58 protein-coding genes are annotated in these 55711 nt (G+C 65.1%); 49 read left to right on the forward strand and 9 right to left on the reverse strand.

The window, feature by feature from the left end:
- The first annotated feature begins 68 nt into the window (after positions 1-68).
- From ACVOMB_RS02025 to ACVOMB_RS02205, 37 genes are all read left to right on the forward strand, one after another.
- Complete coding sequence (locus tag ACVOMB_RS02025; RefSeq protein WP_003050359.1) at positions 69-893, forward strand: hypothetical protein; 825 nt, start codon at positions 69-71, stop codon at positions 891-893.
- A 124-nt stretch (positions 894-1017) separates the two neighbouring features.
- A complete protein-coding gene (locus ACVOMB_RS02030; protein WP_003050357.1) occupies positions 1018-1371 on the forward strand; it encodes a DUF3085 domain-containing protein in 354 nt (117 codons plus the stop codon).
- Positions 1372-1521: 150 nt separating this feature from the next.
- Entirely contained in the window at positions 1522-2058 is a 537-nt protein-coding gene (locus ACVOMB_RS02035; protein WP_026320720.1) for an XF1762 family protein, read from the forward strand.
- 228 nt (positions 2059-2286) lie between these two features.
- On the forward strand, positions 2287-3192 hold the full coding sequence (locus ACVOMB_RS02040) for a DUF3577 domain-containing protein (protein ID WP_003050351.1): 906 nt from the start codon (positions 2287-2289) through the stop codon (positions 3190-3192).
- A gap of 144 nt (positions 3193-3336) precedes the next feature.
- Complete coding sequence (locus tag ACVOMB_RS02045; RefSeq protein WP_003050347.1) at positions 3337-4164, forward strand: DUF932 domain-containing protein; 828 nt, start codon at positions 3337-3339, stop codon at positions 4162-4164.
- Positions 4165-4258: 94 nt separating this feature from the next.
- Positions 4259-4948, forward strand: coding sequence for a DUF3275 family protein (locus ACVOMB_RS02050; RefSeq protein WP_003050344.1), 690 nt, complete (start codon positions 4259-4261; stop codon positions 4946-4948).
- Between the two features lie 94 nt (positions 4949-5042).
- Positions 5043-5381, forward strand: coding sequence for a hypothetical protein (locus ACVOMB_RS02055; RefSeq protein ID WP_018715757.1), 339 nt, complete (start codon positions 5043-5045; stop codon positions 5379-5381).
- Positions 5382-5484: 103 nt separating this feature from the next.
- Complete coding sequence (locus ACVOMB_RS02060; RefSeq protein WP_018715756.1) at positions 5485-5892, forward strand: hypothetical protein; 408 nt, start codon at positions 5485-5487, stop codon at positions 5890-5892.
- A 16-nt stretch (positions 5893-5908) separates the two neighbouring features.
- On the forward strand, positions 5909-6169 hold the full coding sequence (locus tag ACVOMB_RS02065) for a hypothetical protein (RefSeq protein ID WP_018715755.1): 261 nt from the start codon (positions 5909-5911) through the stop codon (positions 6167-6169).
- Positions 6170-6246: 77 nt separating this feature from the next.
- Entirely contained in the window at positions 6247-6894 is a 648-nt protein-coding gene (locus tag ACVOMB_RS02070) for a hypothetical protein (RefSeq protein ID WP_054667822.1), read from the forward strand.
- Positions 6895-6919: 25 nt separating this feature from the next.
- Positions 6920-8068 (forward strand): DUF6094 domain-containing protein, encoded by a 1149-nt coding sequence (locus ACVOMB_RS02075; RefSeq protein ID WP_256959041.1) that lies wholly within the window; start codon positions 6920-6922, stop codon positions 8066-8068.
- Between the two features lie 49 nt (positions 8069-8117).
- Complete coding sequence (locus ACVOMB_RS02080; RefSeq protein WP_003050315.1) at positions 8118-8438, forward strand: hypothetical protein; 321 nt, start codon at positions 8118-8120, stop codon at positions 8436-8438.
- An 89-nt stretch (positions 8439-8527) separates the two neighbouring features.
- A complete protein-coding gene (locus tag ACVOMB_RS02085) occupies positions 8528-8833 on the forward strand; it encodes a hypothetical protein (RefSeq protein ID WP_013520771.1) in 306 nt (101 codons plus the stop codon).
- Positions 8834-8965: 132 nt separating this feature from the next.
- On the forward strand, positions 8966-11245 hold the full coding sequence (locus ACVOMB_RS02090; RefSeq protein WP_013520772.1) for a helicase-related protein: 2280 nt from the start codon (positions 8966-8968) through the stop codon (positions 11243-11245).
- Positions 11246-11382: 137 nt separating this feature from the next.
- Complete coding sequence (gene pilL2, locus ACVOMB_RS02095) at positions 11383-11982, forward strand: PFGI-1 class ICE element type IV pilus protein PilL2 (RefSeq protein ID WP_013520773.1); 600 nt, start codon at positions 11383-11385, stop codon at positions 11980-11982.
- Positions 11979-12623, forward strand: a complete 645-nt coding sequence (locus tag ACVOMB_RS02100) for a hypothetical protein (protein WP_013520774.1) — start codon at positions 11979-11981, stop codon at positions 12621-12623. Before pilL2 ends, ACVOMB_RS02100 begins: the two co-directional genes overlap by 4 nt.
- Before the next feature lie 14 nt (positions 12624-12637).
- Positions 12638-13363 (forward strand): TIGR03759 family integrating conjugative element protein, encoded by a 726-nt coding sequence (locus ACVOMB_RS02105; RefSeq protein WP_013520775.1) that lies wholly within the window; start codon positions 12638-12640, stop codon positions 13361-13363.
- Positions 13345-13947: a transglycosylase SLT domain-containing protein gene (locus ACVOMB_RS02110; protein ID WP_013520776.1), complete on the forward strand. Its 603-nt coding sequence runs from the start codon at positions 13345-13347 to the stop codon at positions 13945-13947. The genes ACVOMB_RS02105 and ACVOMB_RS02110 overlap by 19 nt, the downstream gene beginning before the upstream one ends.
- Positions 13944-14492: an integrating conjugative element protein gene (locus ACVOMB_RS02115; RefSeq protein ID WP_013520777.1), complete on the forward strand. Its 549-nt coding sequence runs from the start codon at positions 13944-13946 to the stop codon at positions 14490-14492. The genes ACVOMB_RS02110 and ACVOMB_RS02115 overlap by 4 nt, the downstream gene beginning before the upstream one ends.
- Before the next feature lie 4 nt (positions 14493-14496).
- Entirely contained in the window at positions 14497-16689 is a 2193-nt protein-coding gene (gene traD / locus ACVOMB_RS02120; RefSeq protein WP_013520778.1) for a type IV conjugative transfer system coupling protein TraD, read from the forward strand.
- A complete protein-coding gene (locus ACVOMB_RS02125) occupies positions 16686-17447 on the forward strand; it encodes a TIGR03747 family integrating conjugative element membrane protein (RefSeq protein WP_013520779.1) in 762 nt (253 codons plus the stop codon). Before traD ends, ACVOMB_RS02125 begins: the two co-directional genes overlap by 4 nt.
- A gap of 98 nt (positions 17448-17545) precedes the next feature.
- The gene (locus ACVOMB_RS02130) at positions 17546-17929 is read left to right on the forward strand and encodes an integrative conjugative element protein, RAQPRD family (RefSeq protein ID WP_013520780.1); all 384 of its coding nucleotides are present in this window, start codon (positions 17546-17548) and stop codon (positions 17927-17929) included.
- On the forward strand, positions 17926-18159 hold the full coding sequence (locus tag ACVOMB_RS02135) for a TIGR03758 family integrating conjugative element protein (protein WP_013520781.1): 234 nt from the start codon (positions 17926-17928) through the stop codon (positions 18157-18159). The genes ACVOMB_RS02130 and ACVOMB_RS02135 overlap by 4 nt, the downstream gene beginning before the upstream one ends.
- Positions 18160-18175: 16 nt before the next feature.
- Entirely contained in the window at positions 18176-18535 is a 360-nt protein-coding gene (locus ACVOMB_RS02140; RefSeq protein ID WP_013520782.1) for a TIGR03745 family integrating conjugative element membrane protein, read from the forward strand.
- Positions 18536-18546: 11 nt separating this feature from the next.
- On the forward strand, positions 18547-18957 hold the full coding sequence (locus ACVOMB_RS02145; protein WP_013520783.1) for a TIGR03750 family conjugal transfer protein: 411 nt from the start codon (positions 18547-18549) through the stop codon (positions 18955-18957).
- The gene (locus ACVOMB_RS02150) at positions 18954-19646 is read left to right on the forward strand and encodes a PFL_4703 family integrating conjugative element protein (RefSeq protein WP_013520784.1); all 693 of its coding nucleotides are present in this window, start codon (positions 18954-18956) and stop codon (positions 19644-19646) included. Before ACVOMB_RS02145 ends, ACVOMB_RS02150 begins: the two co-directional genes overlap by 4 nt.
- Positions 19643-20557 carry a TIGR03749 family integrating conjugative element protein gene (locus ACVOMB_RS02155; RefSeq protein WP_013520785.1) on the forward strand — a complete coding sequence of 305 codons (915 nt, stop codon included), beginning with the start codon at positions 19643-19645 and terminating at the stop codon, positions 20555-20557. Before ACVOMB_RS02150 ends, ACVOMB_RS02155 begins: the two co-directional genes overlap by 4 nt.
- Positions 20547-21965 (forward strand): TIGR03752 family integrating conjugative element protein, encoded by a 1419-nt coding sequence (locus ACVOMB_RS02160; RefSeq protein WP_013520786.1) that lies wholly within the window; start codon positions 20547-20549, stop codon positions 21963-21965. The genes ACVOMB_RS02155 and ACVOMB_RS02160 overlap by 11 nt, the downstream gene beginning before the upstream one ends.
- A complete protein-coding gene (locus ACVOMB_RS02165; RefSeq protein WP_003050109.1) occupies positions 21946-22395 on the forward strand; it encodes a TIGR03751 family conjugal transfer lipoprotein in 450 nt (149 codons plus the stop codon). The genes ACVOMB_RS02160 and ACVOMB_RS02165 overlap by 20 nt, the downstream gene beginning before the upstream one ends.
- Positions 22395-25277: a conjugative transfer ATPase gene (locus ACVOMB_RS02170; protein ID WP_003050106.1), complete on the forward strand. Its 2883-nt coding sequence runs from the start codon at positions 22395-22397 to the stop codon at positions 25275-25277. The genes ACVOMB_RS02165 and ACVOMB_RS02170 overlap by 1 nt, the downstream gene beginning before the upstream one ends.
- Before the next feature lie 24 nt (positions 25278-25301).
- Positions 25302-26066 (forward strand): DsbA family protein, encoded by a 765-nt coding sequence (locus tag ACVOMB_RS02175; protein WP_003050104.1) that lies wholly within the window; start codon positions 25302-25304, stop codon positions 26064-26066.
- A gap of 176 nt (positions 26067-26242) precedes the next feature.
- A complete protein-coding gene (locus ACVOMB_RS02180) occupies positions 26243-26737 on the forward strand; it encodes a JAB domain-containing protein (RefSeq protein ID WP_003050103.1) in 495 nt (164 codons plus the stop codon).
- 163 nt (positions 26738-26900) lie between these two features.
- Entirely contained in the window at positions 26901-27347 is a 447-nt protein-coding gene (locus ACVOMB_RS02185; RefSeq protein WP_013520787.1) for a TIGR03757 family integrating conjugative element protein, read from the forward strand.
- A 26-nt stretch (positions 27348-27373) separates the two neighbouring features.
- On the forward strand, positions 27374-28291 hold the full coding sequence (locus ACVOMB_RS02190; protein WP_199917180.1) for a TIGR03756 family integrating conjugative element protein: 918 nt from the start codon (positions 27374-27376) through the stop codon (positions 28289-28291).
- A 10-nt stretch (positions 28292-28301) separates the two neighbouring features.
- Positions 28302-29696, forward strand: a complete 1395-nt coding sequence (locus ACVOMB_RS02195; protein ID WP_003050095.1) for an integrating conjugative element protein — start codon at positions 28302-28304, stop codon at positions 29694-29696.
- Entirely contained in the window at positions 29693-30040 is a 348-nt protein-coding gene (locus tag ACVOMB_RS02200; RefSeq protein WP_003050094.1) for a hypothetical protein, read from the forward strand. The genes ACVOMB_RS02195 and ACVOMB_RS02200 overlap by 4 nt, the downstream gene beginning before the upstream one ends.
- A gap of 15 nt (positions 30041-30055) precedes the next feature.
- Complete coding sequence (locus ACVOMB_RS02205) at positions 30056-31579, forward strand: conjugal transfer protein TraG N-terminal domain-containing protein (protein ID WP_003050092.1); 1524 nt, start codon at positions 30056-30058, stop codon at positions 31577-31579.
- Positions 31580-31585: 6 nt separating this feature from the next.
- Here the strand turns inward: ACVOMB_RS02205 and ACVOMB_RS02210 are convergent, their stop codons facing one another.
- The 3 genes from ACVOMB_RS02210 to ACVOMB_RS02220 form a co-directional block, all read right to left on the reverse strand.
- Entirely contained in the window at positions 31586-31945 is a 360-nt protein-coding gene (locus ACVOMB_RS02210) for a DUF3742 family protein (RefSeq protein WP_003050090.1), read from the reverse strand.
- Between the two features lie 84 nt (positions 31946-32029).
- Positions 32030-32662, reverse strand: coding sequence for an RES family NAD+ phosphorylase (locus tag ACVOMB_RS02215; RefSeq protein ID WP_003050087.1), 633 nt, complete (start codon positions 32660-32662; stop codon positions 32030-32032).
- A 12-nt stretch (positions 32663-32674) separates the two neighbouring features.
- A complete protein-coding gene (locus tag ACVOMB_RS02220; RefSeq protein WP_003050085.1) occupies positions 32675-33301 on the reverse strand; it encodes a hypothetical protein in 627 nt (208 codons plus the stop codon).
- Positions 33302-33616: 315 nt separating this feature from the next.
- On the opposite strand from ACVOMB_RS02220, the gene mobH reads away from it, so the two are divergent.
- Entirely contained in the window at positions 33617-35479 is a 1863-nt protein-coding gene (gene mobH, locus ACVOMB_RS02225; protein WP_003050081.1) for a MobH family relaxase, read from the forward strand.
- A gap of 50 nt (positions 35480-35529) precedes the next feature.
- Here the strand turns inward: mobH and ACVOMB_RS02230 are convergent, their stop codons facing one another.
- The 6 genes from ACVOMB_RS02230 to ACVOMB_RS02255 are packed head-to-tail and all read right to left on the reverse strand — an operon-like array spanning position 35530 to position 40206.
- Complete coding sequence (locus ACVOMB_RS02230) at positions 35530-36012, reverse strand: AAA family ATPase (protein WP_013520789.1); 483 nt, start codon at positions 36010-36012, stop codon at positions 35530-35532.
- A 47-nt stretch (positions 36013-36059) separates the two neighbouring features.
- Positions 36060-36329 (reverse strand): hypothetical protein, encoded by a 270-nt coding sequence (locus ACVOMB_RS02235; protein ID WP_003050070.1) that lies wholly within the window; start codon positions 36327-36329, stop codon positions 36060-36062.
- Positions 36326-36532 (reverse strand): IS66 family transposase, encoded by a 207-nt coding sequence (locus ACVOMB_RS02240; RefSeq protein WP_199917100.1) that lies wholly within the window; start codon positions 36530-36532, stop codon positions 36326-36328. The genes ACVOMB_RS02235 and ACVOMB_RS02240 overlap by 4 nt, the downstream gene beginning before the upstream one ends.
- A 55-nt stretch (positions 36533-36587) precedes the next feature.
- Positions 36588-38528, reverse strand: a complete 1941-nt coding sequence (locus ACVOMB_RS02245; RefSeq protein ID WP_018715741.1) for an esterase/lipase family protein — start codon at positions 38526-38528, stop codon at positions 36588-36590.
- The gene (locus ACVOMB_RS02250; protein WP_018715740.1) at positions 38525-39559 is read right to left on the reverse strand and encodes an Lnb N-terminal periplasmic domain-containing protein; all 1035 of its coding nucleotides are present in this window, start codon (positions 39557-39559) and stop codon (positions 38525-38527) included. The genes ACVOMB_RS02245 and ACVOMB_RS02250 overlap by 4 nt, the downstream gene beginning before the upstream one ends.
- A gap of 8 nt (positions 39560-39567) precedes the next feature.
- Positions 39568-40206 carry a TetR/AcrR family transcriptional regulator gene (locus tag ACVOMB_RS02255; protein ID WP_044396488.1) on the reverse strand — a complete coding sequence of 213 codons (639 nt, stop codon included), beginning with the start codon at positions 40204-40206 and terminating at the stop codon, positions 39568-39570.
- A gap of 451 nt (positions 40207-40657) precedes the next feature.
- Here ACVOMB_RS02255 and ACVOMB_RS02260 point away from each other — a divergent pair, with 451 nt between their 5' ends.
- The 11 genes from ACVOMB_RS02260 to gltS all read left to right on the forward strand — a co-directional run bounded on the left by ACVOMB_RS02260 (position 40658) and on the right by gltS (position 55585).
- On the forward strand, positions 40658-42145 hold the full coding sequence (locus tag ACVOMB_RS02260; RefSeq protein ID WP_003050056.1) for an efflux transporter outer membrane subunit: 1488 nt from the start codon (positions 40658-40660) through the stop codon (positions 42143-42145).
- A gap of 14 nt (positions 42146-42159) precedes the next feature.
- Positions 42160-43239: an HlyD family secretion protein gene (locus ACVOMB_RS02265; protein ID WP_018715737.1), complete on the forward strand. Its 1080-nt coding sequence runs from the start codon at positions 42160-42162 to the stop codon at positions 43237-43239.
- Between the two features lie 3 nt (positions 43240-43242).
- Positions 43243-46005, forward strand: a complete 2763-nt coding sequence (rbbA, locus tag ACVOMB_RS02270; protein WP_104052787.1) for a ribosome-associated ATPase/putative transporter RbbA — start codon at positions 43243-43245, stop codon at positions 46003-46005.
- Position 46006: 1 nt separating this feature from the next.
- Positions 46007-47137: an ABC transporter permease gene (locus ACVOMB_RS02275; RefSeq protein ID WP_312563465.1), complete on the forward strand. Its 1131-nt coding sequence runs from the start codon at positions 46007-46009 to the stop codon at positions 47135-47137.
- Between the two features lie 49 nt (positions 47138-47186).
- The gene (locus ACVOMB_RS02280) at positions 47187-47648 is read left to right on the forward strand and encodes a phasin family protein (protein ID WP_044396478.1); all 462 of its coding nucleotides are present in this window, start codon (positions 47187-47189) and stop codon (positions 47646-47648) included.
- Positions 47638-48384 carry an acetoacetyl-CoA reductase gene (phbB, locus tag ACVOMB_RS02285; protein WP_104052785.1) on the forward strand — a complete coding sequence of 249 codons (747 nt, stop codon included), beginning with the start codon at positions 47638-47640 and terminating at the stop codon, positions 48382-48384. The genes ACVOMB_RS02280 and phbB overlap by 11 nt, the downstream gene beginning before the upstream one ends.
- A gap of 85 nt (positions 48385-48469) precedes the next feature.
- Positions 48470-50836 carry a DUF3141 domain-containing protein gene (locus ACVOMB_RS02290; protein WP_104052783.1) on the forward strand — a complete coding sequence of 789 codons (2367 nt, stop codon included), beginning with the start codon at positions 48470-48472 and terminating at the stop codon, positions 50834-50836.
- Positions 50833-52254, forward strand: a complete 1422-nt coding sequence (locus ACVOMB_RS02295) for a bifunctional enoyl-CoA hydratase/phosphate acetyltransferase (protein WP_104052781.1) — start codon at positions 50833-50835, stop codon at positions 52252-52254. Before ACVOMB_RS02290 ends, ACVOMB_RS02295 begins: the two co-directional genes overlap by 4 nt.
- Before the next feature lie 61 nt (positions 52255-52315).
- Positions 52316-53068, forward strand: a complete 753-nt coding sequence (locus tag ACVOMB_RS02300; RefSeq protein ID WP_054667835.1) for an SDR family NAD(P)-dependent oxidoreductase — start codon at positions 52316-52318, stop codon at positions 53066-53068.
- Positions 53069-53147: 79 nt separating this feature from the next.
- The gene (locus ACVOMB_RS02305; protein ID WP_054668798.1) at positions 53148-54386 is read left to right on the forward strand and encodes an acetate/propionate family kinase; all 1239 of its coding nucleotides are present in this window, start codon (positions 53148-53150) and stop codon (positions 54384-54386) included.
- Positions 54383-55585 carry a sodium/glutamate symporter gene (gltS, locus tag ACVOMB_RS02310; RefSeq protein ID WP_068679683.1) on the forward strand — a complete coding sequence of 401 codons (1203 nt, stop codon included), beginning with the start codon at positions 54383-54385 and terminating at the stop codon, positions 55583-55585. The genes ACVOMB_RS02305 and gltS overlap by 4 nt, the downstream gene beginning before the upstream one ends.
- The last annotated feature ends 126 nt before the right edge of the window (positions 55586-55711 follow it).

The following is a 55711-nucleotide window of genomic DNA, read 5'->3' on the forward strand; positions in this document are numbered from 1 at the left end:
ACGCCACCCACAAGGGACCTCTCCCTTGCGGGCGGGGAATCCCTTGTTATTTCTCAAGGAGTTTCCCCATGGACCGTTCCCTCATCAAATCCATGATGCCTTCGCTGGTCGCAGGCCATGTGCCCCGTAACGTGCGATCGTTCAAGTACCGCGTGTTCGATGATCAGCCGCTGTCCTCAACGCTGGGCTTTGCCATCGACCCCCAACCCTTCGACGGCAAGGTGGTCGCTGCGACCGACGATGCCATCGTCGTCAAGCTCAAGCCTTCCGAGTTCGCGGTGCTCGATCCCAGCCTGGTGACCACGGTTCCTGCCGAAGGCGCCAAGGTGCATGTCCAACCCTATGCCCGTCGTCGCTTCGACGGACTGCGCGCGGACACGCCGGAGGTCATCACCGAGAAGACTTCGGACGGCACGCCGTACACCATCACGAGGCACATCCTCGGCTCGGCGCCGGCCAAGCTGCCCATTCCCACGCCGCAGTGCATGGAGTTGGGCCAGCTCATCGAGCAGTTGGAAGAGATGCCGGCCCCCGATCGCTTCCGGCGCATCACCCACATGCTGGTGGATGCCGGTGCCCGCGACTTCACCTGGGTCGATCCCACGCCCTCCAAGATCATCGAGACCCCGCCGGCGATCAGCTTCACGGTCTCGACCGCGAAGTTCGAGGGCCGGGTGACGATCCTCTACGACCGCGGCGGAGACACCTACGTGGTGGAACTGCACCGTCAGAACGGTGAATCGGTCGAACTGGTCGATCGGCACGACGAGGTGTATTTCGACATGCTCGGCGAAGTGCTGGAGCGGCTCATCGACGACGGGCGCTGGCGCCAGATCGACGTGAGCATCCTCGACGCGAAGGCGGCCCGTAAGCGCCAAGCCGTCCCGGCATGACGCCCCTCGGCTGACCCGAGGCACCCGCCACGGCGTTCCAGCCATTCCGGCCGCGTGACCTACAGGCCCTTCATCCCATCGGGTGGAGGGCCTTTCTCTTTTTTTAACACAGGAGATTTCATCCATGTCACTGCGATTCAAAGGCGCCGACCTGCGCCCCGTGCTGACCGAAGCCATCGCCAATCAGTGCCGCATCGTCCTGGTCAAGGACCAGGGCGTGTACTTCCTCGCCGAGCGTGGGGAGCGTCGCCCGGATGGACGCCAGCAACTGCTCGCCTACGCCGTCGGCTGCAACCCGGACACCGACCCGTTCGATGACTGGTGGCACCTCGCCGGCCGCGAGCTGGGTGGCGACGATTTTGCGGAGTATTTCGACCCGAAGGACGGCCTGTTCACGCGCCTCCTGCACTCGGCGGACGATCTCGTGCTGTCCGCCACCGCCACGCACCTGTCCTTGGCCGTGGTGCCTCCCGCCTGAAGCGGCAACCGCCGCGCAGCCCTCGCAGCCCCCGCACCGGGGGCTTTCTTTTGTTCGCACCGCGGCCATCGCCGCGCATGCGCGTTCGTCTCCAGCCGCCAAGGCACGCCCCGCGGGCCACAGCGCCGGCATGCCACCGGAGACGACCGCATGAACACATCATCGACCTCGCCGAGGCTGCACCTGCTGCCGGTGTCGCTGCGCACGGCCAACGTCTTCGTGCTGGCACACCATCACCGTCCGGTCCAGGCTGCGAAGTTCGCCCTGGCCGTCACGCTGGTCGACAGCGACCTGATCCGCGGCGTGGCCATCGTCGGCCGGCCGGTCGCGCGGCACCTGGACGATGGCTGGACGCGGGAAGTCACACGGCTGTGCACCGACAGCACACCCAACGCCTGCAGCAAGCTATACGGCGCGGCCTGGCAGGCGGCAAAGTCGCTGGGCTACATCCGCCTGATCACCTACACCTTACCCGACGAAGGCGGCGCCAGCCCGCGCGCCGCCGGCTGGCGGCTGATTGGCGCGCGCGGCGGCGGCGCCTGGAGCCGTCCCAGCCTCCCCCTCGCCGATACCCCGAGCACCTGCGCCGCCCCAAATGCCTGTGGCAGGCGCCGGGCGGCGCGGACAAAGGGAAGCACCCGGATGCCGATTGATTGCTGCCGCGCGCGCGAGGCCCGGCCATGCTGACCCCATGCCTGCTGACGTTGTCAGCGACATGCCAGGCAACCATCGGTCTTCGAGGTTGCGGCGCAGTTCCCACTGCGTGACCGAGCCAGCTCGCACCGCATCCATCCGCGAGCGGCCACCAGCCTCTGGTGGCGGATGCTTTCGCCTTATCAACCCACCGCGGGGTTACGCACCTTCCCCGCATGCGTGGGCCGGTGTGTCTCCGCTTCATCCCAATGGAGATTCACCATGAACACCACGTCCAACGAGAAATCGTATTTCGACCTCCACACCTCGGGCATCGGCTACGTCCAGCGTGTCCGTGAAGTGCCCGTCCGGGGCGGCCGCCGTGCGCAGCCTTTCCTTGCTTGCACCATCGCCGCGCTGGTCGGCCCCGCCCGGGACCCCAGCTACCGCTACTTCGACGTCAAGGTCTCGGGTGCCGAGGCCAAGAAGCTCGTTCAGCGCTACATCGGCGTTGACGATCCCAAGCAGCGCCCGCTGGTGCGATTTCGCCTCGGTGACCTGTGGGGCGATGCGTACATCCGCGACAAGGGTGAGCAGAAGGGTCAGGCCGCCGCGTCCCTCAAGGCGCGACTGCTCAAGGCCGAACTGATCGACCGGGCCGAACTGGCTTCGATCGAGCAGCACGAGCTGATCACCCGCGGCATCGGCTATCTCAATCGTGTGAAGGACGTCACCCCAAAGGCTGGCGACTCGTTCCTCTCTTGCACCGTCGCAGCACTGGCCGGGCCTGTCGATGAACCGGAGTATCGGTACTTCGACACCATCGTCGCCACCCCGGAAGCCGAGCATCTGGTTCGCCGGTGCGTTCAGGCCATCGAGGGTGACCGCAAGGTGCTGATCGCCTTCCGTCTGAACGACATGAAGATCGATCCGTACATCCGCACCAAGGGCGAGCACGCCGGGGAACCGGCCGCAAGCCTGGAATCGACGCTGGTCCACATCGGTCTGATCAAGATCGACGGCACCCAGGTCTATCCGACGAGCCAGGCGCAACCCGAGGCGCCGCCGGCCGAAGACGCATCCGCGTCCGAAGCCGACGACGCCATCGACACGGCCACCGAGCCCGCCGAGCGCGAGCCCGAGGCGCAAGTCGAGGAGCAGGAGCCGGCATTGGCTGCTTCGTTCTGATACGGCATGGCCCCTCACGGGGCCTTGTCGCTTCTCTTCCCGCATCCGCCGCGTCCCCATGACGCGCGCTTGCGCATTTCATCCCCCGAGTTCCGCGTGGTCTCACCGCCGCGCGGTTACCGCATTTCTCAAAGGAGATCAGCCATGTCTCTGGCATCCCGTTTTGCTCCGCAATCCCCGATCCTGCGCTCCGATCGTCCACTCTCGGACGACCGCATTCGTGCCGTCGTTCCGTCGATCTTCGCCGACGCTCCGCATGGGAGCCGGTCCGATCGGTATGCCTACATACCGACCTCGACCGTGCTGACCAAGCTGCGCCAGGAGGGCTTCGAGCCCTTCATGGTGTGCCAGACACGCGTGCGCAACGAAGACCGGCGCGAGTATACGAAGCACCTCATCCGACTTCGCCATGCGAGCCAGATCAACGGCGACGAGGCGAACGAGATCATCCTGCTCAACAGCCACGACGGCACGAGCAGCTATCAGATGCTCGCCGGCATGTTCCGGTTCGTCTGCCACAACGGCCTGGTTTGCGGTGACACCACCGCCGACATCCGCGTTCCCCACAAGGGCGACGTGGCCAGCCAGGTGATCGAAGGTGCCTACGGAGTCCTCGAAGGCTTCGAGCGCGTGCAGAACGCGCGCGATGCGATGCGCACCATCACCCTCGATGAGGGCGAAGCGGAGGTCTTTGCAAACTCCGCGCTCGCACTCAAGTACGACGATCCAGCCAAGTCCACGCCTGTCACGGAGAGCCAACTGCTGGCACCCCGGCGATGGGACGACCGCAAGAACGACTTGTGGGCCGTCTTCAACCGCGTCCAGGAGAACCTCGTCAAAGGGGGCCTGAACGGACGCACGGCCAACGGCCGCAATCAGCGCACCCGTCCGGTGCAAGGCATCGACCAGAACCTGCGCCTGAACCGGGCGTTGTGGCTGCTGGCCGAAGGCATGCGCCAGCTCAAGGCGTGATGCCACGCGGACCTCGCCCACCTCGGGCGAGGCCATTTCCTCTCATCCACCGGGTGCCGTCGGCGGCCCGTCATTCATCATCAGGAGAACCATCATGGCAACCCCATCGGCTTCCGAGAAATCGGTTGCGCCCATCGTCGTCCCCGGCCAGCTCACGCTGCGTACCATCCGCGGCAAGAACGGCCCGTTCACGGTTGGCCGCCTCGCCACGCACCTCGGTACTTTCGAGGTCAAAGACCCGGAGCTGGAGCAGTACCCCGAAGGCAAGTACGACGGGGAATTCATCATCAGGTACATCTTCCCGAAGTCCTATCCGGTCGGCGGCGGCATGCGGTTCGAGATCCGTGCCAGCCTCGACGGCATGACGCTCAACGGCATCGACAAACTCAGCCGCGACGAAGCCCGCAGCTTCGCCACCCAGGACGTCGATCCGCTCGATGAAGAGCAAGGGGCGCAGCCTGCGACAACGCCGGCCAAGCCGACCAAAGCGTCCAGGCCCGCCAAGCCCGCACCCGTGCAGGCGTCCGCGGACCCGATGGTCGATACCACGCCCTTTGGCGTGGATGCGCCGCCACCTGCTGAGGCTGCTGCCCCCGGCAGCACCCAAGACGGTGACCCCGCGCTCTTCGGCCTGCTGTGGCCGCTGGGCGAGTCCGTGAAACTGGATTCGACCATCGACCGCCGCGCTTTGCGTGCACAGATCGCCCGCCTGGGCGAGCTGGGCTACGCGCTGGACTTCAAGACGCAGGAGTGGAGCCGCCAGGCCGAACTGCAACCTGCGTGATCGTAGACGCCGCATGCGCGGTGTTCTTCATCCACCCGCCGGGGTTCCTTCCCCATGCGGGGGAGGCCCTGGCCATCTTCTGGAGGTCTTCATCATGTCCACCATCGCTTGCGATATCCCCCGCTCCGCGCTGGATGAACCCGCGTGGCGGGCTCTCTGCGAGACGGCAGCCGCACAAGCCACCAAGGGTTGCGGACTGTCTCACGACTACTACGTCGAACGCTTCAGTTCGGCGATCGACGCGCAACTCGGTCGATTGCCGGAAGAACAGCGCGCACAGGCGCTGAAGATCGCACAGGAATGGGACTACGCAACACCGGCCGAACGGCAGGAAACCCAGGACTGGAATGCGGAGCATGGCTACTGCTCGCATGGGATCGAGTTCGGCTACTGCCCGGCCGGTTGTGATCGCGACGATGACGACTGGGACTGAGGGCAAAGCATAGGTTCCTTCGTCGCACACGCGGCATTCCATCACCCGCTGGGGGTTCTCCCCCACGGGGAGGCTTCCGGCTCCATTCTTCAGGAGGCCTCTCATGGGCTGGTATTTCTCCCCCCAATCGCGGTCTGAATTGATCGCGGAACTGATCGCACCGCAAGTGACCGAGCGCGCCAGCGTCAAGGTCATCGCCCACGCGCTGCGCGGCAACGTCCTCTGGTCCGTCGCGGAAGTGACGGCCAGGGCCGAAGGCGTGCATCGTGATCTCGCACCGGGCCAGTCCCTGCGCTACATCCGTTGCGATCTGCTGGAACGCAGCGGCAACCAGTGGGGCTACAAGCCGCTGGACGAGTCCATGCACCCGTACTACTACTCGTGCCCGTTGAGCTACCTCGACATGGCGCCGGAGCAGTCCGCCGACTGGCGTGCAGGCGTTCGCGCCTACCACGCGCGGCGGCGCACCCCCACGGCATCCACGGCACCCGCCGCGGCGCTGTTGGCCTGAGCCAGGAGGAACCGACATGGACCCGATCCTGGCTGCGCTCCCCGCCTCGCTGTTGAAACTCGTTGAAGGCAGTTTGTCCAACGACGAAGTTTCCTCCGACGAGGAAATGCTGGGGTACTTCATCGACAACGGCCTCACCGAGGAGCAGGCACGGCAGGCACTGACCTACCGCGACCAGTACCTCAACAACATCTACCTGGACGGCTTCACGCCGATCACCGCGGTGGACGAGGCGCTTCACTTCAATCCGCACACCCGGCAGTTCGAGCCGGACTGAGCGACTTTCTCCCACCCCCTGGGGCAGTACTTGCCCCAGGGGGGCGGTGCTGTTCCCGTTCATCCGAGGACACCACCATGCCCGCAAACACTTCTTCCACGCTGTACCGCATCGACGAATGCCCGGACGTGATGGCCGACGCCTGCGTCGGCGATGACCAGGGCAACCTGATCTTCCTGTCCATCTGGGCACGCGACACCGCCGTCCAGCAGTTCCTCGCTCGCCTGACCCTCGGGCGCGACGAGCAAGGACTGGACCAGTTCCACGTCATCACCAACCAGGGCGGCAGCGTCCCGGTGTTCATCGGCAACGTCGATCGACTGGAAAAGCGCATCACGCGCGCCTACCGGCGAACGCTGTTCGGATCGCTCTCCAACGTGTGGCTGTTCGACCGGCGCTGCGTCAAGCCCGACAAGGCCAACGCCAGCGCGCTGGCATTGCTGCCACGCGATAGCGCCCACCGGCTTGACCGCCTGTGGATGCTGGTGCGGGACACCTGCCCGTTGCCGCTGCTCGACCACTGGCGCGAGACCGTGCTGGAACTGCTGCAAACCCGCGAGATGCTGGCCCGCCTTCCGTTCGCCCTCGGGCCACTGGAAGGCCATCGGCTCGCCATCGACGTGCCGGCGCTGACCCTGGCGCTGGGTTCCCTGATCCGCAGTGACGTGCTCACCGCCTATCCCTATCCGGCCAAGATCTGGACGCCGGAAGCGGTAGCGGCTTGACCCACCCTCGGAGGCACGCCTTGGCGTGCTTCCGCCATTCCTTCCCGCCAACCAGGAGACTTCCATGGCCCTCATGTTCCCGCGGCTCGCCCGCAATTTCGCCAAGAACGGTTACTACCCGACCGACGAACCCACGCTCGAAAGAGCCCTCAACGCACTGATGCCCAGCGACGGGCCGATGTGCATCCTCGATCCCTGCGCCGGCGAAGGCGTGGCGATCGCCGAAGCCGCCCATGCCCTCGGGCGCGAGCAGGCCAAGGCGTTCGCCGTCGAGTTCGACGCGGAGCGGGCACGCCATGCCCGCGGCCTGGTCGATCACTGCCTGCACGCGGACCTGATGGACACGATGGTCTCCAAGCAGTCGTTCGGGCTGCTCTGGCTCAACCCGCCGTATGGCGACCTGTCCAAGGACGTCAACGGCAACATCGGCTACCAAGGTCAGGGACGTGCCCGCCTCGAAAAGCTGTTCTATCAGCGCAGTCTGTCGTTGCTGCAATACGGCGGCGTTCTGGTCTTCATCGTCCCCGGCTACGTGCTCGACGCGGAACTGGTCGGCTGGCTGACACGCCACTACACGGACCTGCGCATCTACCGAGCGGTGGAGACGCAGTTCAAGCAGGTGGTGATCTTCGGACGCCGGGTGCGCCAGCGCGAGCTGGCGTCGGATTCGGGCAAGGCCGTGCGCAATCTGCTGCTGCAGATTGGGCTTGGCGAAGTCGAACCCGAGGAACTGCCGAGCGATTGGCCGTTCCTGCCGTACATCGTCCCCGCCAGTCCGGCCGAGCCGGAGTATTTCTTCCGCGTGACGATGGAGCCCGAGCAGTTCGCCGATGAAGTCGGCAGGCTGCAAGGCCTCTGGCCGTCGCTGGACACGCACCTGGGGGCCGCGCAGCAGTCGCTGCGTCCACCGGCGCGGGCCTTGTCCCACTGGCATCTCGCCCTGGCTCTGGCCGCGGGCGCGATCTCGGGGGTTGTGCGCTCCAAGACCGGGCGCGTGCTCGTCGTCAAAGGTGACACCCACAAGGACAAGACGCTCCAGCGGGAATTCACCGAACGGGAAGACGGCTCCATCGCCGAGACCCGCATCCTCACCGACAAGTTCGTGCCCGTCATCCGCGCATGGGACATGACGCCTGGCTCCCCGACACGGGGCGAGGTGCTGACCATCCGCTGATCCACCGGACGCCCGACGTCCCGCTGCACTTCATCGAAGGAGAAACACCATGTTCCCCAATCCGTTCAAGCGGCCCGCGCCGCACAAGCAACCCTTGTTCGCACCGGCCTCGTTGCAGTTGAGCGAGAAGGTGCATTGGCTGGCCCGCCGAGGTCTCATCGACCCCTTGTCCTATGTGCAGCGCCACGTGCGCGGCGACTGGGGCGAGATCGACGAGGCCACCCGCCAGGCCAACGATGTCGCACTCGATCAGGACAACCTGATGATCTCCCAGTACCGGATCACGCCGGAACTGGTGTTGATCGTGAAGACCAGCGAAGACCACCAGACCACGGTGGTCCAGCTTCCCGAAGAGCGCGACCTGATCTGAAGGCACCGCCTCGTCATCCCATCCACCTGACGGAGCCACTTCACTCCGCCAGGGGTGTCGTGGCTCAATAACCTTTCAAGGAGGAGCCCATGGCATCACATCGCATCGAAACCTACTGCCAGAGGCTGGCGTTCCCCATCGGGGCGCTTATCTTCAGCAGAGCCGTTGACCACCTGGTCCGCGCAGGTCGGCTCGACCCGATCCCGTACTTCAGGCGCCACACCCGTGGCGACTGGGGAGACGTCAACGTCCAGCAATGGCAGGCCAACAGCACCGCGCTTCAATCAGGTGCTTCGCTGGAGTCGCACTACGTGATCCACCCAGGGCTGGCCATTCGCATCGTTACCGACGCGCAGCGCAGCGCCACCGTCATCGTGTTGCCGTCCGAGGACTGAGCACGGTTCACCCGCAGGCCACCCAGGCCCGCACCTTCAACCTTCGGCCACGCGCCGATTCTCTTCCCACTCCGGGGCATGCCATTGCCCCGTTGGGGGTGGTGCATGCCCCATTTTCTTTGGAGCATCACCATGTCCCTCGATCTCGAAACCACTACCGCTGAAGCCACGCCCGTGCAGGGCGAACTGCTCGACGCGGAATCCAACCCTCTGACCCTGAGCCTTCAGGATTTCGTCGGCGAGTTCGGCGACGAACTGCTCGACGCCCTCAACAGCGCCAATCCGCCGGTCTATACCGGCCAACCGCAGGCGCACCGGCAAGTCATCGTCGCCAGCCTCAAGCGCAAGCTGTTCCCGGCCCAGGCCGAAGTCGTCCACGCTGCTGCCGAACTGCTGATCGACCGTGGCGAACGCGCCGCGATCGTCAACGGCGAGATGGGCTGCGGCAAGACGACCGTCGGCATCGCCACGGCCGCCGTCCTCAACGCCGAAGGCTACCGCCGCACCCTGGTGCTTTCGCCACCGCACCTTGTTTACAAGTGGCGGCGCGAGATCCAGGAGACGGTAGCGGGCGCCAAAGTGTGGGTGCTCAACGGGCCGGATACGCTCGTCAAGCTCATCAAGCTGCGTGAGCAGTTGGGTGTGCAGCCCACGGGTCAGGAGTTCTTCGTCCTGGGCCGCGTGAGGATGCGGATGGGCTTCCACTGGAAGCCCGTCTTCACCACGCGGCGCACCCGCCACGGCGACGTGGCAGCGTGCCCGGACTGCGGCACGGTCATCACCGACCTCGACGGCGAGCCGGTCAACCCGGTCGCGCTCGAAGCCGAGGAGTACCGCAGGAAGTGTGGCCATTGCGCTGCGCCCCTGTGGACGCTGATCCGCCCGAGAAGCCTGTCCGGCAGCGACCAATCCTCGGCCGTCCTCAAAGCCTTGAAGCGCATCCCGACCATCGGGGAAATCACCGCGCAGAAGCTCATGAAGCGCTTCGGTGATGGTTTCCTTGCCTCGATGTTGGGGGACAACGTGCATGAGTTCATCAACCTCATGGACGGCAACGGCGAGCTGGTGTTTTCCGACCGTCAGGCCACGCGCATGGAACGTGCGATGGCCAGCATGGAGTTTGGCTTCGGTGAGGGCGGCTACCAACCGTCCGAGTTTATCAAGAGATACCTTCCGCAAGGCACGTTCGACCTGCTCGTCGCCGACGAGGCCCATGAGTACAAGAACGGTGGCAGTGCCCAAGGCCAGGCCATGGGCGTGCTGGCGGCGAAGGCTCGCAAGACCTTGCTGCTGACCGGCACGCTGATGGGCGGCTATGGTGATGATCTCTTTCACCTGCTGTTCCGAGCCCTTCCGGGGCGGATGATCGAAGACGGCTACCGCCCGACCACGAGCGGCAGCATGACCTCGGCCGCGATGGCGTTCATGCGCGATCACGGGGTCTTGAAGGACATCTATTCCGAGAGCACCGGCACGGCGCACAAGACGGCCAAGGGCACCAAGGTATCGGTGCGCACGGTCAAGGCCCCGGGCTTCGGCCCCAAGGGCGTACTTCGTTGCATCCTGCCGTTCACGATCTTCCTCAAGCTCAAGGACATCGGCGGCAACGTCCTGCCGCCGTATGACGAGGAGTTCCGCGAAGTCGCGATGGACACGGCGCAAGCCGCGGCCTACCGCGATCTGGCGGGTCGGCTGACCGCGGAGCTGAAACAGGCTCTGGCGCGACGCGATACGACCTTGCTGGGTGTGGTCCTCAACGTGCTGCTGGCCTGGCCGGATTGCTGCTTCCGGTCGGAGACCGTGGTGCATCCGCGCACGCGCAACACCCTGGCGTTCGTCCCGGCTCAGTTCAACGAGTTCGAGATCAGCCCCAAGGAGCGTGAGCTGATCGACATCTGCAAAGAGGAGAAGGCGCAGGGGCGCAAGGTCCTCGCCTACACGGTCTATACCGGCACGCGCGACACCACGTCGCGCCTGAAGGTGCTGCTGGAGCAGGAAGGTTTTCGGGTGGCAGTGCTGCGCGCAAGCGTGGATGCCAGTCGTCGCGAGGACTGGATCGCCGAGCAACTGGACCGTGGCATCGACGTGCTCATCACCAATCCCGAATTGGTCAAGACGGGATTGGACCTGTTGGACTTCCCGACGATTGTGTTCATGCAGTCTGGCTACAACGTCTATAGCCTTCAACAGGCGGCACGCCGCTCCTGGCGCATCGGGCAGAAACAGCACGTGCGCGTGATCTACCTCGGCTACGCTGCCACTTCGCAGATGACCTGCCTGGAGCTGATGGCCAAGAAGATCATGGTTTCGCAGTCCACCTCGGGCGACGTGCCCGAATCGGGGCTCGATGTCCTGAACCAGGACGGCGATTCCGTCGAGGTCGCACTGGCCCGGCAGCTTGTCGCCGCATGACACGTTCCACTTACGGCCCTTCGGGGCCGTTTTTTTTCCGCTCCCGGTAAATCGGGCGCTGCGTGGTTCGCATTGTTTGCTGCCGTTCGTGGCCAGAGCGGCGATGGTGAGGGCTCGATGTTTCAGGACGCCGAGCTATGTGCCCCTCTCCACCCTGGTTTCACCATCCCGAACGCCGCCTGCTGGCGGGATTTCTCGGCCTGCTGTGGTCGGTGCTGGCCGGTGGCTGCGCGACGACGACTGCGCCGGTCGCGCTCGACACCATCGAGGAAGTCTCGGCCGCGCCCGAACCCGAAGCGCCCGAGTACATCCCGGTCGTGCGCTACGCCCGCTACACACTGGTCGAACTGGCACCCATGGCAGCGCAGCGCGACCTGCTGTTGCAGACCATCGACGTGTCCATGCCCGAGGATGCACGCGCCACGGTCGGGGATGGGCTGCGGCACGTACTCAAACGCAGCGGCTACGGCCTGTGCCAGACCGCGCATGCCGTGATCGAACTGTACGCGCTGCCGCTGCCGGCGGCGCACCTGCATCTCGGTCCCATGACCTTGCGCGATGCACTGCTCACCCTGGCTGGGCCGGCCTGGGAACTGCACGCGGATGACCGCGCCCGACAGATTTGCTTCGACCGGCCCGGCGACCGCGTGGCCGTCGAACCCACGCCCGAGCCGAGCGCCGCCGATGCAGTGCAGACCTTCCCGCTGATGCCTTCCATTCCAGGAGGCCAGCCATGAATGCTCCGCAACCTTCGCGGCGCCCGACCGCCGCCGTGGTGGTGCAAAGCCTGCTCTGGCTCTGGCTGATCGGCCTCAGCGTCATCGTGGCGCTCGGCTACCTGGCGATGCGCGACCAAACCGACCAGGACCGGCTGGATTCACGCCTGCAACGCCTGGAAGCGCAGGCGACTGGCCTGGCCGAGACGATCGAGGCTATCCAGCAGCGTCCTGCCGTCGCAACGGCCGCTGACCTCAAAGATACCCGCCAAATCCTGGAAGCGCGCGCCGCCCAGGTGGAGAAGTCGCTGAACGGCTATGCCGCCGCCGACGATCTTCAGGCACTGCGCGCGGAGATCGAGCAGATCAAGACACGCCAGACCGCCGCGCGTGCCGCAGCGCCCGTCCAAGCACGCGCACCAAGCAAGCCCGCCGCCTCCAAGGCCGAACCGCCGCCACTGCCGTTCCGCGTCGTCGGCGCCGAACTGCGCGCCGGCCAGCGCAGCGTGTCGGTCGCGCCGACAGCCGGGGACCTCACACCCGACCAGCTTCAGGTGCTGCTGCCCGGTGATGCGGTCGGCCCATGGCGTTTGCAGGCGGTCGAGGGCAACACCGCGGTGTTCCAGGCCGGCGACCAGACGCGCCGCGTGGCGATCCCCTGACCGGAGCACACCCCATGAAGCCGTCGATCCTCCTTTCCGTACTCGTGCTGGCGTCGGTGCAGTGGCCCGCCTGGGCGCAGCAACCCGCCACGGCACCCGCGCGCAATGCACAGAGCCAGGAGCGCCCGCTGGCCGCCCGCGTGCTGGACGACCGGACGGCCAGCGAATGGGGTCTGCAACGGCAGGAATGGGAACGCTACCGCGAGCTGATGGACGGGCCGCTGGGTATCTACTCGCCCAACCTGGACCCGCTTTCCGCCCTGGGCATCGAGGCACGCACCGACGAAGAGCGGCGGCGCTACGCAGAACTGCAGGTGCAGGTCGAAGCGCGCCGCGTCGAGAAGCTGCTCGCCTACCAGCGCGCCTACGACGAAGCCTGGCAGCGTCTGAATCCGGGCATGCAGCGCGTGAACCTGCCTGATGACAAGCCGGGCGCTGTCGCCACGCGCGGCAGCGGCCGCATGGCGGTGTTCGTCAAGGACGGCTGCGCCGCCTGCGGGCAGCTCGTGCAGCGCCTGCAATCCTCGGGCGCGGAGTTCGACCTGTACATGGTGGGCAGCCGCCAGGACGACGCGCGCATTCGGGACTGGGCCAAGCGCGCGCAGATCGACCCGGCGCGCGTGCGGGCCGGCAGCATCACGCTCAACCACGACAGTGGCCGTTGGTTGGCGCTCGGCCTGTCCGGTGACTTGCCCGCCGCCGTGCGCGAGGTGAACGGCCAATGGCAGCGCCAGCCGTAGCCGCCCGCGTATCGCAGTTCTTGCGCGCACTGGTGCTCGCCGCTGGCCTGTACACCTGCACGGGCCATGCCCAGGAGGTTCCGCCACCGGCCTACCAGCTTGCCGCCCAGCGCGCAGGCATCCCCTCGACGGTGCTCTACGCCGTGGCCTTGCAGGAGAGCGGCCTCCGGCGCAACGGGCGCATCGTCCCATGGCCGTGGTCCCTCAACGTCGCCGGCCAGTCCCGCCGCTTCGCCACGCGGGCCGATGCCTGCGCCGGCCTGCAGCAGGCGATGCGCGCCACGCCGCACACGCGCATCGACGCGGGCCTGGGCCAGATCAACCTCGGCTACCACAAGCACCGCTTCACCAGCGCGTGCGACCTGCTGGACCCGTACCGCAACCTCGCCATCGCCGCCGAGATCCTGAAGGAGCAGCACACCTCCGGCGAGGACTGGCTGCTGGCGATCGGCCGCTACCACCGTCCTGCGGGTGGCGAGCCCGCCGCCCGCTATCGGCGCAGCGTGTCCCGCCACCTTGCCCGCGTGCAGGGCGCACGCCCAACCGCCGCGGTCCTCGCCGCGCGCCAGGAGACCTCCCCATGACGAAACCCCATCCGGCCCATCTCGCATTCACGGTCCTGCTCGTGCTGCTGGCAGGCCTGCCGCTGGCCTCGCGTGCCGGCGAGCCGCTGATCGTGGTCGAGGACCATGGCGGCACGTCGGCGCTGCCGTACTACGAGGCCCTGAACCTCCAGCCGCGCGCCAACGCGCCGGCCCGGCCACCCATCCCGACGCCCCGGGTTCCCGCCACGCCAGCGGACGAAGCCGCGATGCTGCCGGTGCGCAGCACCAAGCTCACGCCCGGCACCGTCGCGCGGCGCGTGATCGAAGCGCCCGGCCTGCGGCCGTTCGCGGTCATCGGCGACGACGAGGCTTCCCGGGCCTGGTTGCAGCGGCGCGGCGCGGCTTTGCGCGAACGCGGCGCGGTCGGCCTGGTGGTCAACGTCGAGACCGTGCAGGGCCTGGCACGGCTGCGTACCCTGGCGCCGGGCGTGCCCCTCGCGCCCGTGGCCGGAGACGACCTGGCCGATCGCCTGGGCCTGCGGCACTACCCGGCGCTGATCACGGCCACCGGCATCGAGCAATGAAGCCATGTCGGGGAAACAGCCGGTCGAGGTTCTGCTACGTCCAGCGGTGGAGCTATACACCGTCGCGGCGTGTGCAGGCGCCGCGTTTCTGTGCCTGGTGGCCCCATGGTCGCTCGCGCTGAGCCCAGCGATGGGCGTCGGCAGCGCGCTGGCGTTCGGCGCCTACGGCGCAATCCGCTATCGCGATGCCCGCGTCATCCTGCGCTACCGGCGCAACATCCGCCGCCTGCCGCGGTACGTGATGACGAGCAAGGACGTGCCGGTCAGCCAGCAGCGGCTGTTCGTGGGGCGCGGGTTCCTCTGGGAGCAGAAGCACACCCATAGGCTGATGCAGACGTACCGGCCGGAGTTTCGCCGGTACGTGGAGCCGACGCCGGCCTACCGGCTGGCGAGGCGCCTGGAGGAACGGCTGGAGTTCGCGCCGTTCCCGCTGTCCCGGCTGCCCGCGCTCACGGGCTGGGACGTGCCCATGAATCCGGTGCGCCCGCTGCCGCCGGTCGGCGGCCTGCCGCGGCTGCATGGCATCGAACCCGACGAGGTGGATGTCAGCCTGCCGCTGGGCGAGCGCGTCGGGCATTCGCTGGTGCTGGGCACCACGCGCGTGGGCAAGACGCGGCTCGCCGAGTTGTTCGTCACCCAGGACATCCGCCGCAAGAACGCCGCGGGCGAGCACGAGGTCGTGATCGTCATCGACCCCAAGGGGGATGCCGATCTCTTGAAGCGGATGTACGTCGAGGCCCAGCGCGCGGGCCGCGAAGGCGAGTTCTACATCTTCCACCTGGGCTGGCCGGAAATCAGCGCCCGCTACAACGCCGTGGGCCGCTTCGGCCGGATCTCGGAAGTGGCGACGCGCATCGCGGGGCAGCTCTCCGGCGAAGGCAACAGTGCCGCTTTCAGGGAGTTCGCGTGGCGGTTCGTCAACATCATCGCGCGCGCCTTGGTGGAACTGGGGCAGCGCCCGGACTACATGCTGATCCAGCGCCACGTCATCAACATCGACGCGCTGTTCATCGAGTACGCCCAGCACTATTTCGCCAAGACGGAGCCCAAGGCCTGGGAGGTGATCGTCCAGATCGAGGCCAAGCTCAACGAGAAGAACATCCCCAGGAACATGATCGGGCGCGAGAAGCGCGTCGTGGCGCTGGAGCAGTACCTCTCCCAGGCGCGCAACTACGACCCGGTGCTCGACGGCTTGCGCAGTGCCGTCCGCTACGACAAGACCTATTTCGACAAGATCGTCGCATCGCTGCTGCCGCTGCTGGAGAAGCTCACGAGCGGCAAGATCGCCCAGCTTCTGGCACCGAACTACTCCGACCTGGCCGACCCACGTCCGATCTTCGATTGGATGCAGGTCATCCGAAAGCGCGCCATCGTCTATGTGGGCCTGGATGCGCTCTCCGACGCCGAGGTCGCCGCCGCAGTCGGCAACTCGATGTTCAGCGATCTCGTGTCGGTCGCCGGCCACATCTACAAGCACGGGATCGACGACGGCCTGCCGGGTGCATCGGCCGGCGCGCGCGTGCCGATCAATGTCCATGCGGACGAATTCAATGAACTCATGGGTGACGAATTCGTGCCGCTGATCAACAAGGGCGGTGGTGCCGGGCTACAGGTTACCGCGTACACGCAGACCCTCTCGGACATCGAGGCCCGCATCGGCAACCGGGCCAAGGCCGGCCAGGTGATCGGAAATTTCAACAACCTGTTCATGCTCAGGGTCAGGGAGACCGCCACGGCCGAACTGCTGACCCGGCAGTTGCCGAAGGTCGAGGTCTATACGACCACCATCGTCTCGGGCGCCACCGACAGCTCGGACATCCGTGGGGCGACGGATTTCACGTCGAACACGCAGGACCGGATCAGCAGCACCAGCGTACCGATGATCGAGCCGTCGCATGTCGTCGGCCTGCCCAAAGGCCAATGCTTCGCGCTGCTGCAGGGCGGCCAGCTTTGGAAGGTGCGCATGCCGCTGCCGGCGCCGGACCCGGACGAAGTGATGCCGGCGGACTTGCAGCAACTCGCGGGGTACATGCGCCGGAGCTACAGCGAGGCCACGCAGTGGTGGGAGTTCACCAGTTCCCCGGCCTTGCAGGATGCGTCCTTGCCCGACGATCTGCTGGATGACGCCGCTCCGGCCGAGCCTGGCGCGGTGGTCACCGGCGCCGAGGACAGCGCAGGCAACGAGGCATCGCCATGAAGGATGCCGCCTCAACCGCGCAACGGGAGCAGAACCAGCGCCAGGGCCTGATCGTCGGCACCATCACCTTGCCGTTCCGGCTGCTCGGGGTGCTGATCGGCTCGCTGCTGTTCTCGATCGTGGTGGAGTGCGTCGGCATGCACTTGTTCTGGAAGGATCAAGGCTGGCGGCATTCCCAGCAGATGCTGCAGTACGAGCTGGGGCACCTGTCGAACCACTTCACGCGCAGCGTGGTCGTGCAGGAGCCAGGGCGTACAGCACACCAACTGGTGGATACCGGCTACGAATGGGTGTTCGTGCGCTCAGGCTTGCTGGAGCGCACGAGCCAGACCGCAGAGCGCGCCCGTGCGCCCAGCCAGGGCAAGAGCCAGGACGGCGTGCGCAACTTCCGCTACTACATCAGCCAGGTCTATGTCTGGGCCGAGAGCTACCTGATCGCCGCAGCCTTCACGACGCTCACGTTCCTGGTGCGCCTGCTGGTCCTGGTGCTCACGCTACCGCTGATCCTTACCGCGGCCTTCGTCGGCTTGATCGACGGGCTGGTGCGGCGCGACGTGCGCCGGTTCGGCGCGGGCCGCGAATCGGGCTTCATCTACCACCGTGCGAAAGCCTCGTTGATGCCGCTAGCCGTGCTGCCGTGGGTCACCTACCTCGCGCTGCCGATTTCGGTGCATCCGCTGGTGATTCTGCTGCCCAGCGCGGCCTTGCTGGGACTCGCGGTGAGCCTGACCGCGGGCAGCTTCAAAAAGTACCTCTAAGCCATCAATCCGGTCATCCGCAGGTTCCTATTGTTTGCGGCCTAAAACAGCCCTGATCTCCACGATCAACCCATTGCTGATCACACAGGAATGGCGCGATGGTGGCTTCGATCTGGCTGCGCGCCGCGCATCGCGGCGTGCCCAATTTTCTCGTGACGGCCCTCGTGCTGGGGCAGTCCCCGATGGCGTTGGCCGAGTCCCCGGCGCAGCGCCAGGAACTGATCGCCGCGCTGCGCCAGCTCGACGCGCTGGAGCGCACCGTCGCGGACAGCGCCGCGCATACCCCCATCACGCCGGGCGAGCGCTACCACTTCGACTACCCGAGGCTGTTGGCTGACCTGGCGCGCGTGCGCGCTGGCATCCGAGCCCATCTCACACCGTCGCGCGCCCAGCCGCGCGACCCCTCCGAACTGGCCGGCGACTACCGCACCGAGCGGGCGTCCGAGCCGCTGCCGGCGACGACTGCGGAGGGCAAGCCATGAACGGCGCACAGGTCTCGGCATTTCAAGCCAACAGCGGCATCGCGCCTTCCGCGATGGCGACCGTCCTGGTCGGCGTCGTGTTCGCGGTCCTGCTCGTGTGGGGCGTCTGGGCCATCCGAACGGCCTACGTGGGGTGGTCCGAGAGCCGCCTCAACCAGCGCCAGTTCCTCGGTGTCTGCATCCGCTTCGTCGCGATGTACCTCGTCCTGACCTTCTTCCTCCTCTCCTGACCTGAAAGGCCTGACCATGCCAAACCGCATCCTCACTTCCCGTCTCGCCCAGCGGGCCGCCGTGGCCCTGGGCGCCACCGCGCTGCCGGCGCTGTCGTTCGCGCAAGGTCTGCCGCAGTTGGAGAACCCGACGCGCGGCACCGGCAACGGCATCATGGAGACGATCCGCAACTACGGCTACGACATCATCATGCTTGTGGCCCTGCTGGTGGTGGCGTCGATGTTTATCGGCGTCTGCTACCACGCCTACGGCACCTACGCGGAGATCCACACCGGCCGCAAGACGTGGGGCCAGTTCGGCCTCACGGTCGCCATCGGCGCCGTGCTGCTCGTGATCGGCATCTGGCTGCTCACCGAAGCCACCGGCATCCTGTAAGTGAGGTCGGTATGTCCGAGCAGCAGCACGTCCGTGCGGACGGGACCGTGACGTTCCTTCCGCATCGGCTCAACCGCCACCCCGTTGTCGTGCGCGGCCTCACCGCCGACGAGCTGTGGATCTGCTGCGGCTTGTCCGGCGCCGCCGGCCTGCTGGTCGGCGCGCCGTTGTCCTGGATGTTCCGCACGATCGCGCTGGCGCCGACGTTCGTTGTGCTGGGCGTGGCGCTGGGCGTGTTCATCGGCGGCGGCATCCTGCGGCGCCTGAAGCGCGGGCGCCCCGACACCTGGCTGTACCGGCAACTGCAATGGCGCATCGCCACGCGCCATCCGCTGATGGCGGGCTGGGTGGGCGGCCATGTGCTGATCTCGCGCTCCGGCTTCTGGACCACCCGCAGGTCTGCTTCAAGGGGTGCGCGATGAGCCGCTTCAAGAACGAGATCGCTCACCTGCAGGCGCACATCAAGACGCTTCGCCTGGGTGCCGGCGCGCTGGTCATCGTCGCCCTCGTGATGGGCGGCGGCTGGTGGAGCGCGCCACGCGATCTGACCATCCATGTCCCGCCCGACCTGCGCTCCGGCAGCACCCGGAAATGGTGGGAGGTGCCGCCCGAATCGGTCTATGCGTTCACGTTCTACGTGTTCCAGACCCTCAACCGTTGGCCCACGAATGGCGAGGAGGACTATGCCCGCAACCTCCACACGCTCTCGCCGTACCTCACGCCGTCCTGCCAGGCCTTCCTGCGCGCGGACTACGACTACCGCCGCAGCACGGGCGAGCTGCGCCAGCGCGTGCGCGGCATCTACGAAATCCCCGGCCGCGGCTACGGCGACGACCCTACGGCGCGCGTGCGCACGGTCTCCGATCGCGACTGGGTGGTGACGCTGGACATCACGGCGGACGAGTACTACGGCGCGGAGCAGGTAAAGCGCGCCCTGGTGCGCTACCCGGTGAAAGTCACCAAGGTGGACATCGACCCCGCACGCAACCCCTTCGGCCTGGCGCTCGACTGCTACGACGGCACGCCCCAGCGCATCAGCACCCCGGAACCGACGCGCCCGGCATCCGGCGGTCTGTCTCCGCACGCGCCTCAAGGAGGAAATACCCCATGAAGCACCCTGTACTCATGCTGCTGGGGCTGCTGGCCGTGGCTGCGTTCCCCGCCGCTCAGGCGGTGGAGATCCTGCGCTGGGAACGCATGCCGTTGGCGGTGCCGCTGAAGGTCGGCCAGGAGCGGATCGTGTTCATCGACCGCAACGTCCGCGTCGGAGTGCCTGCGGGCGTGGGCGAACGCCTGCGCGTACAGAGCGCAGGCGGCGCGGTGTACCTGCGCGCCAGCGAGCCAATCGAGCCCACGCGGCTGCAATTGCAGGACGCCGACACCGGCGCGCTGATCCTGCTGGACATTGCGGCCGAGGCGCCCAAGGACGGCGAAGCCGAACTGGAGCCGGTGCGCATCGTCGAGGACAGCAGCACTCCGGCTCGCTATGGCGATCAGTCCAACGGTGCCGAGGCCCCGGCGCGCGCCCAGGACCAGTCGGGTGCGCGGCCGGCGCGGCGCGAAACCCCCATCCCCGTGGTGCTGACCCGCTTCGCCGCGCAGAGCCTTTACGCGCCGCTGCGCACCGTGGAGCCACTGCCGGGCGTCATGCGCATCAACCTGCGCCGCGACATGGACCTCGGCACGCTGATGCCGACATTGCCCGTGCGCGCACTCGCGCTCGCGTCGTGGCGTCTGGAAGACCAATGGGTGACGGCCGTGCGCCTGACCAATACCAGCGCCGGCTGGGTCACGCTTGATCCGCGTGTGCTGCAGGGCGATTTCCTGACGGCGACCTTCCAGCATGAGGCGCTCGGGCCGCACGGCGTGCCCGAGGACACGACCGTCCTGTACCTGGTGACGCGCGGGCACGGCTTGGCGCAGTCGCTGCTGCCGGCCATTCACCGCTTCGACCCAGCCGTGCATCTGCCGCAGCCAGAAGCCGAAGCCACCGAACGCAAGGAGGCCGATCATGCGCAGTAACGGACTCCTGAAGTGGCTGATGATCCCCGTCGCCATCCTGGTGCTGTTCGTCGGCATCCGCCTGTTCTCGGGTGGAAGCACGTCGGCGCCGCCCGCTAGCGATGCCGGCGCCCAGCTCACGCCAGAAGAAATGAAGGCGTTGGGCATCGAAGGCGATACCCCGCGCGACACCGTGGCCACGCTCGTCGCCCAAGTGAAGCAGTTGCGCACCGAGCTTCAGACGGCGCTCTCGGACAACAAGTCCCAGCGCGAAGAGAACCAGCGCCTGCGTCAGCGCGAGAACTCGATCGACCAGCGCATCAACTCTGCGCTGGAGTCCGAGCGCTCCAACCTGCGGCGCGACCAGGAGCAGGCGGCCAGCACGCGCCAGCAGACCGAAGGGCTACTCGCCGACCTACAGCGGCGCCTGGACAGCATTGGTGGGCGCGGTGGCAGCCATGCCGATCTGCCCGTGGGCCTGGGGCTGCAGGGGGGCGACGAGGCCGGGATGGAAGGCGGCATGCGCTGGGTTGAACCGGATGACGCGAAGCCTGCCGAGGGACGCAACAGGGGGCGCGGCACGGCTGGCGGCATGAGCTTCCCGACGAGCTTCGGCCCCGAGCAGAGCACGTTGCAAACCACGGCGGAAACCGTGGCGAACGCCGGGGCACGCGCCGCGGGCGTCAAGACCGCAAAGCCCGTCTATACCGTCCCCACGAACTCCACGCTCATGGGCTCGGTGGCGATGACAGCGCTGATCGGGCGTGTGCCGATCGACGGCACCGTCAACGACCCGTACCCCTTCAAGGTGCTGGTGGGGCCGGACAACCTCACGGCGAACGGCATCGACATTCCCGATGTGGCCGGCGCCGTGTTCAGCGGCACCGCCTCGGGCGACTGGACGCTTTCTTGCGTGCGCGGCCAGGTGCGCAGCATCACGTTCGTCTTCAACGACGGCACGATTCGCACGATCCCCGAAGACCGCGAAGGAAACCAGCAGAACAACCAGCAGCGCGATGGCTTGGGCTGGATCAGCGATCCCCACGGCATTCCTTGCGTCAGCGGCGAGCGGCGCAGCAACGCCCAGCAGTACCTCGGCTCGCAGGCCCTGATCACCGCGGCCGGTGCCGGCGTGGCCTCGCTCATCGAGAGCGACAGCGGCCGCATGTCCTATGTCGGCTCGGACGGCTCCATCGGCACCGTGGGCATCAGCGGCCAGGAGGCGGTCGGCCAGATTCTGGCGGGCGGCGTGCGGGACATGTCGGCCTGGGTCAACAAGCTCTACGGCCAAGCGTTCGCCGCCGTCTATGTCCAGCCCGGCGCGAAGGTCGCCGTCCACCTCGAAAAGCCGCTCGCCATCGACTTCGATCCCGAAGGCCGCAAGGTCGATCACCGCACAGGAGAAAGCCATGCTCTCGAACTTGAATAGCTTGGCCCGTGGCCTGGCGCTGGTCCTCGCCGTCGCGGCGCTCGCCGGCTGCGCCACCAGCAAGGAAAAGCTGCTGACCCACGGTGACCGCACGATGATGGACATCTGGCAGCAGGAGGCCGGGGACGGCGGTGGCGCAGCCGGACGGAACGCCGGCGGCCAACTGCTCGATGCGCGCCAGAGCCTGCGTCGGCCGCTGACCGACGCCGATATGCAGGCCGCACCTGCCGAGCAGATGCGCTACACGCGCACCGCGCGCAACGAGGTCCATCGCCAGTTCCAGCGCCTGCCCAATCCCGATCTCGTGATGTACGTGTACCCGCACCTGGCCGGCACCGATCCCGTGCCGGTGCCCGGCTACACGACCGTCTTCCCGCTGTACCAGCGCATTCAGTACGCGATGCCGGGTGAGCGCGTGGAGGACTACTGATGCGCTGGAAACTTCCCTGGCCTAAGCCGGCCGCGCTGAAGCTGGCCGCATCCGGCGCTGGTGATGACGAGCAGCCGGACGGCTGGCAGCGCCACATTGAGGCCTTGCGCCAAGCCGGCATCCCCGAACCCGGCTCGGCAGTCCGGGGCCGCAAACCGGCGACGGAGGCCGACGAGCAGGCGCTGTACGAGGTCGCACCGTCCTTCGTGGAACTGCTGCCCTGGGTCGAGTTCTTGCCCGAGTCAAGGTCCATGTTGCTGGAGGACGGCCAATCGGTGGCGGCCTTCTTCGAGCTGGTGCCGCTGGGGACCGAGGGCCGGGAACCGGGCTGGCTTGCCCACGCCCGCGACGCCTTGGAGAACGCGCTGCAGGACAGCTTCGATGAGCTGGACGAGAACCCCTGGGTGCTCCAGCTCTATGCCCAGGACGAGCCGAGTTTCGACCAGTACATGCAGACCCTGCGTGACTACGTGCAGCCACGTGCCCGCGGGACAGCGTTCACCGAGTTCTACCTGCGCTTCTTCGGCCACCATCTGCGTGCGGTGGCCAAGCCCGGCGGCCTGTTCGAGGACACGGTGGTCACGCGGCTGCGCTGGCGCGGGCAGACGCGGCGCGTGCGCATGGTGGTCTATCGACGTGCCACCGGGCAGGCAAGCCGCCGCGGCCAGACGCCCGAGCAGATGCTGAACATCGTCTGCGACCGCCTGTGTGGCGGGCTGGCGAACGCCGGCATCCAGGCACGGCGCATGGTCGCAGCCGACGTCCACGACTGGCTGCTGCGGTGGCTCAATCCGCGCCCCGCGATGCTCGGGCCCAGTACAGAGGACCGGGAGCGCTTCTACGCACTGGCGCGCTACCCGGACGAGACTGAGGCCGGCGAGATCGAACTGGCGAGCGGGCGGGATTTCAGCCAGCGGCTGTTCTTCGGCCAGCCACGCTCCGACGTGGAGCACGGCACCTGGTACTTCGACGGCATGCCGCACCGTGTGCTGATCACCGACCGGCTGCGCATGCCGCCCGGCACGGGACATCTAACCGGCGAGACCCGCAAGGGCGATGCGATCAACACGCTGTTCGACCAGATGCCGGAAGACACCTTGCTTTGTCTCACGATGGTTGCCACGCCCCAGGATGTCCTGGAATCGGATCTGAACCACCTGGCGAAGAAGGCCGTGGGCGAGACGCTGGCGTCGGAGCAGACGCTCAAGGACGTGCATGAAGCCCGCTCGCTGATCGGCAGCGCGCACAAGCTCTACCGGGGCACGCTGGCGTTCTACCTGCGCGGGCGCGACGAGGCGGAACTGGATCGGCGCGGCCTGGACCTGGCGAACGTGATGCTCAACGCTGGTTTGCAGCCGGTGCGAGAGGATGATGAGGTGGCGCCGCTCAACAGCTACCTGCGCTGGCTGCCGTGCTGCTACAACCCCGGCAAGGATCGGCGCCGGTGGTACACGCAACTGATGTTCGCCCAGCACGCGGCAAACCTGTCGCCGGTGTGGGGCCGTGCCCAGGGTACGGGGCATCCAGGCATCACGATGTTCAACCGCGGCGGCGGGCCGATCACCTTCGATCCGCTCAATCGCCTGGACCGGCAGATGAACGCCCACCTGTTCCTGTTCGGCCCGACGGGTTCCGGCAAATCGGCCACGCTCAACAATCTGCTGAACCAGGTCACGGCCATTTATCGGCCGCGCCTCTTCATCGTGGAAGCCGGCAATAGCTTCGGCTTGTTCAGCGACTTCGCCAGGCGCCTGGGCCTGACCGTGAATCGGGTCAAGCTGGCCCCCGGATCGGGCATCAGCCTAGCGCCGTTCGCCGACGCGCGCCGGCTGATCGAAACGCCCAGCGATGTGCAAACGCTCGATGCCGATGCGCTGGACGAAGACCTGCCACCCGATGCCTCAGCCATGGAGGCGGACGAACAGCGCGACGTGCTGGGCGAACTGGAGATCACGGCGCGGCTGATGATCACTGGCGGCGAGGACAAGGAGGAAGCCAGGATGACGCGCGCCGACCGCTCGCTGATCCGCCAGTGCATCCTCGACGCCGCCGAGCACTGCGTGGCCGAGAAGCGCACGGTGCTCACGCGCGACGTGCGCAATGCGCTGCGCACCCGCGGCCAGGACCCGACGTTGCCCGAGATGCGGCGCGTGCGGCTGCTGGAGATGGCGGACGCGATGGACATGTTCTGCCAAGGCACGGACGGCGAGATGTTCGACCGCGACGGCACGCCGTGGCCCGAGGCCGACATCACGCTGGTGGATCTCGCGACCTATGCCCGTGAGGGCTACAACGCGCAGCTCTCGATCGCGTACATCAGCCTCATCAGCACGGTGAACAACATCGCGGAGCGTGACCAGTATCTCGGCCGCCCGATCATCAACGTGACCGACGAAGGCCACATCATCACGAAGAACCCGCTGCTCGCGCCGTATGTCGTGAAAATTACAAAAATGTGGCGCAAGTTGGGCGCCTGGTTCTGGCTGGCGACGCAAAACATCGACGATCTGCCGCGCGCCGCAGAGCCCATGCTCAACATGATCGAGTGGTGGATCTGCCTGTCGATGCCGCCGGACGAGGTGGAGAAGATCGCACGATTCCGCGAACTCTCGCCGGCGCAGAAGGCGCTGATGCTTTCGGCACGCAAGGAAGCGGGCAAGTTCACCGAGGGCGTCATCCTCTCCAAGAGCATGGAGGTGCTCTTCCGCGCCGTGCCGCCGAGCCTGTATCTCGCGCTCGCGCAGACCGAACCCGAAGAGAAGGCCGAGCGCTACCAGCTCATGCAGCAGCACGGCGTCAGCGAGTTGGATGCCGCCTTCAAGGTGGCCGAGAAGATCGACCGGGCACGCGGCATCGAGTCGCCGGCCCTGGCCCTGCCCTGAATCTGCCGTGCACCGGAGAACGCCATGGAACAGAAACGCTCATCCATTCCGATGCAGGTCCAGGCGTTCCGCCGTCGGCGCTGGCGGGCCCGCTGGCCATGGGCGTTAGGCGCAGTGCTGGTTGCGCTGCTGCTGATCTGGCTCGTGTCCCGTTCGCCAGGCGAGTCCACGCCCCAAACCTCGGCGCCTGTCAGCGAGACGCAGGTGGCCGGGCCTCCTTGGCAGATGGGCAACCCGGCAGGTCGTTTCACGCTGACGCTCTACGCGGACCTCGAATGCCCGTTCTGCCGGTCCTATTTCCCTGTCCTCAAGCGTTGGGTAGCCGGCAATGCGGACGTGGCCTTGCAATGGCACCACCTGCCGTTGGCCGCGCATGAGCCGGCCGCGTCCGCCGAAGCGCGCTTGGTGGAATGCGCGGGCGAAGCCGGCGGCCATCCCGCCTTCTGGCAGGCTGTCGAGTGGGTCTATGTCCACACACACAGCGACGGCCAGGGCTTGCCCGAAGACCTGCGCCACCCCGCCCTGACGCCAGCCATCGAACAGTGCATTGCGAGCGAGCGGCCCGACGCGGCGATTCGTACCCAAACTGCGGAAGCCACGAACAGCGGCGTGACCGCCACGCCGTCGCTGCGGCTGCACGATCGCGAAACCGGCAAGGCGATCCTGCTGCAGGGCCCGATCGAGGGCGATGCCTTGCTGTCGGCCATGGACATGCTCGCGGCCGGCGATCCCGCCGCCACACCCACATCGGAAATGCCTGCCGACGTCGTCGGCGACATGCCCAGGTAGCCCCGGTCTTCAAGGCTACGGCGCAGTCCGCTGCGCTGACCACAACCCCGTTCGCCTCGCATCCTGGCCGCGAACGATCACCGCTGCCGCGGTGATGGATGCACCTTGTTCGTTCCCCAGGAGGGCTTGCCCTCCCAGGGCGAGTGCCCTCCGATCTCACCGTCTGGAGGTTCGCCATGTCTTTCGCCGTCAATGACTCCTGCCTGGAGTCGCTTTCCGCCATCGCTGCCCAACACGAGGACTGGATCATCCAGCAAGCCATCGTGCTGCTGGAGAGACGGGTCTTCAAAGCTGGACCGTGCCTCAGCCAACCGGCCGCTGTACGGGACTACCTGCGTCTGAAACTGGTCGCTGAGCCCAATGAGATATTCGCCGCTGTGTTCCTGGACAGCCTGCACCAGGTGCTGGCCTACGAGCCGCTGTTCAGGGGCACGATCAACGCGACTTCGGTCTATCCGCGTGTCGTCGTGCAGCGTGTGCTGGAGTTGAATGCCGCCGCGGTGGTCTTCGCCCACCAGCATCCTTCGGGCGTCTCCGAGCCGTCCAGCGCGGATCGCATGCTGACCCAGCAACTGCAAGCCGCGCTGGCGCTCATCGATGTGCGGGTACTGGACCACATCATCGTCGGCCAGGGTGCCCCGTTCTCCTTTGCGGAATCCGGCCTGCTGTAGCAATGGCACCGGCTCCTTGATCCACGCGGAGGCTTCGGCCTCCGCTTTTCATTGGCGCAAGACAAGCAGGTATGCGGGCAGTCCGCGATGCGCATTGTTTGTTGGGGCCGCATGGCGTTCGGCGTTTGACTATGGCCCTTGACAACTCTTGGGGGCGCTCGACATGCCAGCATCTTCATCCAGGTTCGCATCGGGCTGGCGAACCCTTGGCCTGGCCGTTGCGCTGCCGGCTTCCCTGGCCGTGTTCAGCCCGGCCAGCTTCGCCGCCGATGTGGTGATCATCACCGACAGCCGTCACCCGGTCAGGACCATGGGTGGCGAGCAGCTGATCGAGCTGGATGAAGCGCCCCGGATCGAAGCGGAGCTTTCTGCGGCGCTGCCCGCCGATCCCGGACAGGCAACAGCCATCGTGAAGCGCCGGCTGAGCCAGGGGGGCGCTGACCTCCAGCGTCGCATCGCCACCGCATACCAGGGCGTTGCCGACGCATGGAGCCTGGGCATCACCACCATTCCGGCTGTCGTGGTGGATCAGCGCTACGTGGTCTATGGCGAGCCTGACGTGGCCCGCGCCATCGCGCGCATCGAACAGCACCGGAGGGCCGAACCGTGATCCGCTCATTCGACCTTCTGCGCCGCATGCGGGCTGCCGTCACCTCCGTGCTGCTGCTCAGCGCCACGGGCAGCTACGCCCTGAACACGGCGACCATCGTGGGTTCAGTGGCTTCGCCCGATTGCCTGGAGTACCGGGTGGTGGGTATCTGCTACTGGCTCTACTGCACCTGGACCGGCTGCACGGTGCGCACGTCCGTCAAGGTCAGGCACTACATCCCCGATGCGGTGGTTTCGTCCTACTCGAACACCGGCGAGAACCCCTGGGTCGAAGTGCGCGCCATGAGCACGCCCAACCCTTCGGCCCAGGCCGGCGGGGACGGCACCACCAATGAAGATCACGAAAACAATCTCGCGAAGTTCAAGAACGCGGACGTCATCGGCCACCCCGGCGTCGAGGTGTTCAACCAGTTCGTCTCGTCCTCGGGCTATTTCTGCGAGGGCGCAGGCACGGCCTTCATGCCGTACCTGCTCAGTACGCTGGACACGCCGGCCTGGCGCTACAACGTACCGGAGATGGTGTACCCGGAGGCATTGATCCCGGGCATGCGCGAGGTCGGCGCGCGCTCGACCCTGAACCTCTGGGGCAACGTCTATCCGCGCGGCGGCTTCCTGCACCAGACGGACGACCACAAGGCCGGTGCCGTGGTGGCCCAACGGGCCGGCGATGTGGTCACGCGCCGCGGGCAGATCCACGTCTATCAGCCGCTGCTCGCCAACTCCCGCGATGGCTACTGGCCGGCCGGCGCGCTGATGGAGGGCGATGCCTCGACCGGCAAGTGGCAGGAACTCACGCCCGTCCTGTCCTCGTCCTGCACGGTCTTCCCGCGCAACGGCTTCCTGACACAGGCCCAACAAGGCGACTACGCCTGGGCGTTGTGGCGGCCCTATGCGTGCTGCGAACGCCGGGGCCAGGTGTTCCTCGGCAGCGTCGATTTCTATTGAGGGTACGGCGATGAAGCGTCCTGAACTGATGAACCCATCCGCCAAGGTTCGCCGCCCGCTGCGCCCCACGGCGCTAGCCGGCGCGCTCGCCCTGGTCTGTGGCCTCGCGTGGGCGCAGGCCGGCTTCCAGACCAGCGGCCCCGTCATCGGCGATGAGGTCATGTACTCGATCGGCGGTGGCAGTGCGGTGTCCATGGGCCGCGCCGCTGGCATGCGTTCGATCGGGGTCGGCCTGGGTTGGAACAGCAACCTCATCTGCGGCGACATGAGCATCCAGACCACGCTGCGCAATCAGCTCAATGGGATCACGAATGGGTTCCAGCAGATCATGAGCAACGTGATCCAGAGCGCGACCAGTGCCGTGGCATCGCTGCCGGCGCTGATCATCCAGCGTGCCGATCCGGGGCTGTACAACCTGCTGACCAATGGTGTGCTGCAGGCGAGGCTGGATTTCGACCGCTCCAAGCTGACGTGTCGCGCGATGGCCGAGAAGATGGCCGAGACGGCGGGCGGCCAGCTCGGATGGAGCCAGATGGCGGAAGGCATGGCGCTGCGCGATGCGGTGTCGAGCACGGATGCCGTATCGGCGATCGAGCAGGCCGAGACGCGCCGCGGCAACGACGGCGTGCCCTGGGTGGGCGGCAGCAATGCCGGCGGCGCGGGCCAGTCGGCCATCCGGGTGGTCGGTGACGTGACGCGGGCGGGCTACAACCTGGTCAACGGGCGCAGCGTGACTGACACGTCCTCCATCGCGCCCGCCAGTTGCGCGAGCCTGTCCTGCCAGACCTGGACGTCGCCGCAGCAGGCGACCGAATGGGCGACGCGGGTTCTCGGGGAACAGGTACAGCGCACGTGTGATTCCTGCACCAAGACCGAGACCGTGCCTGGCGTCGGGCTGACGCCGCTGATCCAGGAGGAGTACGAGACCAAGCTGGAGGCCTTGCAGGAACTGGTCTCTGGGACGCGCAACACGACGTTCGAGAACCTGCATGCAGCCGGCAGCACCTCGCTGCCCATTACACGCGGCGTCATCGAGGCGCTGCGCGACGAGCCAGACCAAGACCTGCTGGCGCGACGTCTCGCGTCCGAGGTCGCGTTGTCGTCCGTGCTGGAGAAGGCATTGCTGCTCCAGCGGACCCTGCTGACCGGCAAGAAGGAACCCAACGTGGCGGCCAACCAGTTGGCGGTCGAGGCCGTGAACCACGAGAGCGACACGCTCGATCAGGAGATCCGCAACCTCAAGACCGAACTTGAACTGCGGCGCGAACTGGCGAACAACTCGCCCATGGCCATCATCCAGCGCCACGGGACGCGCGCGGCCGGCTCGCGCGGCATCTACGAAGGCGACCCGGTGCCCGACCGCCTCGATCGGTTGCAGCGGGGCAACCCGGGAGGCACGCCATGAACGCGGCCTGGCTGCGCCCGCGCTGGCTTTTCAGCCGGCGCGCGGCAAAGGCGCTGCTCCTGGCGGTGGTCATCATCGCCGCGGCCGTGGGCGCCAATCTCGTCGGCATCTACCTCGTCGGCAGCGTTGCCGGCTGGGAGCGGTGGCTGGCTGCCAGCGCGGGCTACTTCCTGGTGTGGCGGCTGTGCCTGTACGGCGCGACGGTCTATGGCTGGGTCTGGATGCGCCGCCGGCTGCTGGCCCGCGAGGAAGACGCGCAAGCGCGGCGACGCCTGGTGCGCAGCGAGATCGCCGGCGTCGTCGCCATCGTGGCGCTGGAAGCCAGCCTGCTGATGCAGAGCTGAAGAGGGAGCCGCGCCATGACGCTTTTTACGACCGACTACCTGGAGTACTACCTGACGCTGGTGTCCTGGATCGTCAACAACGGCATCTGGGCGGTGCTGGTGTCGAGCGGAGTATTCGCGCTGCCGTTCGTCGCCATCATCGTGCAGGAGTGGTTGAAGGCCCGTGCGGAAGGTGCCGACGAAGGCAACAAGGGCGTGCTCTCGGCTGCGCGCATCGAGAACCGGGTCTTCGTCGCCATCGTGGTGGTGATGTTCGCTGGCATCCCGTTCATCGACGTGGACCTCAACACCATCCAGTACGACAGCTCGCGCTCGGCCCAGTGCCAGGTCAGCGTGCCGCAGCCCACGGATACCGGCTGGTCGCAGTCCTTCAGCACCATCAACAACCAGTCGGCGAAGGTGCCGGTCTGGTGGGCTTTCATGCACGCGCTCTCGCGCGCCGTCACGAGCGCCTCGGTGGCGGCGATCCCATGCGGCACGGACCTGCGGCAGATGCGCATGGAGATCGACGCGACCCGCATTGACGACCCGGTACTGGCTCAGGAAGTAGCGGATTTCTCGCGGGATTGCTATGGGCCTGCGCGGGCCAAATTGTTCATGCAGCGCCCTCAGCTTGATGAGCAGCAGATGCACGACGTGACCTGGATAGGGTCGAGGTTTTTCACGGACACGGGCGGCTACTACGACACCTACCGCTCAAGCACGCCGCGCGACGACTGGCCCTACGACAGCACCCGCGATGCGGGGCTTGCACAGGTGGGCAGCGGTGGCGGCTACCCGACCTGCAGGCAGTGGTGGGCCGATGGCGGCAATGGCCTGCGGGCACGCCTGCTGGGACAGGTGGACCCGAACCTGTTGAATCGCCTGGCAGGCTGGGCCGGGTTCCTGAGCAGGGCCGAGGTGGACGACTCGGTGATCCGCGCCATCGCGTCACCGCGGCAACAGAAATTGAACCAGGGTAGCGTCTATACGGACTATGGCGGCCAGATCGACAAGACCTTGCCGAACATCGTGACGCGGGCCACGGGAGACGTTGGGATGGCCGTCGGCGCGATTGCCGCGTTTCCCGCCATGGACGTCGTGAGACAGTCTCTGCCCATGGTCCTCGCCTTGCTCAAGATGGCGCTGGTCATCTGCATCCCGCTTGTGCTGGTCGTAGGCACCTACGATCTGAAGACGGTCGTTACCGTCAGCGTCGTGCAGTTCGCGCTCTTCTTCACGGACTTCTGGTTTCAGCTTGCGCGCTGGATCGATTCGACGATCCTGGATGCGCTCTATGGCTGGGGGTTCGGCTGGAATCGGCCGCACACCAACTTCGACCCGCTGGTGGGGCTGAACAACGCCTTCGGAGACATGCTCCTGATGTTTGTCACGGGCACGATGTTCATCGTACTGCCTACGTTCTGGATCATGGCCTTGGCTTGGGCGGGCGTTCGTGCCGGCAACGTGTTGCAAGGCCTCGCAGGAGCCACCGGAGATGCCAAGGCTGCTGGCGGAAGGGGAGGAAGCATTGCGATCAATGCAGTGTCGAAGAAGTGATCGCTGCTAGTCGTCCTCGACATGAGGATCAATGCGGAAACCGTCGTAGGTGTATAGGCCGAATCCTGCTGGTCCGTTTCGCCACTCTGGCTCGGGCAACTCCTCGCCCAAGTCGGTGTTGCGGGCCATCCAGGCAACCACCATGACGCACACCATCACCAGGGCCAGCCAGAAGGTGGTGTACAGCAGCACCCCGAGCGCAGCCAGCTTAACCATCCACACGAGCGCGGTGGCTCCAGCCGTCGGCATGCCCTTGGAAACCAACCAGTTCGACGCCCGCCGTTCACAGCGCGCGTAGGCACGCCATCCGCGGCCAAAGGCGCGGCCGAGGCGTTCTGCGGTGCTGGTGCGAGTCGTGGTGTTCATGGTCGTCTCCTACTGCTGAGGGATGCCTATTTCAGTTTGGTCCATTTCATTCTGTTTAGGGCTTCAATGTGTTCTCTTGCTGCTTCAGGACGCTTCGTCATCCGGTTCCAACGGGCCAGGGTCGGGCTCCACGCCGATGCGGTATGTAGCAACGAAACGCGGCCAGTCCACATGGTCAACGAGATCGATGTCCTCGATGACACTGACCTTCGCGCTGGCACGCTCGAACAGCGCGATGCTCTTGGCGGGATAGTTGTTGCGCGACGGATAGAGCACCCCGTCGAACAGCACCTGGCCGTCATCTCCAAGCATCGCATGCACCTGGGCCGACACCTGCTGCGTGTGCGTGTAGTCGCGGCTGGCCAACTGCTCCAGGTTCAGGCCGAAGTAGCCCGCCATGACGCCCGGCGCCGTGAGGTCGGCCAGAAGCACGTCGTCCATCACGCCCACTGCGCGCACCATCCGGCTCTGGACTTCTTTCAGCGCGATCGAGCGCTTCGTGTCCGCAAGCCACTGGTGCTTATGAAACACCGACTCCATCAGCGCCGTGGGCAGGTCGCGCCCCAGGTAGAGCACCCCGTAGGCCTGGGCCGGGTCATCGTAGCGATTGGTGCTGCTGCGGCCATAGTACAGCGGGCTGCCCCGATAGACGACGCGGCTCACATGCTGGAGCAGCTCACCGGCATCGATCAGGAACGAAGGCAGCTCGTGGCTCATGGCGATCTCGCTTCAATGCACCTGAACGCCCAGCACGTTGAACACGGCCTCGGCCACGTCGTCGATCGTGCCATGCGTCACCGCATCCACTGGCGAGCGGCCGCCCAAGCCTTCGAGCGGTTCGGACAGTGCGCGGTAGATCGTCCAAGGGTCGATGCCCTCGACCTCCTGAAGCACGGTTTGGGTCAACTGCTGCTTCACCGGGTCGAGCTGCCAGTCGGGCAGTTTCTGGCCTCGCGGCCCCACGTTCAGCGCCAGCAGCCGACGGGCGAGGATGTCCTTGTAGATCTGCTGGCGCGACTTGTCCGCCAGCTTGGCGTACTCCGCGGGCGGCAGGTTGTGCGGCTGGTTGAAGGTTTCCAGCAGCACGGCGCGGCCTCGCTGGACGTCGGTTTCAGTCGGCGCCCAGCGCGTCTCAGCGCGCAGCGCAGCCGTCTTACGCTTCAAGGCGTGCTCCACCGTTTCACCTTCGAGGTTGGCTGGCAGCTTTACCGCCTCCACGCGCTCGTGAATGAACGCCTGCAACTCGGCCGCGAAAGCCGGCGCATCCCGGATTTCGACGGTATCCGCGAAGCGGCGCACATCCTCCACGGTGACACGCGGCAGACGGTCGGCAATGAATTCAATGGCGGTGGGCATGGTCATCTCCCAGGTAGGTTTGAGACAGGACTTACTCTAGTCGCCTTTGTCGCATTTGTCAACTTTGACGCCTAGAGAGCAACCTACCTGGCGAAAACAGCGTCTCCGCAGCATAGGCCGAGGCCAGCGGCTGGTCGCCGCGCAATCCATTCGTGCGGGTTCCACATTGACGCTGGAACCGCAACCCAGGCCCCGCTATACCGAAACGGTTAAAGGCCAAAGGGCCGAAACGGCAAGGGAATGGGGTGCAAGGGGAAAGGCCCTACCTCGAAAAGGCAAAAAGGCCTCCCGGTCGGCCCGCCACAGGACACCCGCATGCTCTCCCTGTTCCAGCGAAAACGGCCCCCGGTCGCCGGCGCGCCACCGCCAGCACCCGCCACCGTCCTCCCGAAAGGGTTGATGCGGCCCGAGTCGGCCGCATCGCTGCTGGCCACCCCGCGCCGGCAGAAGCTGCTGGAGCACATTTGGCAGCGCACCTCGCTGTCGCGCAGGCAATTCGCCACGCTGTACCGAGCGCCCCTGGAACGCTACGCCGAGCTGGTCCAGGCCTTCCCGGCCTCCGAGGCGCATCACCATGCCTATCTGGGCGGCATGCTCGACCACGGCCTCGAAATCGTCGCCTACAGTCTGAAACTGCGGCAGTCCCATCTGCTGCCCATCGGCGCCAGCCCCGAAGACCAAGCGGCACAGTCCGAAGCCTGGACCGCCGCCGTCGCCTACGCCGCGCTGCTGCACGACATCGGCAAGATCGCCGTCGATCTGCACGTCGAGCTGGCCGACGGCAGCATCTGGCACCCTTGGCACGGCCCGCTGCGCCAGCCATACCGATTCCGCTACCGCGACGATCGCGAGTACCGCCTGCACAGCGCCGCGACAGGTTTGCTCTACCACCAACTGCTCGACCGTGAGGCCCTGGACTGGCTCAGCGGCTATCCGTCCCTGTGGGCACCACTGCTCTACGTCCTGGCCGGGCAGTACGAGCACGCCGGCGTACTGGGCGAACTTGTCGTGCAGGCAGACCGGGCCTCGGTGGCCCAGGAGCTGGGCGGCGATCCGGCCCGCGCCATGGCTGCGCCCAAGCACGCGCTGCAGCGCAAGCTGCTCGACGGGTTGCGCTACCTGCTCAAGGAACAGTTGAAACTGAACCAGCCGGAAGCCTCCGATGGCTGGCTCACCGACGATGCCCTGTGGCTGGTGAGCAAAACGGTCTCGGACAAACTGCGTGCGCACCTGCTGTCCCAAGGCGTCGATGGCATCCCTGCGAACAACACCGCGGTGTTCAACGTCCTCCAGGATCACGGCATGTTGCAGCCGGCGCCCGACGGCAAGGCTATTTGGCGCGCGACCATAACCAGTTCCACCGGCTGGTCCCACTCGTTCACCCTGTTGCGCCTCGCTCCTGCGCTGATCTGGGAATCTGGCGAGCGACCGACGCCTTTTGCAGGCACGGTAGCGATCGACGCGGCAGTCGCCGAAAACGACGCCGAGGCGCCGAAAATGCCGCCTGCGGCCATGGCGAAGGCAGCCCCGAACGGTCAGAAACTTCCATCTTGGGAAGGCAGTAGTACCGTCACCGCCTCACCGCCTAAGGCCCAGCCCGTGTCCGATGTCATGGAGGACATGCTGGCAATGGTGAGCACGAGCGGCTCGCCTGGTGCCGAGCAGGATGTGGAGCCGGTTGCACAGAGAAGCTACCCCGCAGACCCCAGCACTCCTATGCCAGCGACTGCCGCAGTGCTTCCTTCGCCACCACCATCTACTGCTAAACCACCCCTAACAGCAGCGCCCCCGTCAGGCGAACATTTCATGATGTGGCTGAAACAGGGAATTGCTTCGCGCCGGCTCATCATCAACGACGCAAAAGCGCTCGTGCATTCCGTGAATGACACGGCCTACTTGGTCAGCCCAGGTGTGTTCCAGCGCTACGTCCAGGAGCACCCTCATGTCGGCACGCTGGCACGGCAGGACAAGATGCCGGATTGGCAGTGGGTGCAGAAGCGCTTTGAGAAACTGGGGTTGCATCGAAAGCACGACAGCGGCTTGAACATCTGGATCTGTGAAGTCACCGGGCCGCGCAAGTCCCGGAAGCTGCATGGGTATTTGCTGATCGATGCGAATTGGTTGTTCGATGCAGTACCACCCAACAATCCTTATCTCAGAGTTACGCAAGAGATTTGAGCATGGAGTCCTACGTGGCGGTGAGATACGGTAGAGTTCGCCTTGGTAGGTTAGCGGCTAGCCAAGGTGTCCAGCACAAAGTCAGCGCGTTGCGCCACTCTGATCTTGGGCAACCGCGATACCGCATAGCCCAGCGCTGGATAGGTGCGCTGAAGCCGCTCGAATTCAGCCCGCGCTTCATCCATGCTGTGACGGCGTTCTTCGTCCTGCACATAGATTTCAGGCCACGGCGGGGCCAGAAAGATGCGCGAGTGGTAGCGATGCGACTGGGCAATCGTGTCCAGAATAGTAGTGCCGTCCAGTGCCTGGGGTGCTGCCGCCGCGTCGATCAGGCCACGGTCGAAGAACACCCATTGCGTATTGCTGCGTGGCGCATTGGCATGGTTGTCTAGCGCAAGGTCGATGGCCCCGCGCAGGAAGGCCGTCATGTCGAGCCACGGCAGGGCCTGGCCGCCCGTGCGTGTTTGTTCCTGAACGATACGCCGTCCAGGCTCCTCAATTACGGCATCCCTGGATTTCCATTCAACCCCCACAAACGAGAACGACGATCAACTATCTCCTGAAAGGCCATCAGCATCCATCAAGGCCAGCATGCCAACAATGAGTGCGTGCATGCCCTGTTGAGTTCGGCCTCCATCTCGGCTTCCTCCGTCGCACGGTCTGCATCCACGACGGGTTCCCGTTCGGCGACCGAGTACACCGTGTCGGCCACGGCAAGGCAGTGGAACGCCACGGTGGTCAACAGCCAGCGCGCATGCTCCATCGATATGCCGTAGGCCTGAGCGATGTGGCGTTGGTGGCCGACGATCTTGTCGAGCATGGGCTGGGTCGCCGCCAGACGGCGGATCACGTTGGGTACGCCTTGCCGTCGCCAAGATGCTTGGGCTTGAGCATCGGCGTCTCGTGGGCGTGCAGCACCACGTGGCGACGCAGTTCGTCATCCAGCGCCTTTACCATCGGCTGCAGTTGCGCGCCGCACGCACCGACCCACTGTGCCAGCGTCGAGCGGGCAACAGTAAGTCTGATGCTCTTTGCGCATTCAGATGAATGCATTACGCCCATACGAAATCCGAAATCAGCTCGGCCGCGCACAGCAGATGGCAGTTGTCTATGGCTGTAAATGCGCTTCCCGCAGAGCCATGTCCTCTCTCAGAATACGCTGGATCTCCAGTATCGCGGCCGCGCTCTGTTGCACGCTGTGCCCCGAAATAATGACTTTCTCGGACTGTGCGCCGGGAAGATGTGCGCTGCGATAAGGCACAAGACCGTCATCGGAATCATCGAGGGCCACTTCGGAATTGGCTTGGGCCACGATCGAGTGATAGCGCACCTGGGATGAGATGGGAAAGCCCGCCGCCGTACGCACGAACGGATCGTTTTCGTCGAGATTGTTCACGCTATTGGGAATGGTTGCCAGGCTTTCACGGCTGCTGGCGGCCGCATTGGGTGCCAGTGTATGGGCGAGTTCTTCGAGCACCGTAATGGGAAAGCGGATAAATCCCGCCATCCAGCGCCCCAGGCGTCCACCCGCGACCGATGTGCCCCGATGAGGCGCCGCGATGAAGATGGCACTGCTGACATTCGGGAAGGGCTCGAAGCGCAACATGGGATCAATGCGCCTGATCTGCTGCGGCGTCAACCGACTGTGATCCGCAGCCAATTGCACCAGCGATTGATCGGTTGACGACACCATCAACCGCGCGATGACCCCGCCCATGCTATGCCCCACCAGCACGAGGTCGGACGACGCCGGCGCTTGGCCGGATGGGTCGAAATGCGTCAGCGTATCCCCGAGCGCCCTGCGAATCATGGCGTGGTTCAACGCGACTGGCATGTTGGTCGGGTAGTAGACCTGCCAGATCTGGTAATGCTGGCGCAGGGCCTCATCGCCCAGGATTTCGTTGGCGAGTTCCACCCAGGCTTCAGGGCTGCTGGCCAGTCCGTGCAGCATGACGATGATCCGCCTGTTCGGATCGTAGGGCTGCATCAAGTAGACGTGCGGGCGGTCGATGCCACCCTCGCGCCCGAGCAGGCTGCGCAGCGACTGGCGGTTGAAATTGGCACGGGCCAGCCATACGCCATAGCCGGCCGTGAAATTGGCCGCCAGCGGCACACGTTGGCCGCGCAGCATAATGGCCGATTCCACATAGGGGTCATGCACCGTCAGACGGGCTGTACGAGCATGCAGCACGCTGTCCAAGTTGTCTCCGTCGGGATGCAGCAGAACCGTCATGGACGGCGCGGGCATCTCGCTCCAGGGCAGCGGTTGCTGATCATGTTTTGCCGCTGGGCGACCACCCCGAGTTGGGGCGGCGCTCAGGGACTCGTCCGGAATGACCGCCACAAGCTCGGCGCCAAAGCCGTCGCGCCGGTAGAGGCTACGCAATCCACGGAAAGACAGGGACGAGGCTGGCAGGAGTTCGGCTGGCACCGCCGTACTGCCCGGTAAGCGCGCGCCGCGCATATCCAGCTTCAGTTCCCAGCCTGCAATGTTCCAACTGGTCTGGTCGGGCAACTGCGTCGGCATTTGTTGCCGAACTTCGAACATGCCGGTGGCCGCATGCTCGACGGCATAGTTATACCAATCCCGCACTTGGGTCTGGCGATCCTCGAAGGCCCGCTCTCCCGGAGTATGGTCACCAAGGAACAGATAAGCATAGGCATAGCGAATCGTCTCAAGCCAGGCGGCTTGCTGCGCTGAGCCGGGCTTCATGGCCTGAGCCTGCGCCAGCCATAGTTCGGACAGTGCAGCCAGGCGTCTATCCGTGGCGACCCCCGTCACGGTAGCCAAGGCCTCCGCGCACTCCGAGGAGATCGGCTTTGCGCATGCCTGCTCATCCAATGCCGCCACCCTGATGGTCTGGACAGTCGCATCGCTGAGCTTGCCACGTGTCAGGATGTCGCCGCGCTTGAGTTCGATGGCCTCCCTGGCAGGTAGCGTATGAACTTCAACCACTGGGCCGAACTCGCGCAGGATCGAGCAGCCCCCCAGCAGCAGCGGAGCAAGAGCGGCGCATGCAATGAGAAGGCAGGCCTGCGGGAACCTCATGGATTCACCTCGTTGGCAGGGATGCCTGGCACGCCTTGTCGAATCGACATCGAGAAGTCATCCTCTGACACATCGGAAGCAAGGGCACGTTCGTTGATATGCCCCAGTGCCTGCAATTCATCGTAACGATAGCCAGGCGTCAATCCATGCAGGTCGTAGACGTACCGCGCAAAATATCCAGACAGCAGCAGGCGATAGTCCATTGGCAATGCGGGCGCAATTACCCGGGCCAGCTCGAATACGATGGTCGTGCAGTTACTGGTTAACGTGTTGTAAAAGCGCGGTTTCTGCCGCAGTTCATTGGCCGCGTTCAGATACTCCAGAAACAACGCGCGGGCACTCGCCTGATTCATCTGCAAGCGATAGAGATAAACATCTTCGCCTCGCGCGTTGCTGCGCGTACGCACAATGTCTCGCTCATCGGCGGCTACCAGGATCTGCTCGAACTGACGGAAGAATCCTCCTACCGCCGAGAAGGACTCATGGCGTTCCTTGCGAATTTCCAGCGAGAACACCACGCGTTCACCGCCATCGAAGCCGAACGACACCAGGGTGTGGGCGATGTGCGGCCCCATCCAGTAGGAAAGCACCAAGTCGGCGCTGCGCAGACGATCCAGGTCGTATGTGCGGCTCTCCCACTGCGGGGTGTAGTCGGTTTCGCTGCGCCACTGGAAGTTGCGCACATTATTCAGGTGAACATGGTTGCCGTCGATCCTGGCCTCCAGCAACTGAGCGACATCGTCAGCCCATACACGCTGGTGTGACGGCTGCAGCGTCCCCCACCACATGAGCAGGGAGGCGGCTGCGATCACAAATGCGAATCCGGCGATGTTGCGATTGCGCCGCCCAAGCAAGCCCGCCCGCGACAAGACAACGGTCACACCCAATGTGGACCACATGGCAATGACAAACCATCGCACCACCGAAGGTCCCGGCATCTGATGCCACAGAGCCAGCGCACCCCACACAGTCAGCAGCAGTACCACAAAGCCGATCGCCAAGCCTGCAAGGGCGCGCAGGACTCTGTGCATCACTCCGCTCATTGAGGCTGCAAAAGCTCAAGCAACAGTTGCCGGTGCGCATCCCGTAACTGCACCAGCGAGATGGAAGGATTCCCCTTGGACAGCATCGAGGAACTCAGCCACAGCACTGCGGGCGCGAGCGCCAACGGGAAGAAGTGTTCGGTCAAGACGCCTGGGCGAATGACGCCTCGGCGTATGTTGCGGTGGATGATGGTCTGCGCCCGCTCTTTCAGCCCGAGCGCAACTTCGTTGTGCCAACGCTGCACCAGCTCTGGAGTTCGGGCGCTTTCGGCCAGAAGCAGCCGGTAGATCGACATCGTGGCAGGGGAGCTGAAGGTCGCGTACAGGCGATCCAGGTAGACATCTACCAGCTCTGGCAACGTCAGATCCTCATCCGGGAGCCAGCCCTGGAAATCACAAATCTGCTTCGTCGTACGTTCGAGCAAGGCGTGAAAAATTTCTTCCTTGCTTTTGAAGTGGGCATAGATGCCAGCCTTGGACAAGCCCGCGCATTCCGCCAGGCGCTCCATCGACACTGCGTTGTATGTCCGATCCGCGAATTCGACCAGGGCCGCGTCGAGTATTTCCTCTTTCCTGGCGGCAGAGGACAGGTAGGGGCGCTTGTTGTCTGGCGCGTCATCTTTATTGGGTGGCATTCAAAGGCTCTGTTCAAAGATCTGAGGGGTGTTCCCATGGGCCTGTCACCGGCTCTACCAAGAATCAGGGCCTTCCTTGAACCCAAGCCGGCAGCTCGAATTGACCTGCGTCAATGACCGACGAGCCCGCTGATTGCGGTTCTTGGATTGTAACGTATAATTGAAAACAACCGTCCAGTCGTTTGTTTTCAGATTTCACAATGCAGATCAACACAGGGCGCGAGTGAACCCGGCACATCGGGTTACGACACAGGAAGAGCGCCCTATCAACCAGCCGGGGAACACGGGGATGCACATATCAACAAGGAGATGAAGTGGGCTTGACAGCACTTGCAAGCAAGAAAGTAGGGCTTGCGGACACCAGCCACGAACCCCGCATTGCGCGGGTGGCAGCCATTCCCTCCTCTGCGACCAGACCCTCTTCAGCCCGATACCTGTACGGAACGTGACCATGCTCCCAACTTCCCCGTTGTTTCCTGCGTTCAGATTGCGCGCTGCCTCGTTGGCCCTGAGCGCCGTCGTCTTGACCGGCTGCATGTCGCTCGCTCCGGCGCCAGACACCCCGCCATTGCCCGTGCCCGAAGCCTGGCCCGCGCATCTTGGATCAGGCACCGACGGCGCCCACGCGGGAGAGCTTGCCTGGCAGGCGTACTTCACCGACCCCCTGCTGCAACGCCTCATCGAGACTGCGCTGGAAAACAACCGCGACCTGCGCGTGGCCGCGCTGCGCGTCGAGGAAGCCAGCGCCACATTCCGCATTCAGCGCTCGGATCGTTTTCCTGCCATGGGCGTGGGCGCCCAAGGTGGACGCGCGCGGGTCCCTGGCGACCTGAACATGTCGGGCCGATCGCAGGTGGGCGGCGAGTACCGGGCCGAGGTGGGTTTGACCACCTGGGAACTGGATCTGTGGGGTCGGATCCGCAACCTGGAAGACGCCGCCCTGCAAACTTGGCTGGCTTCCGACGCGGCTCGCCAGGCCGTCCATTTGGCGCTGATCGCCCAGGTGGCAGACGGCTATCTTGGCCTGCGCGAGATCGACGAACGCGTGGCGATCGCACGGCAAACCGTGACCACCCGCGAGGAGTCCTATCGCATTTTCCGGCGCCGCGTCGAAGTCGGCTCGACCTCGAAGCTGGATCTCACACAGGTCCAGACCCTGCTGAACCAAGCTCAGGCGCTGCTGACGCAGCTTGAGCAGGCTCGCACCACGCAACTGCACGCCCTGGCACTGCTGGTAGGCGCTGATCCCGGCCCGCTGCCCGCCAAGGCACCCTTCGATGAAACGACGGTTCTGGCTGAGCTGCGGGCCGGTCTGCCTTCGGAGCTGCTGGTCAGTCGCCCGGACATCATTTCCGCCGAACACCAATTGCGTGCCAGCAATGCCCACATCGGCGCGGCCCGCGCGGCGTTTTTGCCGCGCATTGCGCTGACCGGCAGCTTCGGCACGGCCAGCTCCGACTTGAATGGCTTGTTCGATTCCGGCAGTCGTGCCTGGACCTTCATGCCCACCCTGTCGCTGCCCATCTTCGATGGCGGGCGCCGCCGCGCCAATCTGGAGCTGAGCGAAGTGCGCCGCGACATCGCCGTCGCCGGATACGAAAAAACCATTCAAACGGCCTTCCGCGAGGTGGCCGATGCGCTGAGCGCAAAGCACTGGCTGGCTGAGCAGTTGACGATCCAGAGAGCCAACCTGGAAGCGCAAAGCGAACGCGCACGCCTGGCCAAGTTGCGCTACGACAACGGCTCGGCCGCCTTCTTGGAAGTGCTGGATGCCCAACGCGATCTGCTGGGAGCCCAGCAACAACTGGTACAGGCGCGCCGCGCGCTGCTGTCCAGCCAGGTGGCGCTGTATGCCGCGCTCGGCGGCGGCACCCTCGCCGCAGCCGGCGAGGCACAGGGTGCGGCCTCGACTCCCGCTTCCACCCCATCAACCCGTTAAGGCACGCCGAACCCATGACTGTCTCCCCCTCTCTCAAGAAAAAACTCCTGGTCGCTTTCGCTGCAGCGGTTGTTGCCGCGCTGGCCTGGTGGAGCTGGACGAGGTTTACCGACAGCGGCCCGGGCGAAGGATTCGTCAACGGCAATGGCCGCATCGAAGCCACCGAGATCGACGTGGCCACCAAACTTCCCGGCCGCATCGAAGACATCCTGGTGCGTGAAGGCGATTTCGTCACAGCCGGCCAGCCACTGGCCAAGATGCGGCTGGAAACGCTGGAAGCGCAGCGCGACGAGGCCCTGGCCATGCGTCAGCAGGCTGAGCATTCGGTGACCGCGGCGCAGGCACAGGTGGCGCTGCGTGAAGCCGACGTGACTGCCGCCTTGGCTCTGGTTGGTCAGCGCGAGTCGGAACTGGACGCCGCGCAACGGCGCCTGACACGCTCCAGCACGCTGTCGAGTGAGGGAGCCGCCTCGATCCAGGAACTGGACGATGACCGGGCGCGCGTACGGGGCGCCCAGGCGACCCTCGCGGCCAGCAAGGCACAGGCCGCCGCTGCCCGCGCCGCGGTCGAAGCCGCCAGGGCGCAGCTTGTCGGCGCGCAGTCCAGCGTGTCCGCCGCTACGGCCAGTATCAGCCGCATCGAAGCCGACATCCGCGACAGCGAACTGCGGTCTCCGCGCGACGGACGGGTTCAGGTGCGTGTCGCGCAACCCGGCGAGGTGCTTGGAGCGGGCGGACGTGTCTTGAACCTCCTTGATCTGTCGGACGTGTACATCACCTTCTTCCTGCCCGAAACCGTGGCCGGCCGCGTTGCGCTGGGTTCGGAGGTTCGCATCATTCTGGATGCCGCGCCCGAGTATGTGATTCCAGCCACCGTTTCCTTCGTCGCCAGCGCAGCGCAGTTCACCCCCAAGACGGTGGAAACCGCCAGTGAGCGACAAAAGCTGATGTTTCGCGTGCGCGCACAGATCTCGCAGGAGCTGCTGCGTAAGCACCTGAACCAGGTCAAGACCGGTCTGCCCGGCGTAGCCTGGGTCAAGCTCGACGCCAAGGCCGAGTGGCCTCAGAACCTCTCCGTTCGTGTGCCGGAGTAAGGTATGAGCCACAGCGCGCAGCTCGCGACCGTTGCAAGTGTCCGCCAGGTAAGACTGCGCTACCGCGACGTCATTGCCTTGGATGGCATTGACCTGGACATCCCCGCTGGACGGATGGTCGGTCTGATCGGCCCCGACGGCGTGGGTAAGTCCAGCCTGCTCTCGTTGCTGGCCGGTGTGCGCATCATCCAGGAAGGCACGGTCGAGGTGCTCGGTGGCGACATGGCCAGCAAGGCCCACCGCAAGCTGGTGTGCCCGCGCATCGCCTACATGCCGCAGGGGTTGGGCAAGAACCTGTATCCGACGCTCTCGGTCGAGGAGAATCTGCAATTCTTCGCGCGGCTGTTCGGCCATGACGCGCCCGAGCGCCGCCAGCGCATCGATGAGCTGACCCAGGCCACGGGCCTGTTCAAATTCCTAGCACGTCCGGCAGGCAAGCTCTCCGGGGGCATGAAGCAGAAGCTGGGCTTGTGCTGCGCGCTGATTCACGACCCGGATTTCCTGATTCTCGATGAACCGACGACCGGCGTGGATCCGCTGGCGCGCGCACAGTTCTGGGATCTGATCGAACGCATCCGCGCCGACCGCCCCGGCATGAGCGTGATCGTGGCCACCGCCTACATGGACGAGGCGCAGCGCTTCGACTGGCTCGCCGCCATCGACGACGGCAAGGTTCTCGCCACCGGCACACCGAAGGAATTGCTGGAAAGAACAGGCAGCCCGAACCTGGAAGAGGCGTTCATCCGCCTGCTCCCAGAAGAGAAAAAGCGCGGGCACAAACCGGTGGTCATTCCTCCCTTGCCGGAAGACGGCGCCGACGACATCGCCATCGAGGCCAAAGGGCTGACCATGCGCTTTGGCGACTTCGTCGCCGTCGACAGCGTGTCCTTCCGCATCCGGCGCGGTGAAATCTTCGGCTTCCTCGGCTCCAACGGCTGCGGCAAGTCTACGACGATGAAGATGCTAACCGGGCTACTGCCGGCGAGCGAGGGACGAGCCTGGCTGTTCGGTCATGAGGTGGACCCGCATGACTTGGACACCCGCCGCCGCGTCGGCTACATGTCGCAGGCATTCTCGCTCTACAGCGAAATCACGGTACGCCAGAACCTGGAGTTGCACGCCAAGCTGTTCAGCGTGCCCCCGAAGGACATTCCGGGCCGCGTCGAAGAGATGGTGGAGCGCTTCGGCCTGGTGGAAGTCATCGACAGCTTGCCGGCCAGCCTGCCTCTGGGCATACGCCAGCGCCTGTCGCTGGCAGTCGCCATGGTGCACAAGCCCGAACTGTTGATTCTGGACGAGCCGACCTCCGGGGTCGATCCAGTAGCGCGCGATGCATTCTGGCGGCTGCTCATCGAGCTGTCACGTCGCGACCGGGTGACGGTCTTCATTTCCACCCACTTCATGAACGAGGCCGAACGCTGCGACCGCATGTCAATGATGCATGCGGGCAAGGTGCTCGACAGCGACGTGCCCGCCAAGCTGGTCGAGAAGCGCGGCGCTAAAACCCTCGAAGAGGCCTTCATCGGCTACCTCATCGAGGCGGAGGGCGGCACGGTCGCTCCCGCCGGCCCCACCGAGGCCGCCAATACGGCGATTCAGACGCCAGCGACACACACTGAGCACATCGGGCACAACGCTGAAGGCTTCAGCCTGCGCCGCATGCTCAGCTATCTGTGGCGCGAAGCACTGGAACTGCAGCGCGATCCGGTGCGCGCCACCCTGGCGCTGGGCGGTTCGCTGCTCCTGATGTTCGTGATCGGCTTCGGCATCACCATGGACGTCGAAGACCTGAGCTATGCGGTGCTCGATCGCGACCAAACCACGCTCAGCCAAAGCTACACGCTGAACCTGGCCGGCTCGCGCTACTTCACAGAGCACCCGCCTATCGTCGATTACGAGGATCTCGACCGGCGCATGCGCAGCGGCGAACTGTCATTGGCCATCGAAATCCCCGCTGGCTTTGCCCGCGATGTGTTGCGGGGCCAGAACGTGCAGATCGGTGCGTGGCTCGACGGCGCCATGCCGCAGCGCGCCGAAACCGTGCAGGGCTACGTTCAGGGCATGCACCAGCACTGGCTGCTGGTACAGGCCAGCGAGCGCGGCGGCGCCAGCGCAGCAGGCAATGCGAGCGTCGAGACGCGCTTTCGCTACAACCCCGATGTCAAGAGCCTGCCGGCGATGGTGCCCGCCGTGATTCCCCTGTTGCTGCTCATGCTGCCGGCGATGCTGACCGCGCTGGCGGTGGTGCGCGAGAAAGAGACAGGCTCGATCACCAATCTGTACGTGACGCCGGTGACGCGCATCGAGTTCCTGCTTGGCAAGCAACTGCCCTATGTCGGCCTGGCCATGATGAACTTCCTGCTGATGAGCCTGCTCGCGGTCACCATCTTCGGTGTGCCGGTCAAGGGCAGCTTCTTGACCCTGGCGCTGGCCGCGCTGATCTTCTCCTTCGCCGCGACAGGCATGGGGCTGCTCGCCTCGGCCGTCACGCGCAGCCAGATCGCGGCCATGTTCTTCGCCATGATCGGCACCATCATTCCGGCCACCCAGTTCGCCGGCCTGATCGATCCCGTGTCCTCGCTTGAAGGCTCCAGCAAGTTCATCGGCGAGATCTACCCCGCCACGCACATGATCTCCATCAGCCGTGGCGTGTTCAGCAAAGCGCTCGGCCTGGCCGATCTGGCGGGGCCGTTGTGGTCGATGCTGCTGTCGGTTCCGGTGATTCTCGGTGCGGCCGTTTTGCTACTCAAGAAGCAGGAGCGCTGAGATGCGCAGAAGAAACGTTGCCAACATCTACGACCTCGGTGTCAAGGAGCTGTGGAGCCTTTGGCGTGATCCGATGATGCTCGTGCTCATCGTCTATGTGTTCACCGCGTCGGTCTACACCTCGGCCACGTCCATGCCGGAGACGCTGCACAACGCGCCCATCGCCATCGTCGACGAGGATAATTCGGCGCTGTCCCAGCGGGTTGCCTCGGCCTTCTACCCCCCGCAGTTCACCCAGCCGGCCATGATCGACTATAGAGACGTGGACCCGGGCATGGACGCGGGGCTGTACACCTTCGCCCTGGTTATTCCGCCCAACTTCCAGCGTGACGTGCTGGCGGGGCGATCGCCCGCCGCGCAGCTCAATGTCGATGCCACCCGCATGAGCCAGGCCTTCACCGGCAGTGGCTATATCCAGCAGATCTTCACCGGTGAAGTCAATGAGTTCGTCAAGCGTTACCGCGGCACCGACGCGCCACCCGTGGATCTGGCATTGCGCGCCCGCTTCAACCCCGCGCTCGACAAGGCCTGGTTCGGCTCGGTGGTGCAGATCATCAACCACATCACGCTGTTGTCCATCATCCTGACCGGCGCGGCGCTGATCCGGGAGCGCGAGCACGGCACCATCGAACACCTGCTGGTGATGCCCGTGACTCCCGCCCAGATCATGCTCTCCAAGGTCTGGTCGATGGCCCTGGTCGTGCTGATCGCCTCCTTCCTGTCGCTCACCCTCATGGTGCGCGGCGTCCTGGGCGTGCCCATCGAGGGCTCCATCGCGCTGTTCTTCGCCGGTGCAGCGCTCAGTCTGTTCGCCACTACGTCGATGGGCATCTTCATCGCCACGCTGGCGCGCAACATGCCGCAGTTTGGCATGTTGATGATGCTCACCATCATGCCGCTGCAGATGCTGTCGGGTGGCACTACGCCACGCGAAAGCATGCCCGAGATCGTGCAGAACATCATGCTGGTCGCACCCACCACCCATTTCGTGGAACTGAGCCAGGCCATCCTTTATCGGGGCGCGGGGCTGGAGACGGTGTGGCAGCCCTTCCTGGCGCTGGCCTTGATCGGCGCGGTGCTGTTTTTCCTGTCGCTGGCACGCTTTCGCAAAACGATCGGCCAGATGGCCTGATCGTTTGACCGCCCGATTGGGCATTTCAACCCAAGCAAGGAGTTTGACCATGAGCAATGAAACCATCCCCCTCAACCTCTTCAAGGCGAACCTGGAACTGCAACTGCGCCTGCAGCGCCTGATGCAGGAAAACGGCCAGCAATGGCTGGAGAACGCCACGCGCGCGGGCAGCGAAAACATTGCCGAGTCCGGCACTGAGATCGAAAGCCTGCTCAAGGCCCAGAACTGGCAGGAGTTGGCCACGCTGCCCGCGCAGGCCTTCTGGCGTCAGTTTCAGCACCAGATGGGTGGCGCGCAGGCACTAACGCAAGTCGCAATCAAGAATCAGACCACCTTCACTCAAGGCCTGCAGCAAGCCATTCAGGACTGGCAGAAATCGGTCACGCAGGCCGTAGGCCAGGCAGATGCGATATTGCCGTTCCAGGATATTTTCAAGCAATGGGGAGCGGTGTGGGCCAAGGCACAGGACAAGGACGCACCAGCCAAGACAGGTGGTCGCAATGCCGGCTGAGCAACGCACTGCACTGGTCACCGGCGGCAGCGGCGGCCTGGGCGAAGCCATCGCCCGGGCCTTGCACGATGCGGGCCATACCGTGCTCATCGTCCATTCGCCGGGCAATGCCAGCATTGGCGCGTGGCTGAAAACCCAAGCCGGCGAAGGTTACGACTTCGCCGCCTACGGCGCGGATGTGGCCGACCATGCCTCCTGCCAGGAGCTGGCCGGCCTCATTCAAGCAGACGGTCACCACATCGACATTCTGGTCAACAACGCGGGCATCACGCGTGATGCTACGTTCCGCAAGCTGAGCTACGCCGATTGGGATGCGGTCCTGCGGGTCAATCTCGACTCCGTTTTCAACGTCACCCGGCCATTCATCGACGGCATGCTCGAACGCGGCTGGGGCAGGATCGTCAACATCTCCTCGATCAACGGCTCCAAGGGGCAGTTCGGCCAGACCAACTACTCCGCCGCAAAAGCCGGGATGCATGGATTCACCAAAGCCCTCGCGCAGGAGGTGGCGCGCAAGGGCGTGACGGTCAACACCGTCTCGCCGGGGTATCTGGATACGAAGATGGTGACGAGCATGTCGGAGGAAGTGGTCAAGCAGGTGATTGCCGGTATTCCCGTGGGTCGTCTGGGACGGCCTGAGGAAATCGCCGCACTGGTTGCATTCATCGCCAGCGAGTCTGCGGGGTTCATGACCGGCAGCAACGTGTCGATGAATGGTGGCCAGCACATGTACTGAGTGAGGAAGGGCCGGCAAGACGATGTGCCTGCGGCCCCTTTCCATTCAATTTTTCAGTTTCATCATAGAGGGAGTGCCCATCGCCATGAATCGAGACACCACGACATCACCAACGGCCGATTGGGGGCAGTTGCTGTGGGACCCGTTGCGACTATCGGCGATGGCAAGCGAGTATGCAGTGGATGCCTGGCAGCGGTCCATTCTGTATGCCGACGTTCGCCGCCAACGCGGCAACCAGTACCAGGAGCATTTGCAGGAGCAGACGCCGAACGTACTCGACTTCGCCTCTGAGGTCATCATGTCCGGGCTGGACCTTCCGCAGCCGGTCAACTATGGCCTCGTACGTATCCTGCCGCCAGCCGACACGCCGAGCGATCCCCACAAGCGACCGTTCGTGGTGGTCGATCCACGCGCGGGCCACGGCCCAGGCATCGGCGGCTTCAAACCCGATAGCGAGGTCGGCGCGGCCCTCAAGGCTGGCCATCCCTGCTACTTCGTAGGCTTTCTGCCCGATCCCGTTCCCGGCCAGACCGTCGAAGACGTCATGCGCGCCGAAGCGGCCTTCGTGCGCAAGGTCGGCGAGCTGCACCCCGACAGCCGCGGCAAGCCTGCGGTCATCGGCAATTGCCAGGCAGGCTGGCAGATCCTGATGGCAGCCGCCGTCTGGCCCGAACTGTTCGGACCGATCATCGTGGCCGGTGCGCCGCTGTCGTACTGGGCGGGCGACATGCCGATGCGCTACGCGGGCGGTCTGACCGGCGGTAGCTGGTTGACGGCATTGACCAGCGATCTGGGCGCCGGTCGGTTCGACGGCGCCTGGCTGGTACAGAACTTCGAGAACCTGGACCCGGCCAATACGCTGTGGAGCAAACAGTACAACCTGTACGCCAAGGTCGACACGGAAGGCCCGCGCCACTTGCAATTCGAGAAGTACTGGGGCGGCCACGTGTTCCTGAACGATGTGGAAATACAGTACATCGTCGATAACCTGTTCATCGGCAACAAACTGAGTACGGCGCAGCTGGTGACGTCTGATGGCGTGCGCATCGACCTGCGCAATATTCGCTCGCCGATCCTGGTGTTCTGCTCCTATGGGGACAACATCACGCCACCGCCCCAGGCCCTGGGCTGGATCACCGACCTGTACCGCAACGATCTGGACGTGCTGGGACATGACCAGACCATCGTCTACGCCACCCATGACAGCATCGGACATCTGGGAATCTTCGTCTCCGGCAGCGTCGGGCGTAAAGAGCACCAGGAGTTCGCTGAGAACATCGACATCATCGACGTGCTGCCGGCAGGCATTCACCACATGCAAATCGATGAGCATCCCGACCCAGTGCAGGAAGGAGACCCAACCAGTGACGTCTTCCTGACGCGGATTCGCCGCAGCAGCATCGATGAAGTCCGTGAGATCGTCCGTCCCGACCCTGAGAACGATCGCCGGTTCGCCGCCGTTGCGCGGATCTCCGAGGTCAACCTGGCTTGCTACCGCAGCTTCGTGCAGCCATGGATGCGTGCCCTGGTCACGGACCAGGGTGCGAAGTGGCTGGAGCAGCTGCATCCGCTGCGCATGGGCTATGAATTGTGGTCTGACAGGCATCCGCTCGCCGCCGCAGTACATGAGGCTGCGCAACACGTGCGCGACCATCGTCAGCCCGTCTCCGAGGCCAACCCTTTCCTGCAACTGCAGGCGCAGTTTTCCACCGCCGTCGAACAGATGCTGGATCAATTCCGTGATTGCCGCGACCAGATCTACGCACAGGCGTTTGACACGCTGTACAGCCTGCCGCTGGTGCAGGCCATGACTGGACAGAGCCTGCACGACGATGCACCGCCGCGACCCCATCCCAGCGAGACGCCCGAGCACCGCCAGTATCTGGTGCAAGAATTGACCCGCCTCGAAGGAGCCGTTCACAGCGGTGGGCTGGTGGAAGCAGCCATACGGGCACTGTTCTTCGTGCTGGCCGAGCGTGGCGAGGCCGATGAACGGCATTTTCGCCACGCAGAAGAGCTGGTGCGCCCCCAACTGGGCAACGACTTCGACATGCAGGCCTTCCGCCACCTCGTGCGTCGCCAGGCTTTGCTCATGAGGCTCCACGAGGACGCCGCGGTGTCCGCCATCCCCGGGCTGCTGAACAACGTAGCGCCTGATGACATCCGACAGGTTGCGGGGATGATCGCGCAGGTGCTCGGCAGCGGCGATGCGCTGTCCGCACCAGAGCAAGCCAAGTTGAAGCAGGTGTCTACCCTGTTCGAGCAGGCGATCCGCCGGGCGCAGGCGGCTTCGGCGCCCGCTATGCCCTCTGCCCATGACGCACCCTCTGCGGTCGCGGACACGAAACCCAAGACCTCCTCGCCAAAGCCGAAGGCGCCTCAAAAGACAACCGCGTCCAAGACACCCGCCGCGCCGCAGACAAGACAAACACGGCGAGGAAAAAGCACATGACGACTTCGCCCAAACCGGTCGATGCCACTGCCGATGCATGGCATGTCCTGCGCAACCGCACCTTCGACGAGATCGCCATCGGCGACAGCGCCAGCCTCGAACGCACGTTTTCTTCGCAAGACATCCACATGTTCGCGCTGCAATCGGGTGATGTGGATCCAGAACCTGCTGTGTCCTCAAGCGCTCGGGGCACCACGGAGGCCATTTGTGCAAACGCCCTGATCTCGGCTGTGCTGGGAACACGCCTGCCGGGGCCTGGAACCCAATATGTCAGCCAGAACCTGCGCTTGCTCGGAGCCGTTCGGCCCGGCGACAGGCTGACCGTGCAGATGCAGGTGAGCAGCAAAGACACGGCCACCCATCACGTCACGCTGGACTGCACCTGCACCAGCCAGGAGGGGGTGGCGATTTTCCAAGGCCAGGTAGAGGTCGTAGCGCCCACTGAGCGCATTGAAAGAACGCGCACGGCGTTGCCGGAAATCCATCCGGATGCGCAGGGCCGCACAGGCCTGCAGCACCTGCTGGCGCATGTCGCGCACTTGCAACCGATTCGGGTAGCCGTCGCCCATCCGTGCGATGTCCCCAGCCTGTCCGCTGCGCTCGAAGCGCGCCACGCGGGGTTGATCGAGCCGGTGCTGGTCGGGCCACGAGGGCGGCTCGAAGCAGTCGCCACCGAGGCCGGGCTGGATCTGGCCGACGTCGCCATTGTGGACGTCCCGCACAGCCACGCCGCTGCGCAGCAAGCCGTCGCCTTGGCAGCCGCAGGTGAAGTCGAAGCCCTGATGAAAGGGAGCCTGCACACCGACGAACTGATGTCCGCGCTGGTTTCGGCAGCAGCGGGGTTGCGCACCAAGCGCCGGGTCAGCCATTGCTTCCTGTTGCAGACACCGGCCTATCCGCGCCCGTTCATCGTCACCGATGCGGCGATCAATATCGCCCCGAATCTGGAACAGAAGGCAGACATCATCCGCAACGCCATCGAGCTGGCACAGGTGATCGGCGTGCGCGAACCCAAGGTCGCGATCCTGGCCGCGGTCGAGACGGTCAGCCCGACGATGGCGGCCACGCTGGACGCTGCGGCGCTGTGCAAGATGGCTGATCGCGGCCAGATCACTGGCGGCCTGCTCGACGGGCCGCTGGCCTTCGACAACGCCGTCTCCATCGCCGCTGCGCGTATCAAGGGGATCGTTTCCGAGGTCGCCGGGCAAGCTGACATCCTCGTCGTGCCTGACCTGGAGAGCGGCAACATGCTTGCCAAGCAGTTGATCTTCATGGGCGGCGCAGCCAGCGCCGGGATCGTTCTTGGAGCCAAGGTGCCAGTCATTCTGACCAGCCGCGCCGACTCGCGTGATACACGCATCGCCTCATGCGCGATCGCACTGATGCTGGCCCACCACTATCGGCTGTCACCCCCTTGAGCCGACTTATCGGCAACTTATTAACCCCCTCTTTTTAATCCACCCCTTTGGAGGAAACACCATGCAGTACTCATTCTCTGGCCGCGTAGCCCTGGTCACCGGTGCAGGGTCTGGCATTGGCGAGGCCATTGCCCGGCTGCTTGCAAGCAACGGCCTGAATGTCGTCGTCTCCGATGTCAGCGCCGACAATGCGCAGCGCGTCACCAGCCTCATCAACGCCGAGGGCGGCCACGCCGTGGCCAACGTGGCCGACGTGGCATGCATCGATGAGGTCCAGGCTGCCGTGGCCTGCGCGGTCGATACGTTCGGCGACCTTCATTTTGCCGTCAACAACGCCGGTATCGGTGGCGACCAGAGCCCGGCGGGAGAACTGGACCCTGCCGCCTGGCGCCGGGTGATCGATGTCAACCTGAACGGCGTGTTCTATGGCCTGCGCCATCAGATTCCCGCCATCCTGCGCTCGGGAGGCGGCGCCATCGTCAACGTCTCCTCCATCCTGGGGGTGGTGGGCGACGCAGCGAACCCTGCGTACGTCGCAGCCAAACATGGCGTGACCGGGCTGACCCGCTCGGCAGGACTGGCCTATGCGTCCAAGGGAATCCGGATCAATTCGATTCATCCCGGTTACGTGCGTACGCCCATCCTGGATTTCCTGGATGAATCGGCCCTCCAGAAGGCCGTTGACCTGCATCCGATCGGTCGTCTGGGTACATCGGACGAAATCGCCCATGCCGTGGCGTTTTTGCTGTCGGAAGGAAGCAGCTTCCTTGTGGGCACCCAGCTCATCGCCGATGGCGGCTACACGGCGCGCTGAGTCTGAAGACGATGAGACAGCAGACACCCCCGCACACCTCGGCGAAGTCGCGCGGACGGCGCGCAGAGAGGACGACCTGATGGACGTCACCATGGCCCGCTCCGGGCGCCGCGAACACGGACTGATCCTTGTGCTGAACTGCGGTTCATCCAGCATCAAGTTTGCGGTGTTCGATTCCTCGGCCGCGCCACTGCCGCGTCAGGCATTGTGGAATGGCAAGGTGCAGGGAATCGGCGGCGCCAACCCGGATTTCGGAGAGACCGGAGTTGCGCCGTTCTCGATCGAACTGGACACGGCACATCCGTATCGCGCCGCACTGCGCCTCATCCGCGATCGTGTCAGCCGGCGGCTCGACGGCCGCCACGTAGGTACGGTCGCCCACCGTATCGTCCACGGCGGCAGCAAATACTCCATGCCCGTGCGCCTGGACGCAAATGTCCTGGCCGACCTCAAGGGCTACATTCCTCTGGCCCCGCTGCACCAGCCATTCGCGCTCGAAGCCGTGGAGATCCTGCTGCGGGAGCAGCCAGATCTGCCACAGATGGCTTGCTTCGACACGGCCTTCCACCACACTTTGCCCCAGGTCGAGAAGATCCTGCCGTTGCCCTATGCCGCATGGGAGCGCGGTCTGCGTCGGTACGGGTTTCACGGCCTGTCGTATGAGTACATGGCAGTGGCCTTGCCCGAACGCCATGGCGACGCCGCGTGCGGGCGCACCGTCGTTGCCCACTTGGGCAGTGGCGCCAGTCTGTGCGCCATGCAAGGACTCAAAAGCGTGGCCACCACCATGGGCTTCTCCGCGCTTGACGGCCTGATGATGGGCACCCGCACCGGCGCGCTCGATCCGGGTGCGGTGCTCTACCTGATGGAAGTCGAGAAGCTCTCACTAGAGCAAGTGGGGCGCGTCCTCTATCACGAGTCCGGCCTGCTCGGCGTTTCGGGAATCTCGGCCGAGCCGCGCGTCATTGTCGGGCACGAGAACGATGCAGGCGAAACGGGGGAGCGAGCGCGCTTGGCACTGGCCCTTTACGTGCGACGCATCGTGCGCGAGATCGGGGCCCTGGTCGCCGTGCTGGGCGGTCTGGACATGTTGGTGTTCACGGCGGGTGTCGGTGAACACAATGCGTTCATTCGCGAGCGCATCTGTGCGGCGCTGGGCTTTCTGGGCATTGCCCTGGATACCGACGCCAACGCCCGCCACGCGGCGAAGATTTCCAGCGACCACAGCCAGGTCATCGTGGCGGTCGAGCCCACCAACGAAGAGTGGATAGCCGCCAGCCACGCACTGTCCTGCCTGGACAGGGAGAAGGCGCGATGACGATCGATGCCTTCCATGGATTCACGCTCGCCATCGTGCTGTTGTTCGTGGGCAAGGGCCTGGTTGCGCGTTGGGGCATCTTGCGTCGATACAGCATCCCGGAATCCCTGGTGGGCGGCCTGGCCTGCGCCCTGGTTGTCTTCGCCCTGTACTACGGTGCGGGGATCGTCGTCAGTTTCGATCTCGAAGCGCGTGACGCGCTGCTGCTGTACTTCTTTGCGGCCATTGGCCTGGGTACCGACGCCCGCACGCTGCGCCATGGTGGGCGGCCCTTGCTGATCCTGTCGGGGTTGGCCATCGGGTTCATGGTGCTGCAGAACCTGGCCGGGATGGAGATGGCACGCGCCTTCGGCCTGGATCCGCGCGCCGGGCTGATGGTGGGATCGATTTCCCTGACCGGAGGCGTGGGCACCACCTTGGCCTGGTCCGATCACTTCGTTCAAAACCTCGGCATTGCGCAAGCGCAGGAACTGGGATTGGCAGCGAACATGATCGGCCTGATCGCGGCCTGCACCATCGGCGGCCCGATCGCAAGCCTGCTCATGCGCAGGCATCGGCTTCAAGCCGGAGACAGCGCCCTGGAAATTGGCACGCTGCACAGCAATGAGCAGCATGCCCGCCTGGACTACTACGGCGTGCTGCTGGCATTGCTCTGGCTCAACTTGGCCTTGATGCTGGGATACGGAATCAATGCCTTGGTAGCGCGTACCCCCGTCACGCTGCCCGCCTTTGTGGGCTGCCTGCTGGCCGGGATTCTCCTGCGCATGGTGGCCGACTGGATGAGGCCGAGTGGGGGCGGACGTCTATGGAACTGGCCGAGCATGCAGCCAGGCATTGCCCTGGTCTCCGATATCTCACTGGGCCTGTTTCTGACCATGGCGCTGATGGGACTCAGGCTCTGGGAGCTGCAGCCCGTGCTTGCCTTCATCACGGCGGCGATGCTGGTGCAGATTGCCCTGGTCATCGCATTCGTTTTGCTGATTGTTTTTCGGGCAATGGGCAAGGATTACCAAGCCGCCGTGGTGTGCGCGGGTTTCGGCGGTATTGCGCTGGGATCTACCGCCACTGCCATCGCCAACATGACGGCGGTGACTCGGGAGCATGGTGCGGCACGCGAGGCGTTCATTGTGGTGCCCCTGGTATGTGGGTTCGTCATCGATATTGCGAACGCACTGGTAATCAGCCTGATGGCCGGTTAGGCGAAGCGAAACAGCGGAGCGAGCTGGCAGATGGATACATCGCTGACGCGCTGGCGAGGCGTCGTCGCCCAGGAAATCGCAATCGACTCCCGTTTTCAAGCAAGGGGCTCTTTCTACTTGTGCAGA

The sequence above is a fragment of the Stenotrophomonas sp. STEN018 genome (genome assembly GCF_056760235.1).

Excerpts from the sequence above, each read along its gene's own strand:
- ACVOMB_RS02085 (WP_013520771.1), top strand. The coding sequence starts at position 8,528 with ATGGCATCACATCGCATCGAAACCTACTGCCAGAGGCTGGCGTTCCCC.
- ACVOMB_RS02100 (WP_013520774.1), top strand. The coding sequence starts at position 11,979 with ATGAATGCTCCGCAACCTTCGCGGCGCCCGACCGCCGCCGTGGTGGTG.
- ACVOMB_RS02140 (WP_013520782.1), top strand. The coding sequence starts at position 18,176 with ATGCCAAACCGCATCCTCACTTCCCGTCTCGCCCAGCGGGCCGCCGTG.
- ACVOMB_RS02240 (WP_199917100.1), bottom strand. The coding sequence starts at position 36,532 with ATGCATTCATCTGAATGCGCAAAGAGCATCAGACTTACTGTTGCCCGC.
- ACVOMB_RS02070 (WP_054667822.1), top strand. The coding sequence starts at position 6,247 with ATGCCCGCAAACACTTCTTCCACGCTGTACCGCATCGACGAATGCCCG.
- ACVOMB_RS02035 (WP_026320720.1), top strand. The coding sequence starts at position 1,522 with ATGAACACATCATCGACCTCGCCGAGGCTGCACCTGCTGCCGGTGTCG.
- ACVOMB_RS02250 (WP_018715740.1), bottom strand. The coding sequence starts at position 39,559 with ATGCACAGAGTCCTGCGCGCCCTTGCAGGCTTGGCGATCGGCTTTGTG.
- ACVOMB_RS02290 (WP_104052783.1), top strand. The coding sequence starts at position 48,470 with ATGAATCGAGACACCACGACATCACCAACGGCCGATTGGGGGCAGTTG.
- ACVOMB_RS02030 (WP_003050357.1), top strand. The coding sequence starts at position 1,018 with ATGTCACTGCGATTCAAAGGCGCCGACCTGCGCCCCGTGCTGACCGAA.
- ACVOMB_RS02200 (WP_003050094.1), top strand. The coding sequence starts at position 29,693 with ATGAACGCGGCCTGGCTGCGCCCGCGCTGGCTTTTCAGCCGGCGCGCG.
- ACVOMB_RS02080 (WP_003050315.1), top strand. The coding sequence starts at position 8,118 with ATGTTCCCCAATCCGTTCAAGCGGCCCGCGCCGCACAAGCAACCCTTG.
- ACVOMB_RS02190 (WP_199917180.1), top strand. The coding sequence starts at position 27,374 with ATGCGGGCTGCCGTCACCTCCGTGCTGCTGCTCAGCGCCACGGGCAGC.
- pilL2 (WP_013520773.1), top strand. The coding sequence starts at position 11,383 with ATGTGCCCCTCTCCACCCTGGTTTCACCATCCCGAACGCCGCCTGCTG.
- ACVOMB_RS02090 (WP_013520772.1), top strand. The coding sequence starts at position 8,966 with ATGTCCCTCGATCTCGAAACCACTACCGCTGAAGCCACGCCCGTGCAG.
- mobH (WP_003050081.1), top strand. The coding sequence starts at position 33,617 with ATGCTCTCCCTGTTCCAGCGAAAACGGCCCCCGGTCGCCGGCGCGCCA.
- ACVOMB_RS02205 (WP_003050092.1), top strand. The coding sequence starts at position 30,056 with ATGACGCTTTTTACGACCGACTACCTGGAGTACTACCTGACGCTGGTG.
- ACVOMB_RS02255 (WP_044396488.1), bottom strand. The coding sequence starts at position 40,206 with ATGCCACCCAATAAAGATGACGCGCCAGACAACAAGCGCCCCTACCTG.
- gltS (WP_068679683.1), top strand. The coding sequence starts at position 54,383 with ATGACGATCGATGCCTTCCATGGATTCACGCTCGCCATCGTGCTGTTG.
- ACVOMB_RS02215 (WP_003050087.1), bottom strand. The coding sequence starts at position 32,662 with ATGAGCCACGAGCTGCCTTCGTTCCTGATCGATGCCGGTGAGCTGCTC.
- ACVOMB_RS02280 (WP_044396478.1), top strand. The coding sequence starts at position 47,187 with ATGAGCAATGAAACCATCCCCCTCAACCTCTTCAAGGCGAACCTGGAA.
- ACVOMB_RS02210 (WP_003050090.1), bottom strand. The coding sequence starts at position 31,945 with ATGAACACCACGACTCGCACCAGCACCGCAGAACGCCTCGGCCGCGCC.
- ACVOMB_RS02145 (WP_013520783.1), top strand. The coding sequence starts at position 18,547 with ATGTCCGAGCAGCAGCACGTCCGTGCGGACGGGACCGTGACGTTCCTT.
- ACVOMB_RS02025 (WP_003050359.1), top strand. The coding sequence starts at position 69 with ATGGACCGTTCCCTCATCAAATCCATGATGCCTTCGCTGGTCGCAGGC.
- ACVOMB_RS02125 (WP_013520779.1), top strand. The coding sequence starts at position 16,686 with ATGAAGGATGCCGCCTCAACCGCGCAACGGGAGCAGAACCAGCGCCAG.
- ACVOMB_RS02105 (WP_013520775.1), top strand. The coding sequence starts at position 12,638 with ATGAAGCCGTCGATCCTCCTTTCCGTACTCGTGCTGGCGTCGGTGCAG.
- ACVOMB_RS02300 (WP_054667835.1), top strand. The coding sequence starts at position 52,316 with ATGCAGTACTCATTCTCTGGCCGCGTAGCCCTGGTCACCGGTGCAGGG.
- ACVOMB_RS02295 (WP_104052781.1), top strand. The coding sequence starts at position 50,833 with ATGACGACTTCGCCCAAACCGGTCGATGCCACTGCCGATGCATGGCAT.
- ACVOMB_RS02115 (WP_013520777.1), top strand. The coding sequence starts at position 13,944 with ATGACGAAACCCCATCCGGCCCATCTCGCATTCACGGTCCTGCTCGTG.
- ACVOMB_RS02130 (WP_013520780.1), top strand. The coding sequence starts at position 17,546 with ATGGTGGCTTCGATCTGGCTGCGCGCCGCGCATCGCGGCGTGCCCAAT.
- ACVOMB_RS02150 (WP_013520784.1), top strand. The coding sequence starts at position 18,954 with ATGAGCCGCTTCAAGAACGAGATCGCTCACCTGCAGGCGCACATCAAG.
- ACVOMB_RS02260 (WP_003050056.1), top strand. The coding sequence starts at position 40,658 with ATGCTCCCAACTTCCCCGTTGTTTCCTGCGTTCAGATTGCGCGCTGCC.
- ACVOMB_RS02135 (WP_013520781.1), top strand. The coding sequence starts at position 17,926 with ATGAACGGCGCACAGGTCTCGGCATTTCAAGCCAACAGCGGCATCGCG.
- ACVOMB_RS02055 (WP_018715757.1), top strand. The coding sequence starts at position 5,043 with ATGTCCACCATCGCTTGCGATATCCCCCGCTCCGCGCTGGATGAACCC.
- ACVOMB_RS02185 (WP_013520787.1), top strand. The coding sequence starts at position 26,901 with ATGCCAGCATCTTCATCCAGGTTCGCATCGGGCTGGCGAACCCTTGGC.
- ACVOMB_RS02050 (WP_003050344.1), top strand. The coding sequence starts at position 4,259 with ATGGCAACCCCATCGGCTTCCGAGAAATCGGTTGCGCCCATCGTCGTC.
- ACVOMB_RS02170 (WP_003050106.1), top strand. The coding sequence starts at position 22,395 with ATGCGCTGGAAACTTCCCTGGCCTAAGCCGGCCGCGCTGAAGCTGGCC.
- traD (WP_013520778.1), top strand. The coding sequence starts at position 14,497 with ATGTCGGGGAAACAGCCGGTCGAGGTTCTGCTACGTCCAGCGGTGGAG.
- ACVOMB_RS02175 (WP_003050104.1), top strand. The coding sequence starts at position 25,302 with ATGGAACAGAAACGCTCATCCATTCCGATGCAGGTCCAGGCGTTCCGC.
- phbB (WP_104052785.1), top strand. The coding sequence starts at position 47,638 with ATGCCGGCTGAGCAACGCACTGCACTGGTCACCGGCGGCAGCGGCGGC.
- ACVOMB_RS02160 (WP_013520786.1), top strand. The coding sequence starts at position 20,547 with ATGCGCAGTAACGGACTCCTGAAGTGGCTGATGATCCCCGTCGCCATC.
- ACVOMB_RS02165 (WP_003050109.1), top strand. The coding sequence starts at position 21,946 with ATGCTCTCGAACTTGAATAGCTTGGCCCGTGGCCTGGCGCTGGTCCTC.
- ACVOMB_RS02180 (WP_003050103.1), top strand. The coding sequence starts at position 26,243 with ATGTCTTTCGCCGTCAATGACTCCTGCCTGGAGTCGCTTTCCGCCATC.
- ACVOMB_RS02305 (WP_054668798.1), top strand. The coding sequence starts at position 53,148 with ATGGACGTCACCATGGCCCGCTCCGGGCGCCGCGAACACGGACTGATC.
- ACVOMB_RS02155 (WP_013520785.1), top strand. The coding sequence starts at position 19,643 with ATGAAGCACCCTGTACTCATGCTGCTGGGGCTGCTGGCCGTGGCTGCG.
- ACVOMB_RS02220 (WP_003050085.1), bottom strand. The coding sequence starts at position 33,301 with ATGCCCACCGCCATTGAATTCATTGCCGACCGTCTGCCGCGTGTCACC.
- ACVOMB_RS02245 (WP_018715741.1), bottom strand. The coding sequence starts at position 38,528 with ATGAGGTTCCCGCAGGCCTGCCTTCTCATTGCATGCGCCGCTCTTGCT.
- ACVOMB_RS02265 (WP_018715737.1), top strand. The coding sequence starts at position 42,160 with ATGACTGTCTCCCCCTCTCTCAAGAAAAAACTCCTGGTCGCTTTCGCT.
- ACVOMB_RS02195 (WP_003050095.1), top strand. The coding sequence starts at position 28,302 with ATGAAGCGTCCTGAACTGATGAACCCATCCGCCAAGGTTCGCCGCCCG.
- ACVOMB_RS02045 (WP_003050347.1), top strand. The coding sequence starts at position 3,337 with ATGTCTCTGGCATCCCGTTTTGCTCCGCAATCCCCGATCCTGCGCTCC.
- ACVOMB_RS02065 (WP_018715755.1), top strand. The coding sequence starts at position 5,909 with ATGGACCCGATCCTGGCTGCGCTCCCCGCCTCGCTGTTGAAACTCGTT.
- rbbA (WP_104052787.1), top strand. The coding sequence starts at position 43,243 with ATGAGCCACAGCGCGCAGCTCGCGACCGTTGCAAGTGTCCGCCAGGTA.
- ACVOMB_RS02275 (WP_312563465.1), top strand. The coding sequence starts at position 46,007 with ATGCGCAGAAGAAACGTTGCCAACATCTACGACCTCGGTGTCAAGGAG.
- ACVOMB_RS02060 (WP_018715756.1), top strand. The coding sequence starts at position 5,485 with ATGGGCTGGTATTTCTCCCCCCAATCGCGGTCTGAATTGATCGCGGAA.
- ACVOMB_RS02110 (WP_013520776.1), top strand. The coding sequence starts at position 13,345 with ATGGCAGCGCCAGCCGTAGCCGCCCGCGTATCGCAGTTCTTGCGCGCA.
- ACVOMB_RS02040 (WP_003050351.1), top strand. The coding sequence starts at position 2,287 with ATGAACACCACGTCCAACGAGAAATCGTATTTCGACCTCCACACCTCG.